The sequence below is a fragment of the Geodermatophilus sp. SYSU D00766 genome (genome assembly GCF_054049915.1).
On the sequence record NZ_JBJGYI010000004.1, the window covers coordinates 1 to 56,777 of the forward strand.

General features: G+C 75.3%; 59 protein-coding genes and 1 pseudogene (1 of these 60 running past the window's edge). 39 read left to right on the forward strand and 21 right to left on the reverse strand.

Features of this window, described 5'->3' with window-relative positions; translation table 11 throughout:
- Nucleotides 1–270 precede the first annotated feature (270 nt).
- Entirely contained in the window at nt 271–2,157 is a 1,887-nt protein-coding gene (locus ACI8AD_RS05010) for an NlpC/P60 family protein (RefSeq protein WP_456869430.1), read from the forward strand.
- Nucleotides 2,158–2,213: 56 nt separating this feature from the next.
- Here ACI8AD_RS05010 and ACI8AD_RS05015 read toward each other — a convergent pair whose 3' ends face one another.
- From ACI8AD_RS05015 to ACI8AD_RS05055, 9 genes are all read right to left on the reverse strand, one after another.
- On the reverse strand, nt 2,214–2,978 hold the full coding sequence (locus ACI8AD_RS05015) for a hypothetical protein (RefSeq protein WP_456869431.1): 765 nt from the start codon (nt 2,976–2,978) through the stop codon (nt 2,214–2,216).
- Nucleotides 2,975–3,316, reverse strand: coding sequence for a hypothetical protein (locus ACI8AD_RS05020; protein WP_456869432.1), 342 nt, complete (start codon nt 3,314–3,316; stop codon nt 2,975–2,977). The genes ACI8AD_RS05015 and ACI8AD_RS05020 overlap by 4 nt, the downstream gene beginning before the upstream one ends.
- A gap of 141 nt (nt 3,317–3,457) precedes the next feature.
- Complete coding sequence (locus ACI8AD_RS05025) at nt 3,458–4,546, reverse strand: flagellar biosynthesis protein FliA (RefSeq protein WP_456869433.1); 1,089 nt, start codon at nt 4,544–4,546, stop codon at nt 3,458–3,460.
- Between the two features lie 111 nt (nt 4,547–4,657).
- Nucleotides 4,658–5,050, reverse strand: a complete 393-nt coding sequence (locus ACI8AD_RS05030; protein WP_456869434.1) for a hypothetical protein — start codon at nt 5,048–5,050, stop codon at nt 4,658–4,660.
- 233 nt (nt 5,051–5,283) lie between these two features.
- Nucleotides 5,284–5,550, reverse strand: coding sequence for a carbon storage regulator CsrA (gene csrA, locus ACI8AD_RS05035; RefSeq protein WP_089404506.1), 267 nt, complete (start codon nt 5,548–5,550; stop codon nt 5,284–5,286).
- A 73-nt stretch (nt 5,551–5,623) separates the two neighbouring features.
- Complete coding sequence (gene fliW, locus ACI8AD_RS05040) at nt 5,624–6,028, reverse strand: flagellar assembly protein FliW (RefSeq protein ID WP_456869435.1); 405 nt, start codon at nt 6,026–6,028, stop codon at nt 5,624–5,626.
- A complete protein-coding gene (gene flgL / locus ACI8AD_RS05045) occupies nt 6,025–6,903 on the reverse strand; it encodes a flagellar hook-associated protein FlgL (protein WP_456869436.1) in 879 nt (292 codons plus the stop codon). The genes fliW and flgL overlap by 4 nt, the downstream gene beginning before the upstream one ends.
- Before the next feature lie 5 nt (nt 6,904–6,908).
- Nucleotides 6,909–8,339, reverse strand: a complete 1,431-nt coding sequence (gene flgK, locus ACI8AD_RS05050) for a flagellar hook-associated protein FlgK (RefSeq protein ID WP_456869437.1) — start codon at nt 8,337–8,339, stop codon at nt 6,909–6,911.
- Entirely contained in the window at nt 8,336–8,830 is a 495-nt protein-coding gene (locus tag ACI8AD_RS05055) for a flagellar protein FlgN (protein WP_245817188.1), read from the reverse strand. The genes flgK and ACI8AD_RS05055 overlap by 4 nt, the downstream gene beginning before the upstream one ends.
- Before the next feature lie 148 nt (nt 8,831–8,978).
- Between ACI8AD_RS05055 and ACI8AD_RS05060 the strand changes: the two genes are divergently transcribed.
- The 32 genes and pseudogenes from ACI8AD_RS05060 to ACI8AD_RS05215 form a co-directional block, all read left to right on the forward strand.
- A complete protein-coding gene (locus ACI8AD_RS05060; RefSeq protein WP_456869438.1) occupies nt 8,979–9,941 on the forward strand; it encodes a sigma-70 family RNA polymerase sigma factor in 963 nt (320 codons plus the stop codon).
- 129 nt (nt 9,942–10,070) lie between these two features.
- Nucleotides 10,071–11,267: a flagellin N-terminal helical domain-containing protein gene (locus ACI8AD_RS05065; protein ID WP_456869439.1), complete on the forward strand. Its 1,197-nt coding sequence runs from the start codon at nt 10,071–10,073 to the stop codon at nt 11,265–11,267.
- Nucleotides 11,268–11,395: 128 nt separating this feature from the next.
- Nucleotides 11,396–12,742, forward strand: a complete 1,347-nt coding sequence (fliD, locus tag ACI8AD_RS05070) for a flagellar filament capping protein FliD (RefSeq protein ID WP_456869440.1) — start codon at nt 11,396–11,398, stop codon at nt 12,740–12,742.
- A 53-nt stretch (nt 12,743–12,795) separates the two neighbouring features.
- Nucleotides 12,796–13,182: a flagellar export chaperone FliS gene (fliS, locus tag ACI8AD_RS05075; protein ID WP_456869441.1), complete on the forward strand. Its 387-nt coding sequence runs from the start codon at nt 12,796–12,798 to the stop codon at nt 13,180–13,182.
- Nucleotides 13,179–13,523, forward strand: coding sequence for a hypothetical protein (locus ACI8AD_RS05080; RefSeq protein WP_456869442.1), 345 nt, complete (start codon nt 13,179–13,181; stop codon nt 13,521–13,523). Before fliS ends, ACI8AD_RS05080 begins: the two co-directional genes overlap by 4 nt.
- 351 nt (nt 13,524–13,874) lie before the next feature.
- A complete protein-coding gene (gene flgB / locus ACI8AD_RS05085; RefSeq protein ID WP_456869443.1) occupies nt 13,875–14,222 on the forward strand; it encodes a flagellar basal body rod protein FlgB in 348 nt (115 codons plus the stop codon).
- A gap of 1 nt (nt 14,223) precedes the next feature.
- Entirely contained in the window at nt 14,224–14,622 is a 399-nt protein-coding gene (flgC, locus tag ACI8AD_RS05090) for a flagellar basal body rod protein FlgC (protein WP_089404496.1), read from the forward strand.
- Between the two features lie 80 nt (nt 14,623–14,702).
- A complete protein-coding gene (gene fliE / locus ACI8AD_RS05095; protein WP_456869444.1) occupies nt 14,703–15,029 on the forward strand; it encodes a flagellar hook-basal body complex protein FliE in 327 nt (108 codons plus the stop codon).
- Nucleotides 15,029–16,627 (forward strand): flagellar basal-body MS-ring/collar protein FliF, encoded by a 1,599-nt coding sequence (gene fliF, locus ACI8AD_RS05100; protein ID WP_456869445.1) that lies wholly within the window; start codon nt 15,029–15,031, stop codon nt 16,625–16,627. The genes fliE and fliF overlap by 1 nt, the downstream gene beginning before the upstream one ends.
- Nucleotides 16,624–17,703 (forward strand): flagellar motor switch protein FliG, encoded by a 1,080-nt coding sequence (gene fliG, locus ACI8AD_RS05105; RefSeq protein WP_456869446.1) that lies wholly within the window; start codon nt 16,624–16,626, stop codon nt 17,701–17,703. The genes fliF and fliG overlap by 4 nt, the downstream gene beginning before the upstream one ends.
- Complete coding sequence (locus ACI8AD_RS05110) at nt 17,687–18,502, forward strand: FliH/SctL family protein (RefSeq protein WP_456869447.1); 816 nt, start codon at nt 17,687–17,689, stop codon at nt 18,500–18,502. Before fliG ends, ACI8AD_RS05110 begins: the two co-directional genes overlap by 17 nt.
- Nucleotides 18,499–19,797, forward strand: a complete 1,299-nt coding sequence (locus tag ACI8AD_RS05115) for a FliI/YscN family ATPase (RefSeq protein WP_456869448.1) — start codon at nt 18,499–18,501, stop codon at nt 19,795–19,797. Before ACI8AD_RS05110 ends, ACI8AD_RS05115 begins: the two co-directional genes overlap by 4 nt.
- A 1-nt stretch (nt 19,798) precedes the next feature.
- On the forward strand, nt 19,799–20,260 hold the full coding sequence (locus tag ACI8AD_RS05120; RefSeq protein ID WP_456869449.1) for a flagellar export protein FliJ: 462 nt from the start codon (nt 19,799–19,801) through the stop codon (nt 20,258–20,260).
- A complete protein-coding gene (locus tag ACI8AD_RS05125; RefSeq protein ID WP_456869450.1) occupies nt 20,248–21,234 on the forward strand; it encodes an NlpC/P60 family protein in 987 nt (328 codons plus the stop codon). The genes ACI8AD_RS05120 and ACI8AD_RS05125 overlap by 13 nt, the downstream gene beginning before the upstream one ends.
- Nucleotides 21,231–22,592 (forward strand): flagellar hook-length control protein FliK, encoded by a 1,362-nt coding sequence (locus ACI8AD_RS05130; protein WP_456869451.1) that lies wholly within the window; start codon nt 21,231–21,233, stop codon nt 22,590–22,592. Before ACI8AD_RS05125 ends, ACI8AD_RS05130 begins: the two co-directional genes overlap by 4 nt.
- Before the next feature lie 12 nt (nt 22,593–22,604).
- Nucleotides 22,605–23,042 (forward strand): flagellar hook capping FlgD N-terminal domain-containing protein, encoded by a 438-nt coding sequence (locus tag ACI8AD_RS05135; RefSeq protein WP_456869452.1) that lies wholly within the window; start codon nt 22,605–22,607, stop codon nt 23,040–23,042.
- Between the two features lie 31 nt (nt 23,043–23,073).
- Nucleotides 23,074–24,309: a flagellar hook protein FlgE gene (locus tag ACI8AD_RS05140; protein ID WP_456869453.1), complete on the forward strand. Its 1,236-nt coding sequence runs from the start codon at nt 23,074–23,076 to the stop codon at nt 24,307–24,309.
- Nucleotides 24,310–24,625: 316 nt separating this feature from the next.
- Nucleotides 24,626–24,916 (forward strand): flagellar FlbD family protein, encoded by a 291-nt coding sequence (locus ACI8AD_RS05145; RefSeq protein WP_456869454.1) that lies wholly within the window; start codon nt 24,626–24,628, stop codon nt 24,914–24,916.
- 3 nt (nt 24,917–24,919) lie between these two features.
- On the forward strand, nt 24,920–25,690 hold the full coding sequence (locus ACI8AD_RS05150) for a motility protein A (protein WP_456869455.1): 771 nt from the start codon (nt 24,920–24,922) through the stop codon (nt 25,688–25,690).
- The gene (locus ACI8AD_RS05155) at nt 25,687–26,613 is read left to right on the forward strand and encodes a flagellar motor protein MotB (protein WP_456869456.1); all 927 of its coding nucleotides are present in this window, start codon (nt 25,687–25,689) and stop codon (nt 26,611–26,613) included. Before ACI8AD_RS05150 ends, ACI8AD_RS05155 begins: the two co-directional genes overlap by 4 nt.
- The gene (locus ACI8AD_RS05160; RefSeq protein WP_456869457.1) at nt 26,610–27,089 is read left to right on the forward strand and encodes a flagellar basal body-associated FliL family protein; all 480 of its coding nucleotides are present in this window, start codon (nt 26,610–26,612) and stop codon (nt 27,087–27,089) included. The genes ACI8AD_RS05155 and ACI8AD_RS05160 overlap by 4 nt, the downstream gene beginning before the upstream one ends.
- A 185-nt stretch (nt 27,090–27,274) precedes the next feature.
- A complete protein-coding gene (locus tag ACI8AD_RS05165; protein WP_456869458.1) occupies nt 27,275–28,243 on the forward strand; it encodes a flagellar motor switch protein FliM in 969 nt (322 codons plus the stop codon).
- Complete coding sequence (gene fliN / locus ACI8AD_RS05170; RefSeq protein WP_456869459.1) at nt 28,240–28,986, forward strand: flagellar motor switch protein FliN; 747 nt, start codon at nt 28,240–28,242, stop codon at nt 28,984–28,986. The genes ACI8AD_RS05165 and fliN overlap by 4 nt, the downstream gene beginning before the upstream one ends.
- A gap of 5 nt (nt 28,987–28,991) precedes the next feature.
- Nucleotides 28,992–29,387: a FliO/MopB family protein gene (locus tag ACI8AD_RS05175; protein WP_456869629.1), complete on the forward strand. Its 396-nt coding sequence runs from the start codon at nt 28,992–28,994 to the stop codon at nt 29,385–29,387.
- Nucleotides 29,387–30,184 carry a flagellar type III secretion system pore protein FliP gene (gene fliP, locus ACI8AD_RS05180; protein WP_456869460.1) on the forward strand — a complete coding sequence of 266 codons (798 nt, stop codon included), beginning with the start codon at nt 29,387–29,389 and terminating at the stop codon, nt 30,182–30,184. The genes ACI8AD_RS05175 and fliP overlap by 1 nt, the downstream gene beginning before the upstream one ends.
- Nucleotides 30,185–30,257: 73 nt before the next feature.
- Nucleotides 30,258–30,533: a flagellar biosynthesis protein FliQ gene (gene fliQ, locus ACI8AD_RS05185; RefSeq protein ID WP_456869461.1), complete on the forward strand. Its 276-nt coding sequence runs from the start codon at nt 30,258–30,260 to the stop codon at nt 30,531–30,533.
- Nucleotides 30,534–30,537: 4 nt separating this feature from the next.
- On the forward strand, nt 30,538–31,302 hold the full coding sequence (gene fliR, locus ACI8AD_RS05190) for a flagellar biosynthetic protein FliR (protein ID WP_456869462.1): 765 nt from the start codon (nt 30,538–30,540) through the stop codon (nt 31,300–31,302).
- A gap of 6 nt (nt 31,303–31,308) precedes the next feature.
- A complete protein-coding gene (locus ACI8AD_RS05195; RefSeq protein WP_456869463.1) occupies nt 31,309–32,457 on the forward strand; it encodes an EscU/YscU/HrcU family type III secretion system export apparatus switch protein in 1,149 nt (382 codons plus the stop codon).
- Between the two features lie 107 nt (nt 32,458–32,564).
- Nucleotides 32,565–34,595, forward strand: coding sequence for a flagellar biosynthesis protein FlhA (gene flhA / locus ACI8AD_RS05200; RefSeq protein ID WP_456869464.1), 2,031 nt, complete (start codon nt 32,565–32,567; stop codon nt 34,593–34,595).
- Nucleotides 34,576–37,275 carry a hypothetical protein gene (locus tag ACI8AD_RS05205; RefSeq protein WP_456869465.1) on the forward strand — a complete coding sequence of 900 codons (2,700 nt, stop codon included), beginning with the start codon at nt 34,576–34,578 and terminating at the stop codon, nt 37,273–37,275. Before flhA ends, ACI8AD_RS05205 begins: the two co-directional genes overlap by 20 nt.
- The gene (locus tag ACI8AD_RS05210; protein WP_456869466.1) at nt 37,272–37,508 is read left to right on the forward strand and encodes a hypothetical protein; all 237 of its coding nucleotides are present in this window, start codon (nt 37,272–37,274) and stop codon (nt 37,506–37,508) included. Before ACI8AD_RS05205 ends, ACI8AD_RS05210 begins: the two co-directional genes overlap by 4 nt.
- 171 nt (nt 37,509–37,679) lie before the next feature.
- A pseudogene (locus ACI8AD_RS05215) lies at nt 37,680–37,769 on the forward strand (hypothetical protein); the annotation flags it as partial.
- 884 nt (nt 37,770–38,653) lie between these two features.
- Here ACI8AD_RS05215 and ACI8AD_RS05220 read toward each other — a convergent pair.
- The 4 genes from ACI8AD_RS05220 to ACI8AD_RS05235 form a co-directional block, all read right to left on the reverse strand.
- Complete coding sequence (locus ACI8AD_RS05220) at nt 38,654–39,949, reverse strand: PhoH family protein (RefSeq protein ID WP_456869467.1); 1,296 nt, start codon at nt 39,947–39,949, stop codon at nt 38,654–38,656.
- A 311-nt stretch (nt 39,950–40,260) separates the two neighbouring features.
- Complete coding sequence (locus tag ACI8AD_RS05225) at nt 40,261–40,578, reverse strand: hypothetical protein (RefSeq protein WP_456869468.1); 318 nt, start codon at nt 40,576–40,578, stop codon at nt 40,261–40,263.
- A gap of 3 nt (nt 40,579–40,581) precedes the next feature.
- Complete coding sequence (locus ACI8AD_RS05230; RefSeq protein WP_456869469.1) at nt 40,582–41,799, reverse strand: DUF885 domain-containing protein; 1,218 nt, start codon at nt 41,797–41,799, stop codon at nt 40,582–40,584.
- Between the two features lie 13 nt (nt 41,800–41,812).
- Nucleotides 41,813–42,592, reverse strand: coding sequence for an isoprenyl transferase (locus tag ACI8AD_RS05235; RefSeq protein WP_456869470.1), 780 nt, complete (start codon nt 42,590–42,592; stop codon nt 41,813–41,815).
- A gap of 133 nt (nt 42,593–42,725) precedes the next feature.
- Here ACI8AD_RS05235 and trhA point away from each other — a divergent pair, with 133 nt between their 5' ends.
- Complete coding sequence (gene trhA, locus ACI8AD_RS05240; protein ID WP_456869471.1) at nt 42,726–43,538, forward strand: PAQR family membrane homeostasis protein TrhA; 813 nt, start codon at nt 42,726–42,728, stop codon at nt 43,536–43,538.
- Between the two features lie 34 nt (nt 43,539–43,572).
- Here the strand turns inward: trhA and ACI8AD_RS05245 are convergent, their stop codons facing one another.
- Nucleotides 43,573–44,823, reverse strand: coding sequence for a geranylgeranyl reductase family protein (locus tag ACI8AD_RS05245; RefSeq protein ID WP_456869472.1), 1,251 nt, complete (start codon nt 44,821–44,823; stop codon nt 43,573–43,575).
- An 85-nt stretch (nt 44,824–44,908) separates the two neighbouring features.
- Nucleotides 44,909–45,517: a hypothetical protein gene (locus ACI8AD_RS05250; protein WP_456869473.1), complete on the reverse strand. Its 609-nt coding sequence runs from the start codon at nt 45,515–45,517 to the stop codon at nt 44,909–44,911.
- A gap of 286 nt (nt 45,518–45,803) precedes the next feature.
- Here ACI8AD_RS05250 and ACI8AD_RS05255 point away from each other — a divergent pair, with 286 nt between their 5' ends.
- A complete protein-coding gene (locus ACI8AD_RS05255) occupies nt 45,804–46,361 on the forward strand; it encodes an AMIN-like domain-containing (lipo)protein (RefSeq protein WP_456869474.1) in 558 nt (185 codons plus the stop codon).
- 24 nt (nt 46,362–46,385) lie between these two features.
- On the opposite strand, the gene ACI8AD_RS05260 is transcribed toward ACI8AD_RS05255, so the two are convergent.
- Both ACI8AD_RS05260 and mca read right to left on the reverse strand, forming a co-directional pair.
- The gene (locus tag ACI8AD_RS05260; RefSeq protein WP_456869475.1) at nt 46,386–46,712 is read right to left on the reverse strand and encodes a hypothetical protein; all 327 of its coding nucleotides are present in this window, start codon (nt 46,710–46,712) and stop codon (nt 46,386–46,388) included.
- Entirely contained in the window at nt 46,709–47,596 is an 888-nt protein-coding gene (mca, locus tag ACI8AD_RS05265) for a mycothiol conjugate amidase Mca (RefSeq protein ID WP_456869476.1), read from the reverse strand. The genes ACI8AD_RS05260 and mca overlap by 4 nt, the downstream gene beginning before the upstream one ends.
- A 217-nt stretch (nt 47,597–47,813) precedes the next feature.
- On the opposite strand from mca, the gene greA reads away from it, so the two are divergent.
- A complete protein-coding gene (gene greA, locus ACI8AD_RS05270) occupies nt 47,814–48,314 on the forward strand; it encodes a transcription elongation factor GreA (protein ID WP_456869477.1) in 501 nt (166 codons plus the stop codon).
- Between the two features lie 14 nt (nt 48,315–48,328).
- Entirely contained in the window at nt 48,329–48,655 is a 327-nt protein-coding gene (locus ACI8AD_RS05275) for an RNHCP domain-containing protein (protein WP_456869478.1), read from the forward strand.
- A gap of 197 nt (nt 48,656–48,852) precedes the next feature.
- On the opposite strand, the gene ACI8AD_RS05280 is transcribed toward ACI8AD_RS05275, so the two are convergent.
- The 4 genes from ACI8AD_RS05280 to ilvA form a co-directional block, all read right to left on the reverse strand.
- Entirely contained in the window at nt 48,853–50,910 is a 2,058-nt protein-coding gene (locus ACI8AD_RS05280) for a M3 family metallopeptidase (RefSeq protein WP_456869479.1), read from the reverse strand.
- Between the two features lie 106 nt (nt 50,911–51,016).
- Entirely contained in the window at nt 51,017–51,820 is an 804-nt protein-coding gene (locus ACI8AD_RS05285; RefSeq protein ID WP_456869480.1) for an ABC transporter permease, read from the reverse strand.
- Nucleotides 51,817–52,821, reverse strand: a complete 1,005-nt coding sequence (locus ACI8AD_RS05290; protein ID WP_456869481.1) for an ATP-binding cassette domain-containing protein — start codon at nt 52,819–52,821, stop codon at nt 51,817–51,819. Before ACI8AD_RS05290 ends, ACI8AD_RS05285 begins: the two co-directional genes overlap by 4 nt.
- A 158-nt stretch (nt 52,822–52,979) precedes the next feature.
- A complete protein-coding gene (gene ilvA / locus ACI8AD_RS05295) occupies nt 52,980–54,209 on the reverse strand; it encodes a threonine ammonia-lyase (RefSeq protein WP_456869482.1) in 1,230 nt (409 codons plus the stop codon).
- 83 nt (nt 54,210–54,292) lie between these two features.
- Here ilvA and ACI8AD_RS05300 point away from each other — a divergent pair, with 83 nt between their 5' ends.
- Nucleotides 54,293–55,756 (forward strand): sigma 54-interacting transcriptional regulator, encoded by a 1,464-nt coding sequence (locus ACI8AD_RS05300; RefSeq protein WP_456869483.1) that lies wholly within the window; start codon nt 54,293–54,295, stop codon nt 55,754–55,756.
- Nucleotides 55,757–55,758: 2 nt separating this feature from the next.
- Nucleotides 55,759–56,777, forward strand: partial view of a VWA domain-containing protein gene (locus tag ACI8AD_RS05305; RefSeq protein WP_456869484.1) — the 5' portion only. Its footprint extends 964 nt past the window's final position; the window shows 1,019 of its 1,983 coding nt (coding positions 1–1,019); its start codon is at nt 55,759–55,761; the stop codon falls past the right edge of the window.

Below are 56,777 nucleotides of genomic sequence, written 5' to 3' on the forward strand. Positions count from 1 at the left end.
CCCCCCCCCCCCCCCCCCCCCCCCCCCCCCCCCCCCCCCCCCCCCGCCCCCCCCCCCGCGACCCCCCGCCCCCGCGCCCGGCCGCCCCCACGGGTGCACTTCCGCGGACGTGCCCGTCCCTGCGTCCCCCGGGCGGGCGGACCTCCTCCCCCGCGGGGGTGAGGTCGCCCGCCCGCTCCCTCCTCCGGGTCCCCCGACCGGCCGATCCGACGGCGAGCGCTCCACCACGGAGCGCGGCCACGCCAGTCGAGACCGCCGGGGGACCACGCCGTGCCCGCACCGCGCACGCCCGCTCCCCCGCGCACCCGGGCGGCCAGCCCCCGCCGCGAGCTCACCGCCCGCGAGGCCGAGGCCCTGCGCGCTGCGCTGGCCGCCCGCGACGCCGGACGTCCGGGCACCCGGCGCCCCGCGACGCGCCGGACGCCGCCGAAGCGCCGGAGGGCCGCCCGCCGGCACCGCCTGCGCGCGCGGCTGCGCGGTCCCTGGCGTCCCCGGCTGCTCGTCGTCGGGCTGGCCACCCTGCTGGTGCCGGCGCTGTCGGTGCTGCTCGCCCCCACCACCTCCGCGCCCGGTTCGGCCTCGGTGGCCGGTGACCCGGCCGGGCTGGCGCTGGCCGCCCGCAGCACGCTGCTGCAGGACGCCGACGCCTACCGCCGGCTGCAGGCCGAGATCGGCGCCCGCCGCGCCGAGCTCACCGACGCCACCGCCGCCGCGCAGGCCGCCCGCGCCGCCGTGGCCGCGGAGCGGGGCACCGTCGGCGCCGCCGCGGCCGACCTCTACCGCGCCCCGGCCACCGGGCGGATGCCGGTGCTCGCGCTGGACGCCGACGCCCCCGGCACCACCCCCGACGTGCTGTACCTGCAGGCACTGGCCGACCGCGCCGACGGCGACCGGGAGGCCGCCGTCGTCCGGGCCCAGCGCGCCGCAGCCGCCGCCGAGGCCGCCGAGGACCGCGTGGGCTCGGCGCAGGCCGCCCTCGACGGTGCCACCGCGCAGGCCCGCACGCTGCTGGCCGGGGTCCGGGAGACCGCCGGCGACCTCGGCCTCGACGTCGCCGCGCAGCTGGCCGCGCTCGACACCGTGCCCGCCGCCGGCGAGCAGCAGGCACGCAACGCCGCGGCGCTGCAGCGCTGGCAGGCCTCCCTCGCCGAGCTGGCGTCGGCCGGCATCGAGCCGCCGTCGGCCGCCGAGCTGGCCGACCCGGGCCGGCTGCCCGACGGCTTCTCCCCCGCCCTCGACGCCGCCGGCCAGGCCGTGCCCGGCGTGGCCTGGGCCGTCGCCGGCAACCACCCGGTCACGGTGCTCCCCGCCGAGACGGTGACCGCGGTCAGCAGCGCGCTGTCGATGGCCGGGCGGCCCTACGCCCCCGGCGCCACCGGCCCGGACGGCTTCGACTGCGGCGGTCTCACCGCGGCGGCGTGGCTGCTGGCCGGGTACGACCTGCCGGCCACCGCGGCCGGGCAGTGGGCGGCAGCCACGGTCGTGCCCGCCACGCAGCTGCAGGTCGGCGACCTGGTCGTCTCCGACGGCGGCTCCGACGTCGGGCTCTACCTGGGCGAGGGCGAGGTGCTGGGCGCCTCGGCCGCCACCTACCGGGTGGGCGTGCGGCCGCTGCCCGACGACGCCCGCGCGGTGCGGGTGACCCTGCCCGCCCCGGCGCAGCCCAACGCGCCGCTGCCGGCGACGGCGTCGGGCCGGGGTGCCTGTGGCGCTCCCCCGCCGCCGGCCGGGCCGGTCAGCCCCGCCTGGGGTGGCTGGGGCAACGGCCGGATCCCGGTCGAGGCGCTGTGCCCGATCGCCCGCGGCCACGCGCTGCGCTGCGACGCCGCGGCCGGGTACGCCGCGCTCGCCGCGGCCTTCGAGGCGCAGTTCGGCCGCCCGCTGTGCATCACCGACTCCTACCGGTCCATGACCGCGCAGGTCGACGCCTTCCGCCGCAAGCCGGCGCTGGCCGCGGTGCCGGGCACGTCCAACCACGGCTGGGCGCTGGCGGTCGACCTGTGCGGCGGGATCAACGTCGCCGGCACGCCGCAGTGGCGGTGGATGACGGAGAACGCGGGGCGGTTCGGGTTCGTCAACCCCGACTGGGCCCGCCCCGGCGGGGAGAAGCCCGAGCCCTGGCACTGGGAGTTCGGCGACCTGGCCGACGCGGCATAGGAAGCAACACCCGCGTCCTGCAGTGCAGGACGTGGGTAGAGCTTCCTATGCCTCGTTCAGAGCCAGCGGAGGGCGGACAGGCCGGACCAGGGCAGCCGCACGCAGGCCTCCCCGGTCAGGCCGGCCAGCCGGTCGGCCACCCCGGCCACCGCACAGGCCAGCGGCCGCGCCGGCGTGACGACGACGTGCGGGTCGCGCAGCGGCAGTCCCGCGTCGGCGATCCGGGCGAGCAGCCGGTCGGGCGCGGCCAGCGCGGCGGTGGCCAGCACCGGCGCGCCGGGGTGCGACCACAGCGCCACCGGGCCCTCGACCCGCAGCACGCCCCCCGCGTCGGCGGCGCGCGCGGTGGCACCGGCCCGGGTGCGGGCGACGGCGTCGGCGTCGGCGCGGTCCGACGGCGTCCACGCGACGGTGCGCTCACCGCGGCGGACGACGACCTGCCAGCCCACGGCCGACCGCGCCCCGTCGGTCCAGTCGAGCACCGCGACCCCGCTGCGCGCGGCGACGGCGTCGCTGACCGGGCGCCCGGCCACGACGGCGGTCAGCGCGGCGGCGACGCCGTCGGCGGTGGGCGCCACGCCGGCGTCGGTCATGTCCTCGGCGAGGTCGCGCAGCGGCATCCGGGTGCGGCGCTCGTCCTCGGCGAGGACCAGCACGGGGCCGCCGGAGGGGTCGGTCAGGACGGCGGCGCGCAGGCCCCCGGTGGCCAGCACCGGCAGCACCGCGGCGGCGGCGGCGCGGACGTCGTCGACGGCGACCGCGGCCGGGCGCAGCCGCGACAGCAGGCCCGACCCCGGGCGCAGCGCGCGCGAGGACGTCACGGGCGGCGTCCCGCCAGGGCGGCGCGCAGCGCGGCCGGCAGCGCGGCCAGGCCGAGCACGCTGTCGAGCTCCTCGGCCGACAGCCGCACCGGCAGGACGTCGTCGGGCCAGCCGGTCACCCGGCGGACACGGGCCGCGGGGCCGGGCCAGACGGCCTCGCGGGCGGCGGCGACGTGCAGCTCGGTGAGCACGTCGGCGAGGTGGACGGCGTCGACCGGGTGCAGCTCCGGGGCGTCCAGCGAGGCCCGCACGACGGTGGCCAGCAGCTCGCGGTCGGCCGCCGAGAGCCAGTGCGGCAGCAGGACGACGGCGGGGTCGCCCGCGGGCAGCACGCTCACCGCACCCTCCCCCCGTCGGCGCATCGGGTCCCGGCCGCGCGGCGCGGCGGCGGGCACTCCCGGTTCCGCTCTGGATATCGGCAGGCGAGAGCCCGGGTGTACCCGTCAGGTGCGGACTCCTGCGGTCCGTTCACCCACGCGTCACTCGGACAGCTCGGTCAACCGGTCCTTGAGCGCGCGCTCGACGCGGTCGGCGTGCACGTTCATGTTGCGGACCGAGGTGCCGAGGTCGGCCGACACCTGCGTCTTGGTCTGCCCGCCCCAGGTGGTCAGGTACCAGGTGGCCCAGCCGAGCACGTTGGGCTGCGCGGCGCGCTGGCCGCGTGCGGCGGTCGGGTCGGGGGCGCAGGCGGCGGTCAGCGCGTGCGACAGCAGCGTCTGCTCGGCCTCGTCCATGATCTGGTCGGGCGCCTCGGTGGAGTCGGGCACCAGCACCTCGGCCGCGTCGGGCCCGCCGTCGAGGGACTGCAGGTTGCGCAGGCCCGAGAGGGTGGCGACGGTCTGCGCGTTGCGGCGCAGCGTCTCGACGCTCTGGCCCAGGTAGGCGGCCAGCTCACGCTCGGTGGGCCGCCGCTGGTGCTCGGCCTGGAATGCGGCGATCGCCTTCTGCTGGCGGTTCTCGGTGTCGGCCGCCGTCCGGCCGTGGGCGCTGCGGCCCAGGTCGTGCACCCACTTCGACAGCTGGGTGGCGAGGAAGGCCCCGAACGGCACGCCCTTGGTCTCGTCGTACTGGCCGACGGCCTTGAGGATCCACTCGGCGACCTGCTGGTGCAGGTCGTCGGGGTCGGGCACGTGCATCCGCAGGGTGCTGGAGTTGCGCTGCAGCCGCTTGAGGCTGACGGGGTGGTAGTGCCGGCACAGGTCCTCGAGGAAGGCCGGCGGCAGGTCGCGCGGGGCGCGGCGGCGGACGCCGGCCTCGGCACGCAGGCCCACGGTGGCGCAGCCGCGGCCGGCGCACCACGCGCGGACCCAGTCGGCGAGGACCTGGCCCTGACCGCAGGGGCCGTCGACCCGGTAGAGGCCCTCCCCCTCGTCGTGGCTGACCGTGACGCCGTCGGGCAGGTCGGCGCGGAACTCGGCCAGCGGCAGGTCGCGGTCGACCCGGAAGTGCACCCGGTCGCGGGCGGTGATCGGGACGGCCGCGAAGCCCTCGGCCTCGGGGATGCCGCCGAAGACGAGCGGCGCGCGGGTGCCGGCGTCGGCCGGCCGGTCGGCAGCGGAGGTGGTCACCGGGGTCTCCAGACGATCGCGGGGCGACGGTGCGGCGGGGTGCTGGAACGGCCCTCCTGCAGGGGCCCGCCACGAGCGGAGCGAGTGGTGGGGGGGCAGGAGGGTCCTCGCTCAGGCGGACGCGTAGGCGACCGGGGCCGGCTCGAGCAGCTCGTCGGCGACCTGCAGCAGGGCCTCGGCGGCGGCGCGCTCGGCGGCGGCCGGCTCGGTGGCGTAGACCGGCATGTGGTCGTACAGCACGGTGAAGACGTCGCTGACGAAGGCGTAGGCGGCCTGCGCCTGCGGCGAGAAGCGGGCGATGCCGGCGCGGGGGCCGAGCTCGACGCCCACGGTCACCCGGACGACGCGCTCGTCCTTGGCCAGGCCGGTGACCGAGAAGGCGACCGCGGGGTGCGCGGCGGCCAGGGCCGACAGCTCGGCCAGGCAGCGGCGGGTCGACCCGCGACGCGGCCGCAGCTGCACGTGCACGACGACGGTCTCGTCGGCCTGCGGGATCTCTGCCATCACGCTCTGCTGCATCTCCATCGCCCCCTGTGTCGTGCTCGGGGGCAACTCTGTCGCAGAAGCGGACGGTGACGGGCACACAACTCGCCGTGCCCTCTGCAATCCGCGGGCAGACCTTCGTCAGGTCTTGCCCGTGCGGACGGGGCCTCCGCCGGGACGGGCCCGCGCTCCGGCAGGAGTTGCCGAGGCGCGGGCCGGCCGTCCGTGCGAGTCGTGCCAGTCGTGCCAGTCCTTCAGTGGCCGCGGGCCTCCGGCGGGGCGGGGGGACCGCCGGCCGCGGGGGCGAAGGCGGCGAGGGCGCCGAGGGTGTCCGCGGTGACCTGGGCGGCGAGCAGGTTGGCCTCGGCGATCTGCCGGTAGACCTCCTCGCGGTGGATGGTCACCTCGCGGGGGGCCTTGAAGCCGAGGCGGACGGTGCCACCGCGGACCTCGACGACGTGGACCTCGATGTCGTCGCCGATGCGGATCGTCTCGCCGACGCTGCGGGTGAGTGTGAGCACGGGTACCCCTCCATGGGTGTGTGGTGGCCGTCCTGGCGCGGGCCCCGTCCGAGGAGGACGGGGTCTCCTCCTCCTATCGGCGCAGGGGACGCCGGATCGGAAGACGGCCGTCGGGCAGGACCACCTGGGTGGCCCGCCAGTTCGCCGGGTTGAGCACGACCGGGGCGCGCAGGTTCGCCGTCGCCGCTGCCACCCCCTCGGCCGGGACGGTGACCAGGCAGAACAGCAGGGCGTCGGCGGCGTCGTCGAGGTCGAGGTCGGCGAGCACCTGCCGCGGCAGCGACGGCGCGTAGTCCGGGAACCACCGGGCCGGGGGGATGACCAGGAAGCGCGGTCCGTCGGCGTCCATCGACTGCAGCCAGAACAGCAGCCCGTCGCCGTCGGCCGTGACGAGCACGTAGTCACGGCAGTCGGGGAAGCCGGGCAGCGGCGCGACCATGCCCAGCAGCGGCAGGGTGACCACGGGGGCGAGCGTCACCGGAGGAAGTCCAGGAGCGTGGGCTGGATCGCCTTGGCCGTCGCCGCGAGCGCAGTCTCGTACCCGATCTGCTGCATCTGCAACTTCATGATCGTGTGGGGGAGGTCGATGTTCTCGACCTCCGACAGCTGGGAGGACAGCGACAGCGCGCGGTCCGCGCCGATCTCCTCCAGCCGCTCGATGCGCGCCCCGCGCACACCGACGCTGGCGAGCGCGTCGAGCATGCCGGCCATGACGTCGTCGAGCGCCTGGAGGTGGCCGGAGAGCGCGGAGGGGTCCGCGGTCGCGTCCGTGGCGATCGCCTGGACGACGCCGAAGAGGTCACCGGGGCCGGCACCGAAGGCGGCCGGTCCGGTCACGTTGACGGCCATGACCTCGTCGTCGGACACCCGCCGGTTGACGTCACCGGCGGTGCCGACGTAGGCGCCGGCGGTGTCGTAAGCGGCCGGGCCGGACGTCGTCCCACCGAACAGCGGGCGCCCCTGCGAGCGGGTGTTGGCCAGCGCGATGAGCCCCTCGCGCAGCGAGGTCACCTCGGTCGCGATGGCCTGGCGGCCGGTGGCGGAGAGTGCGCCGTCGTTGGACGCCTGCAGCGCCAGGTCCCGCACCCGCTGGGTGTGCTGGACCATCGTCTGCAGCGTCGAGTCGGTCTGCTCCAGCCACGCCTTGGCGTCGGCGACCGCACGGGACTGCTGGTCGACGGCGGCCTGGTTCGACCGGATCTGCATCGCCCGGTTGGTACCCGTGGGCGAGTCCGACGGCGCGCTGATCTGCCGGCCGGAGGTGAGCTGCTGCTGCAGCTTCCCGATCTGGTCGAGGTTGCGGTTGAGGCCCTGCAGGCTGGTGGTCGCGACGGCGCGCTGGGTGATCCTCACGCCGCTCACCGACCCACGACGCCGGTGCGGTTGATGAGCTGGTCGAGCATCTCGTCGATCGTGGTGACCAGCCGTCCCGCGGCGGAGTAGGCGTGCTGGTACGAGAGCATGTTCGTCATCTCCTCGTCGAGGTTCACCCCGGCCACGGAGTCGCGCGCCGCGTCGACCTGCGTGGTGACGACGCCCTGGATCTCGAGGCTGCGCGCCGCGACGGAGGTCTGGACGCCGAGCTCGACCACCGTCCGCCGGTAGGTCGCGTCCAGGCCGGTGGGCGACAGCCGCAGCTGGGCGATCCGGTCGGCAACCGAGTTGTCGAGCGAGGGGGTCCCCGCGGTCGGCGGCTCCCCCGAGGCGGCGAGCTTCCTCGGGTCGGTGACGAGCACCCTCAGGGAGGCCGCGGTGACCGGCCCCCCGCTCGACCCGAGCAGCGGCGTCCCCGGGGCCCCGTCCAGGTCGTAGGCCCCGGTCGTGTGGACCGCGTTGAGCGACGTCGCCAGGTCCACGGCGAGGTCGTCGAGCGCGTCGCGGTACCGCGGCAGGAGCCGGGTGAGGGCGTCCAGCTGCCCGCCGGCGGTGCCGCCGGGGACGACGGCCAGGTTGCCCCGGGCGGTCTGGATGCGCGGCGGGTCGGCCGGCGGGTTGACGGCGGGGTCGATGCCGGCCGGGTCGTCGGTGCCGACGACGGTGAGCTCGGTGGCGGCCGCCCCGGAGACCAAGACGATCCCGCCGACCGAGACGTCGACGACGCCGCCGGGCCGGTGCTGGACGGTGGCGCCCACCTTGTCGGCCAGGTCCATCACCAGCAGGTCGCGCTTGTCGGTGAGCTCGTTGACCGGCATCCCACTCTGCGCCGAGCGCTGGATGGCCTGGTTGAGCTCAGCGATGGTGGCGGCTGCGGAGTTGACGTCGGCGACGAGGACCCGCAGGTTCTCCCGCGTGCGGGACCACTCCGCGTCGATGGTGGTCTGGCTGGTCCGGATCCCGTCGACGAGGGCGCCGAGGCGCTCGAGCACCTGACCGCGCACCGCGGTGTTGTCCGGACTGTTGGCGACGTCGTCCCAGCCGGCCCACATGTCCGAGAGCAGACTCTGGATGCCCGACTTGCCGGGCTCGCGCAGCGCCTGCTCGACCTGGCGCAGCGCCTCGGTCTCGGCGGTCAGCCGGGCCTGGTTCGCGTGCTCGGTGTGGCCCCGGGCCTCCAGGAAGGCGTCGCGGATGCGCAGCACCTCGTCGGCGGAGACACCCCCGGTCAGTCCGTGGTCGACGGAGTGCACGGCCGGGACGGCGGTGCCGCCCATCGCCTGGAGGTCCACCCGCTGACGGGAGTAGCCGTCGGTGTTGACGTTGGCGATGTTCTGGCCGGTGACGTCGAGGGCGCGCCGCTGCGCCCAGAGCGCCGTCGAGGCGGTGTTCAGACCGCCGAACGTGCTGCTCACAGGGCACCGTCGAGAGTCACGGCGCGGGAGGAGCCGGCCTCGGAGCGGCCGGTGGCGCCGTAGGTGCCGGCGGAGGGGTGGCGCACCGACAGCAGCGCGTCGCCGATCGCGGCCAGGCCGCCCTCGATGAGCTCGCGGTTGGCGTCGGAGAGGCTGCGCAGGTCGGTGACCAGCACCAGCAGCGCCTCGTGGTGGCGGGCCAGCAGGTCGTTCCACGGCGCCGGCGCGGCCTCGGCCAGCTGGCGCAGCGAGGGGTTGACCCCGGTGCCCAGCCGGACGGCGATCGCCTCGGTGGCCGCGGCGCGCTCGACCTCGAGCGTCCGCAGCTGGTCGAGGACGACCTCGATCTCGTGGGCGATGCGCGCCAGCCAGCGCGTCTTGCCCGACAGGATCAGGTACTGCTTCTCCTCCGCCTTGAACAGCAGCAGGTCCAGCAGCTCCTGCTCCCGCCACAGCAGCGTCGACAGGTGCTGGTAGTCCACGTCCGCCACCGCCTCCCTCGTCCCCGGCGGGGGCCTCCCGCCGTCCGCGCCATGCCCTCGGACCGTCGGCAGCGGGCAACGGCCCCTCAAGCCGAGATCGCAGGATTGGCAGGAGTTGTGCGTCCGGGGCGGGAGGGTCCCTGCCGAGTAGGGCACCGTGCCAGCTGCCCGCTCCCCGGTGACCGAGCGCCCCGTCGCCGCGCGCCCCGCTCCCCCGCTGTCCGCCGCTGCCGCGCGGCCCGAGGTGCCGCGCCCGGACGCCCTGCGGTCGGAGGCCGAGGTCGCGGCGCTCGTGACCGAGCACCTGCCGCTGTGCTCCTTCGCGGTCAACGCGGTGGCCTCGCGCATCTCGCTGCCCGGCCACGTCAGTCGCGAGGACCTGCTCTCCTGCGCCAAGGTCGCACTGGTCGAGGTGGCCCGCCGGTTCGACCCGTCGGCCGGCGCCACGTTCGCCACCTACGCCCTCCCCCGGCTGCAGGGCGCCGTCCTCGACGAGCTGCGCTCCGGGGACTGGGCCAGCCGCTCGGTGCGGGCCGCCGCCCGCCGCACCGACGCCGCGGCCGACGCGCTGACCGTCCGCCTGGGCCGGCCGCCCACGCGCGAGGAGCTCGCCGAGGACCTGGGGGTGCGCCGCGAGGAGCTCGAGGCGCTGCAGGTCGACGTGCACCGCGCCGTGATGGTCAGCATCGACGCCGAGACCGGCGGCGAGGGCGGCACGCTGGACCTGCCCGACCCCGGCGAGTCGCCCGAGCGGGCGGTGCTGCGCGGCGAGCGGGCCCGGTACCTGCAGGACGCCATCCGGGCGCTGCCCGACCGGCTCGACGAGGTCGTGGAGCGCAACTTCTTCGGCGGGGAGTCGCTCACCGACATCGCCGCCGACCTCGGGGTCACCCTCTCCCGCGTCTCGCAGATGCGCGCCCGCGCGCTGACCCTGCTGCACGCCGCCATGAGCGAGGTGTGGGAGGGCCGGCCGGTGGCGGCCGACGGCGGTGTCCGCGCGCGCAACCAGCAGCGGCTCTACGTCGACCGGGTGGCCGGGCGGGCCGTGCCACCCGTCGTGCCGGTCCCCCGCCACCGCGCCGGCTGGCAGGTCGCCTACGGAGCCGCCCGCCCCGCCTGAGTGAGGCCGGCGCGAAAAAGATCGAGGTTCGCCTCAAGCCCCGGCTCGTCCCAGCCGTAACAGCCAGTGCAAGCCCGCAGCACGGATGCAGCGGGAGAACCGGAAGACCCGATTCCAAGGAGGAACACCGTGGGTCTGCGCATCAACCAGAACATCGCGGCGATGAACTCGTACCGCAACCTCTCGGCCACGGACACCCAGATGTCCAAGAGCCTGGAGAAGCTGTCGAGCGGCTTCCGCATCAACCGTGCTGCCGACGACGCCGCCGGTCTGGCGATCTCCGAGGGCCTGCGCTCGCAGGTCGGCGGGCTCAAGGTCGCCGTCCGCAACTCCCAGGACGGCATCTCCGTCGTCCAGACGGCGGAAGGCGCCCTGACCGAGGTCCACTCGATCCTGCAGCGCGTCCGTGACCTCGCCGTCCAGGCGGGTAACGACAGCAACAACGGCCAGTCGCGTGACGCGATCCAGACCGAGGCCACGCAGCTGATCTCCGAGCTGGACCGGATCGGCCAGGCGACCAACTTCAACGGGATCAAGCTGCTCAACGGCACCGCCGGCACCCTGAACTTCCAGGTCGGTGCCGACGGTGACGAGAACAGCAAGATCGCGGTCGACCTCAGCGGGGTCAACGTCTCGGGCATCGCGACCACGCTCGGCTCGACCGCCTCGGTCGGTGGCTCCACCAAGTTCGCACTGGCTACGGCACCGGTCTACAGCGGCGCCCTGACCTTCGCCTTCAGCACCGACGGCACGTCGACGGACACCAACTACTCCGTCTCCCTGGCGGCGGACGCCACCCGGGACAGTGCCGCCGAGCTGGCCGACGCCCTCAACGCCAACGCCGACTTCAACCAGAACATGACGGCTGCGGTCATCAAGGACGCCGACGGCAAGGCCACTCACATCGAGGTCCGGTCCAAGGACGGCAGCACGGTGAACGGTGGGACGATCGCCACCGCCGGTACGCCGAACGCCACCGTCTTCGCCGCCGGCAACGGCACGGCCGTCGCCGGCAGCAGCGGGGGCGTGGACTTCAGCGACAACGTGAAGGCCCAGGCGTCGATCACGCTGATCGACAAGCAGATCGTGGCGGTCTCCACGGCCCGCGCCAACCTCGGTGCCCTGCAGAACCGCTTCGAGCACACGATCAACAACCTGAACGTGTCGGTCGAGAACCTGTCCGCGTCGGAGTCGCGCATCCGCGACGCCGACATGGCCCAGGAGATGATGCAGTTCACCCGCAACCAGATCCTGTCCCAGGCCGGCACCGCGATGCTCGCCCAGGCCAACCAGGGTTCGCAGGGCGTCCTGCAGCTGCTCCGCTGATCCCCGTCCAGGGACGGCTGACGCAGTAGCGCCACCGCACCACCCGGTGAGGGGGGAGGTCTTCCGACCTCCCCCCTCACTGGCGTACACCCATCCCCACCGACCGGGAGGCATCCCCCGTGGCAGGCATGAGCGTCGACGGACTGGTCTCCGGACTCGACACCACCAGCCTCATCAGTCAGCTCGTCCAGGCCGAGGCCGCGCCGCAGGCCCAGCTGAAGACCAAGCTGTCCGTCACCAATGCGTCGGCCACGGCCTACCGGACGATCAACACCCGCTTCGACGCCGTGCGCACCGCCGCGGAGGCGCTGACGAAGCCCGAGGCCTGGTCCGCGGCCCGGGCGACCAGCTCCTCGTCCACGGTGACGGCCACCACGGGCACGGCGCCCCAGACCGGCACGGTGACGTTCGCGGTCACCCAGCTCGCAACCGCCCACTCCGTGCGGAGCACGGCGACCTGGTCGACGACGACGGCTGACTTCGGGGCCACCTCGATCAGCGTGGCCGCCGGCGGCACCACGACCGCCGTCGCGCTGGACACCGACGGCAACGGCACGGCGACGCTGGCCGAGGCGGCCGCCGCGATCAACAAGAAGCCCGAGCTCGGGCTGACCGCCACGGTCCTGCAGACCGGCCCGGGCGAGTACCGCCTCCAGGTCACCACGAAGAGCTCCGGGGCCGCCGGCAGCTTCTCCCTCAGCGGGGGGCCGGCCTTCGTCGACCTCACCAAGGGCCAGAACGCCGTCCTGCACATCGGAGGGGCGACCGACGGGTTCGATGTCACGTCGACCACCAACACCTTCACCGACCTGATCCCGGGCACCTCGATCACGGTGAGCAAGGCGGACAAGGACGCGGCCGTGACCGTCGACGTCGCCGCCGACCCGCAGGCCGTGGCCGGCAAGGTCAAGGCCCTGGTCGACGCCGTGAACAACGCGCTGAGCGGCATCAAGACCTACACGGCCGCCGACGGCGGTGCCACGGCCGTGCTCAAGGGCGACTCGGGTCTGTCGGCGCTGGCCAGCAGCCTGCGCTCGGCCGTCTCCTACGCCGTCGGCGGCGACGGCTCCCCCAACCGCGCAGGCATCCAGCTGAACAGGGACGGCACGGTCACCTTCGACCAGGAGCGGTTCGTGGCGGCGCTGAAGGCCGACCCCGGCCTCGCCCGCAGGATCGTCGACGGCTCGCCCGCCGCCGGCACCGCGGCCGCCGTCCCCGGCGTCGCGGACCGGGTGCTGGAGCTCGCGCAGAAGGCGACCGACACGACCACCGGCACGCTCACCATGCTCGCGAAGGGCCGCGATGCGCTGGCCAAGGACATCCAGACCCGCATCGACGCCTGGGACCTCCGCCTCGCCCAGCGCAAGCAGACGCTGACCCGCCAGTTCACCGCGATGGAGACCGCGCTGAGCGCCATGAAGAACCAGTCGAACTGGCTGGCCGGCCAGATCGCCTCGCTCCCCAGCTCAAGCTGACCAGCTGCCCGGCCGACACTCCCCCTGACCCCTCTTCCCCAGGAGACAGCCCGATGAGTGCCGCTTCCCTCCGCGCCCGTTACGTCGGCGACGCCGTCACGACGGCCTCCCCCCAGCGCCTGCTGGTCATGCTCTACGACCGGCTCGCCCTGGACCTGGAGCGTGCGCTGACCGCGCTGGGGGACGGCGACCGGCAGGCCGCCGGCGCCCAGCTGCAGCACGCCCAGGACATCGTCCTGGAGCTGCAGTCGAGCCTGCGGGTCGACGCCTGGGAGGGCGGCCCCCGCCTTGCGGCGCTCTACAGCTGGCTGCTCACCGAGATGGTCCAGGCCAACGTGCGGGCTGACCGGAGCCGCGTGCGGTCCTGCCTCCAGGTCGTCGAACCGCTGCGCGACGCGTGGCGCCAGGCCGCAGCGAGCATGGCGGCGAGCACCGCATGAGCGCGCCGCGCTCCTCCGAGGAGCAGCGGCGGGCCGAGTGGGCCGCCGCCCTCGAGGAGATGGAGGTCGAGGTCCTCGACGCCGAGCGCTCGATCCGCGGTGACCGCGCCGACGAGATCGCCGCCTGGGGCCGGCGCATGGAGGACTGGACGCCGCCCACGATGCTCGGGCCGCTCCCGCCGGACCTGCGCGAACGGGCCGCGCGGCTGCTGCAGCACCAGCTCGCCGTCGCCGAGGAGCTCGTCGAGCGGATCACCCAGTCCCAGCGGCAGCGCGACGTCGCCGCCCGCATGGCCTACCGCCCCCGCCCCGTCGCGGCGTTCGTCGACAGGGCGCTCTGACCGCTCCTGGCACATCTGCACAGCTCCCGACCCGGCCGGGTCCGCCTCACGGCGGGCCCGGCCGTCGTCGTCCCGCCCCCAGGAGTGCCATCTGCACGACGGAGGCACCTCGTGGGGCACGGGGGGACTCCCCCCGGCTCGTCCCCCTCGATCGCGCCGCCCGTCACACCGGTCACCTCCGTCACGGATCGTGGTCAAGGTCTGACGAGGCGATGCCGATGACGGCCCTGCACGGACAGCACCACTCTCGCCACGGATCGGCGGCCCCTCCCTCGCGCTCGCGCGCGGGGGTCCCCGACGTACCCGGAGGCACCCCGTGTCCTGCCGTCCTGCCCACCGGCGCTCCGCCCGATGATCGGCGACGTCACGACGGCGACGCTGCACGCGGCGCTGAGTGGCCTGGCCCAGCGCCAGCGCGTGACGGCGGACAACATCGCCAACGTCCAGACGCCGGGCTTCCTCGCCGGCCGGACCGACTTCGAGTCCTCGCTGCGCGCCGAGCTGCGCCAGGGCCGGACGCCGACGGTCTCCGGTGGCGCGATCGCCCGCTCGCTGGAGCCCACGCGGACGGACGGCAACAACGTGAACCTCGACAGCGAGACGGTCATCGCCACCGAGACCGGCCTGCGCTACCAGCTCGCGCTGACCGCGCTCGACGGCAAGTACAGCGGTCTGCGCACGGCCCTCAGGACGGCGTGACGTGTTCGACAGCATCGACATCTCCGGGTCCGGCCTGTCGGTCCACCGCCGCTGGATGGACGCCGTCTCGGACAACATCGCCAACGTCAACACCGTCAGCTCCACCGACGGCGAGGCGTTCCGCGAGCGCATGGTCGTCGCGCAGGCCGTCGACTACGGCTCCGGCGAGGGCGGCGTGCGCATCGCCGGCGCGGAGTTCGGCAGCGGCGAGGGCCGGCTGGTGTATGAGCCCGACCACCCGCTGGCCGACGCCGAGGGCTACGTGCGCTACCCCGACATCGACCTCGGCGACCAGATGACCCAGCTGATCATGGCCCAGCGCGGCTACCAGGCGAACCTGGCGTCCCTGGAGCGGGCGACCTCCGCCTACCAGGCCGCCCTGCAGCTCGGGAAGGGCTGATCGGTGTTCGAGCTCGCGAGAACACGAGAAGACAGAGCACCTCAGGGCGTGCGCTCGACGAGCGCCAGCGAGGAGGAAGCGTGACCTCCCCCATCGGCGGCATCTCGCTGCCCACCGTCCCGACCGTCGGCCCCCTCCAGGCCACCGAGGCCGCCCAGGCCGCCCAGCCGGCGGCCCCGGCCTCCGGCGAGGGCTTCGCCGCGGCGCTCACCGGGGCGCTCGAGCAGCTCGGGGCGCTGCAGTCGACCCGGGACGACCTGGCCGTGCAGGCCGCCACCGGCGACCTGCGTGACGTGCACGACTACATGATCGCGGCCCAGGAGTCCTCCGTGGCCACCGAGATGGTCGTGACCCTGAAGAACAAGGCCGTCGAGGCCTTCACCGAGATCATGAGGATGCCGGTCTGATGCCTCCCGCACTGGCGGGCCCGCTGGCGAAGGTGCGCGGCACCCTGGCCACGATCAGCCTGGGCCAGAAGGTCGTCATCGGCCTGCTGGTCGCCGGGCTGGCCCTCGGCGGCTTCGTCTTCTACCGCTGGGTCACGACGCCGACCATGGCGCCGCTGTTCTCCAACCTCGCCTCGACCGACGCCTCGGCGATCGTCGAGGAGCTCAACGCCGGCGGCGTCGCCTACGAGCTCGCCGACGGCGGCCAGACGATCCTGGTCGCCAACGACGCCGTCTACGACCTGCGGCTGCAGATGAGCGGCAAGGGCCTGCCCGCGGGCTCGGAGACCGGGTACGCGCTGCTCGACGAGCAGGGCATCACCACCAGCGAGTTCCAGCAGCAGGTGCAGTACCAGCGCGCCATCGAGGGCGAGCTCGCCAACACCCTCGAGGCGCTCGACGGCGTCTCGCAGGCGGTCGTGCACGTGGCGCTGCCCGAGGAGGAGGTGTTCGCCTCCGACGAGGCCGAGCCGACCGCCTCGGTGCTCCTCGACGTCGAGCGCGGCACCCAGCTGACCGGTGAGCAGGTCGCCTCGATCACCAACCTGGTCTCCTCGAGCATCGAGGGGATGGAGCCCGAGCAGGTCACCGTCAGCGACTCCTCCGGGCAGCTGCTCTCGGCCGCCGGGACGGGGCTCACCTCGGCCGCCGGCGACGCCCGCTCGCAGATGGAGTCGGACTACGAGACCCGGCTGGCCGCCAACGCGCAGGCCATCCTCGACCGGGTGCTCGGCCCCGGGCACGCGGAGGTCTCGGTGCGCGCCGACCTCGACATGTCCCAGCGCGACAGCACCGCGACCACCTACGGCTACACCGACGGCACCCCGCCGGTGTCCCAGCAGAGCTCGACGGAGACCTACACCGGGGACGGCACCGCCGTGGGCGGCGTGCTGGGCCCGGAGAACACCGCCGACGCCGCGAACGGCACCGGCGGCGGGCAGGCCGAGTACTCGACGGAGTCCTCGACGTCGAACAACGCCGTCGACCAGACGGTCACCAACACCGTGACCGCGCCCGGCGAGGTCAAGCGGCTCACCGTCGCCGTCGTCATGGACGACACCGTGGCCGGCGGGCTCAACCAGGCGCAGGTGCAGGACCTGGTGAGCAACGCGGTGGGCCTCGACGAGGCCCGCGGCGACGACATCAGCGTCGCCTCGCTGGCCTTCGACACGAAGGCCGCCGACGAGGCCGCCGCCGCCATGGCCGAGGCCCGCGAGGCCGAGCAGCAGGCCCAGATGTGGTCGCTCATCCGGACCGGCGGCATCGCCCTCGGCATCGCGCTCCTCGTCCTGGTCGTGTGGCTGCGCTCGCGCCGCCGCGGCGACGACGAGGAGGACGAGGACGACGAGCCCTACGAGATCGACGACGGCCTGATGGCCGAGCTGGAGCGGCTGCGGGTGGCCAGCTCCCGCGACGACACCGCCGTGCTGGACACCCGTGCACTGGAGCTGGAGGCCGCCGAGCGCCAGCGCGTCCGAGGGGAGATCGCCTCGATGGTCAGCGAACGTCCCGACGAGGTGGCGCAGATGCTGCGCGGCTGGCTGAGTGACGTCCGATGACGCTGGCATCGGTCGAGCAGCTGGTCGGCGCGGGCGGGACCAACCTGCCCGCCCTGCCGCCGGCGCCGCCGCGCCCGGAGATGCCGGGCCTGCGCAAGGCCGCCGTCTTCCTCGCCCAGATGAGCAAGGAGGAGGCCGGGCTGCTGCTGTCCAAGCTCAACGCCCGCGAGGTCGAGGCCCTCACCCGCGAGATCATGAAGCTCGGCACGGTGGAGCCCGAGGACGTCGACGGCGTCCTGTCGGAGTTCCACACGATGATGGCCGCCCAGCGCTTCGTGGGCCGCGGCGGCGTCGACTTCGCCCGCGAGATCCTCGCCGCGGGCCTCGGCGAGGACAAGGCCGAGGGCATCCTCGCCCGGCTCAACGTCGTCTACACCGAGGTGCCCTTCGCCTCGCTGCGCAACGCCGACGTCCGCCAGCTGGTCACCTTCCTCAAGGACGAGCACCCGCAGGTCATCGCGCTGGTGCTGGCCCACCTGTCGGCCGGGCAGTCCGCCGAGGTGCTCTCCGGCTTCAGCCCCGAGCAGCAGGCCGAGGTCGCCCACCGGATCGCGACGATGGACCGCACCTCCCCGGAGATGGTGCGGCTGGTCGAGGAGGAGCTCAGCCGGCGCATGGGGTCGCTGCTGGCCCACCAGGACATGTCCACCGTCGGCGGCGTCGAGACCCTCGTCGAGATCATCAACCGCTCGCCGCGACCCACCGAGCGCTCCATCCTCGAGTGGCTGGACTCCTCCGACCCGGAGCTGGCCGAGCAGGTGCGCGCGCAGATGTTCGTCTTCGAGGACATCGTCACGATCGACGACCGCTCCATGCAGCTGGTGCTGCGCGAGGTCGCCTCCAGCGACCTGGCCACCGCGCTCAAGGGCGTGCGCCCCGACGTCCGCGACAAGGTGGTGCGGAACCTCTCCGAGCGCGCCGCGGAGAACCTCGCCGAGGAGATCGAGCTGCTCGGCCCGGTCCGCGCCCGCACCGTCGAGGAGTCGCAGGGCAAGATCGTCGCGGTCATCCGCACGCTCGAGGAGCAGGGCGTGCTGACCATCTCCCGCGGTGGGGACGATGAGTTCGTCTCCTGACGGCCGCCGATCGGTCCTGCTGCGCGGGGCCTCGGCCAGCGCCGCGGCCCCCTACCGGCAGGTCGCCGGGACGACCGTGCCCCCGGCACCGCGGCCGGCCCCCGCGCCGGCACCGGCCGGCCCCTCGCCGGTGGTCGCCTCCGCCCCCGAGGTCACCGTCGAGCGGCGGACGGCGAGCCGCCGCGCCGCCGACGTCCCGGTGCCCAACGGCCGCGGCGTGCTGCGCCTGGGCGACGTCTACGCCGAGGAGCTGACCCGGCTGCGCGAGTTCGCCCGCCGGGAGGGCTTCGCCGCCGGGCACGCCGAGGGCGTGGCCGCCGCCGGGCAGGTCGTCGCCGAGGCCGAGGCCGCCGCGGCCGCGCGGCTCGCCGAGGTGCAGGCCCGCTGGGAGCGCCGCACGGCCTCGGCGGCCGCGGCCCTCGGCGCCGCGGCCGCCGCCCTGGAGGCCGCGGCCGTGCCCACCGCCGACGACGTCCGCGACACCGTGCTCGACGGCGCCCTGGGCCTGGTCGAGGAGCTGCTCGGCCGCGAGCTGTCGGCGTCGACCACCGCCGGCCTCGACGCCGTGCGCCGCGCGCTGACCCTCGTCCCCACCGACGCCCCCGCGGTCGTCCGGCTGCACCCCGACGACCTCGCCGAGGTCCCGCCGCACGCCCTGGCCGCGCTGCCCCCCACGGTCACGGTGGTCGGTGACGACGCCGTCGAGCGGGCCGGGGCGATCGCCGAGTGCGGCCCGCGCCGGGTCGACGCGCAGCTGTCGATGGCGCTGGCGCGGGTGCGGGCGGTGCTGTCGGCGTGAGCGCCGCCGCCGTCCTGTCCCGGGCCCGGCTGGCCGCCCGCCCGCAGCTGACCGGCTCCGTCGTCGGCGCCATGGGGCTCACCCTCACCGTCGAGGGCGTCGCCGCCGCCGTCGGTGACCTCGTCGAGGTGGGCACGGGTCTGCTCGCCGAGGTCGTCGCCGTCTCCCGCGACCGGCTGACCTGCATGCCGCTGGGCGAGATCTCGGGCGTGCACGCCGGCGCGCCGGTGCGCGCCACCGGCATGCCGCTGCAGGTGCCGGTCGGCGGGGCGCTGCTGGGCCGGGTGCTCGACGGGCTCGGCCGGCCGGTCGACGGGCACGGCCCGCTCGGCGCCGGGGTCGACTGGGTGGACCTGGCCAGCGAGACCCCGCACGCGCTCTCCCGCCGCCGGGTGGAGGAGCCGCTGCCGGTCGGCGTCCGCGCGCTGGACACCCTGGTGCCGGTCGGCAAGGGCCAGCGGCTGGGCATCTTCGCCGGCTCCGGCGTCGGCAAGTCCACGCTGCTCGCGCAGATCACCCGCGGCACCGAGGCCGACGTCCGGGTCATCGGGCTGATCGGCGAGCGCGGCCGGGAGGTCAAGGAGTTCCTGGAGGAGAACCTCGGCGCGGAGGGGATGGCGCGCACCGTCGTCGTCGTCGCCACCTCCGACGAGCCGCCACTGGTGCGGCTCAAGGCCGCGTTCGTGGCCACCCGCATCGCCGAGGGCTTCCGCGACCAGGGCCGCGACGTGCTGCTGCTCATGGACTCCATCACCCGCACCGCGATGGCCCAGCGCGAGGTGGGCCTGTCCGCCGGGGAGCCGCCGGCCACCCGCGGCTACCCGCCGAGCGTGTTCGCGATGATGCCGCGGCTGCTGGAGAAGGCCGGCCCCGGCTCCACCGGGTCGATCACCGGGCTCTACACCGTGCTCGTCGAGGGCGACGACCACAACGAGCCGATCGCCGACACCGCCCGCTCCATCCTCGACGGGCACGTGGTGCTCACCCGCCGGCTGGCGACCGCCGGCCACTTCCCCGCCGTCGACGTGCTGGAGTCGATCTCCCGCGTCGCCGGCGCGGTCACCGCCCCGGCGCGGATGGCCGACGCCCGCGAGATGCGTCGGCTCATGGGCGCGCTGCGCGACGTCAAGGAGCTCGTCGAGATCGGCGCCTACCAGGCCGGCAGCGACCCCCTGGTCGACCGGGCCCGCCTGCTCTCCCCCGCCATCGACGCCTTCCTGCGCCAGTCGCTGGAGGACAGCACCGCCCCCGACGACGCCTGGGCGATGCTGCACCGGCTCGTGACCGCGGGCTGACGTGGGCAAGCGCGCGACCTTCCGCCTCGAGCCCGTGCTGCGGGTGCGCGCCGCCGCCGAGGAGGCCGCCCAGCGGGCGGCGGCCGAGGCCGAGGCCGCCGCCCGCGACGCCGCCGGCCGCGCCGAGGAGATGGCCGCCGCGCTCGCCGGCCGGGTGCCGCCCGCGTCGTCCCCCGCGCCCGTCTTCCTCGCCGCGATGGTCGCATCGGCGGCCGCGGCTGCCGATGTAGCAGCCGCACGGTCGACGGCGCAGGCCTCGGCCGAGCAGGCGGACCTGCTGCGCCAGCGGTGGACCGCCGCCGCCCAGGAGACCCGGGCGCTGGAGAAGCTGCGCGAGCGGCACCTCCTCGCGCTGCGGGCCGCCGAGCTGACCGCCGAGGAGCGCGCGGTCGACGACCTGGTCACGCGCCGGCACGCGGTGCGGGCCACCGACGACGGGGAGGAGGAGCCGTGGAGGGCCTGACCGCGGTGCACGGCCGCATCGCCGAGATCCAGAACCGGATCCTCACCCTGGCCTCGGCGTCGTCGACGTCGACGTCGACGTCGACGTCGACGTCGGCGTCCGCGGCGTGGGCGAGCGCCGCGGCCACCGCCGGGCTCACCGGCACGGCCCCGGCCGCGGCGACCGGGACGCCCCCGGCCGCCGGCAGCGGCCGCGAGGGGCAGGTGGTGGCCGCCGCGCAGCGCTACCTCGGCGTCCCCTACGCGTGGGGCGGCACCGACCCGTCGGTGGGCCTGGACTGCTCGGGCCTGGTGCAGCGCGTCTTCGCCGACGTCGGCATCGACCTGCCGCGCACCAGCTCCCAGCAGGCCACCGCCGGCACCCCGGTCGCGAGCCTGGCCGAGGCCCGCCCCGGCGACCTGGTGTTCTTCGACAACTCGCCGTCGCGCCCCGGCATCGACCACGTCGGCATCTACGTCGGCGACGGGAAGATGGTCGCCGCGCCGCAGGAGGGCGACGTCGTCCGGGTGCAGGACGTCGGCACCCCGTCGGTCATCCGCCGCGTGCTGCCCGCCGCGGCCCCCGCGCCCGCGGCCACCGGCGGTGCCGGCCTGGCCGGGGTCCCCTACGCCGACCTGTTCACCGCCGCCGGCGCCCGCCACGGCGTCGCCCCGGCGCTGCTGGCCGCCGTGGCGCAGGTGGAGTCCGGCTTCGACTCCGCCGCCGTCTCCCCCGCCGGCGCCACCGGGCTCATGCAGTTCATGCCGGCCACCGCGGCCGGTCTCGGCGTGGACGCGTCGGACCCGGCCTCGGCGGTCGACGGCGCGGCCCGCTACCTGCGCCAGCTCACCGACCGCTTCGGCTCCACCGACCTCGCCCTGGCCGCCTACAACGCCGGGCCGGGTGCGGTGGCCCGCGCCGGCGGCGTCCCGCCGTACGCCGAGACCCAGTCCTACGTCCGCAAGGTCACCAGCGCCGCGGAGGCCTACTCGTGACAGCACCCGCCCTGCCCGCCGTCCTCCCCGCGGCGCCGTCCGCGGCGCCGTCGACCGAGCCGTCCGGCCCGTCGGCGGAGTTCGCGTCCGCCCTCGACGGCGCCGTGGCCGACCGCGGCCGTGCCGGCGACCGTCCCGGCCGGGCCGTGGGCCGCGACGCCGACCGTCCCGGCCGGGCGCTCGGCCGCGACGGCGACCCGCCCGGCCGCGCGCTCGGCCGCGACGGCGAGGCCGCGCCCCCCGAGGACGACGCCGCCGCCGTCCCCGCCGGTGAGGACGCCGCCGCGACGGCGCCCGCCGCCCCCGCCGCGGCCGGGGCCCTGCCCGCCGGGTGGGCGCTGGCCCTCGCCCTGGGGACCGGGGTGCCGCCCGCGACCGCCGCCGGCACCCCGGCCGAGGACACGCCCGCCGTCCCCGCCGCTCCCGGTGCCGCCGCCGCGTCCGGCGGGGTCACCGACGGCACGGTCGCCGTCCCCGGCGTCGCCGCCGGCCTGCCCACCGGCGCGGTCCCCGCCTCCCCCGCGGGCACCCCGCTGCCGGCCGCCGTCGCGCCGGACGGCACCGTCCCCGCGACCGCTCCCCCGGCCGCCGCCCAGGCCGCCGCCCCCGCTCCGGATCCCGCCGCCGCCGGGCTGCCCGCCGGGCTCGTGGTCGTGCCGGCCGCCGACCCGGCCCCGGTCGAGCCGTCGCCTCCCGCCGTGGTGCCCGTCCTCGCCGAGCCGGCGCCGCGGCCGGGACCGGCCGACGCCCCCGCGCGACACGAGCCCGCGGCCCCCGAGGCGGCACCGGCCGGCACCGCGCCGGCCGCCGCCCCGCTCCCCGCACCGGCCCCCGCCGCGGCGGTGCCGGTCGCGGCCGCCGCGCCGCGGGCCGACGTCCCGCAGCCGCCGGTCGCCGCGCAGGTCGCGCCCGCCGTCGCCACGCTGGCCTCCGGGCCCGACGGCACGCACACGATGACCCTGGTGCTCACCCCGGAGACCCTCGGCCAGGTCGAGGTCCGGGTCACCGTGCACGCCGGCACGCTCGACCTGAGCCTGCGCGGGGTGTCCGACGCCGGCCGCGCCGCGCTGCTCGACGCCCTGCCCGACCTGCGCCGCGACCTGGAGTCCGCCGGGCTGACCTGCTCGCGGCTGCAGGTCGACCGCGAGCAGGCCGGCTCGGGTTCGTCACAGGCGCAGTCCGGCTGGCAGCAGTCCCGCCAGCAGTCGGAGGAGCACGGCCGGGGCCAGGGCCACGGTCCGGGCCGCGGCCCCGCCGACGACCGCGGCCGCCCGTGGCTGCGCACCGACCCCGACGGGAGCCGACCGGCTGCCGCCGCGACCCACCCCGCGTCGAGCGCCCTCGACGTACGGGCCTGAGAGGAGCCGACGATGACCGGACCCGTGGGCGGCGTGGGCAGCACCTCCCCCGCCGTTCCCCAGACCGCCACCAGCTCGGTGGACCGCGCCGACCAGATGGGCAAGGACACCTTCCTGCAGCTCCTGGTCGCGCAGATGAAGTACCAGGACCCGGGCAACCCCACGAGCACGACCGAGTTCATGTCGCAGACGGCGACCTTCACCCAGGTGGAGAAGCTCGACGAGATCGTCTCGCAGAACGCCGCGCTGCTGTCCCTGCAGCGGTCGCTGTCGGCCGGTGCCCTGGTCGGCCACGCGGTCAGCTGGACCGCGGAGGACGGCACGACGCAGACCGGGACGGTGTCCTCGGTCCGCTTCGGCGACGACGAGCCGCTGGCCGTCGTCGGGGGCCAGGAGGTCCCCCTCGGCCGCCTGACCGAGATCTCCCTGCCGGCCCAGACCGGCGCCTGACCCCCGCTCCCCTCCCGAGAGGACCCTCCCCGTGCTGCGCTCGATGTTCTCGGCCATCTCCGGCCTGCGTGCCCACCAGACCAAGCTCGACGTGACCGGCAACAACATCGCCAACGTCAACACCGTCGGCTACAAGAGCTCCCAGACCGTCTTCGAGGACACCCTGTCCCAGGTCGTCCGCAACGGCTCGGCGCCCACCGACCAGGCCGGCGGCACCAACCCGGCGCAGGTCGGCCTCGGCGTCAAGGTCGCCGGCATCACCACCAACTTCGGCCAGGGCTCGACGCAGAACACCGGCCGCTCCACCGACTTCATGATCAGCGGCGACGGCTTCTTCGTGACCCGGGCCGGCAACGAGAACCTCTACACCCGCGCCGGGTCCTTCGACTACGACGGCGCCGGCAACCTCGTCACCCCCGACGGCGCCCAGCTGCAGGGCTGGATGGCCCAGGGCGGGCGGGTCGACACCAACGGCGCCCTCGGCCCGCTGACCATCCCCTTCGGCCAGGTCATGCCGCCCACCCCGACCCGCACGGGCACGGTCAGCGGCAACCTGTCGACGTCGGCGGTCGTCGCCTCGGCCGGGCCGCCGGTCGTCGAGGCCACGGCCGTGCAGACGCAGGTCACCGCCTACGACTCGCTGGGCACCGCCCACCAGATCGCGCTGACCTTCACCAAGACCGCCGCCAACCGCTGGTCGGTGGCCGCCTCGGAGAACGGCACCGCCATCGGCACCGCCCAGACGCTGGGCTTCAGCGCCTCCACCGGCCTGGCCACCGGCGACACCAGCTTCGAGCTCGGGGTCACCGGCGCCAACTGGCCCGGCGGCATCGCGATCGACCTGTCGGGGATGACCGAGTTCGGCGGCAAGACCGCGCTCACCCCGAGCGGTGTCGACGGCAACGCCATGGGCACGCTGCAGTCGATCTCGCTCAGCGGCGACGGCACGATCATGGGCGTCTACTCCAACAGCCTGCGCGAGCCGATCGGCAAGCTCGCCCTGGCCACCTTCGCCAACCCCGGCGGCCTGTCGAAGGCCGGCAACACCAGCTACCGGGTGGGCGACAACTCCGGCCAGCCCGTCATCGGCGAGGCCGGCACCGGCGGCCGCGGCTCGCTGACGGCCGGCGCGCTGGAGATGAGCAACGTCGACCTGGCCGAGGAGTTCACCGGCCTGATCGTCGCCCAGCGCGGGTTCCAGGCCAACAGCCGCGTCATCACCAGCTCCGACGAGGTGCTGCAGGACCTGGTCAACCTCAAGCGCTGATCAAGGACCCGCTCGCCCCCCACGCCTCGCTCCGCTCGGCGCGGGCCCCTGCGAGCGGGCCGTTCCAGCACGTCACCACGCTCGGCGCGGGCCCCTGCGAGCGGGCCGTTCCAGCACGTCACCGACTCGCGGCCCGGCACCCGTTCCCCGGGGTGCCGGGCCGCGCCCCGTGGCACTCCCGGGGCGAGTGGGACGGCGGTGCCGCGTCACCCGCCGGGGTGGTGCGGCGGGCCGTGTTCGGCTCAAGCAGTCCCGGCGCGGGACCGATGGTCCCTGCAGCCGCTTCCCCTCTCCGCACGAGCAGAAGGACCGACCCGTGATCCGTGTGACGCGCCTGAACGGGGAGCACTTCGCGCTCAACCCCGACCTCATCGAGCGCGTGGAGGGCCACCCCGACACCGTGATCTCCCTGGTCGACGGCACCCGCTACGTCGTCAGCGAGGGCGTCGACGAGGTGCTCGACGAGATCCGCGAGTACCGGGCGAGCATCCTCGCCACCGCCTACGCGATGGACCGCGGCACCTACCGCGCCACCAGCGGCCCCACCGCCGCCGACGACACCACGACGGCCTCCGTCGTCCCCTTCCCGGCCCGCGAGGAGCGCTGATCCGTGGACCCCGCCACCCTCGTCGGGTTCGTCGTCTCGATGGTCGCCCTCCTGGCCTTCATGGTCCTGGAGGGCTCGGACCCGACGACGCTGCTGTTCCTCCCCGCGATCGTCCTGGTGATCGTCGCGACCTTCGGCGCGGCGATGTCCAGCCAGACGCTCGACGACCTCAAGAAGCTGCCCGCCTGGTTCAAGCTCGCGGTGGTGCCGGCCAAGGTGCCGCCCGCCGCCGACCAGATCAAGGTCCTGGTGGCCCTCGCGGAGAAGGCGCGCAAGGAGGGCCTGCTCGCGCTCGAGGCGCAGGTGAAGGCGATCGAGGACCCGTTCCTCAAGCGCGGCCTGCAGATGGGCATCGACGGCACCGACCCCGAGGAGCTGCGCGCGGTCCTCGAGAGCGAGATCGCCGCCAAGAAGGCGGAGGACAAGGTCGCCGCCAAGTTCATGAACGCGATGGGCGGCTACGCGCCGACCATCGGCATCGTCGGCTGCATCGTCGGCCTGATGAACGTCATGGGGAACCTCAGCAACCCCGAGGCGCTCGGGCCGATGATCGCCTCGGCGTTCGTCGCCACGCTGTGGGGCGTCATGGCCGCCAACTTCTGGTTCCTCCCCATGGGCGCCAAGATCCTGCGGGTCAGCGAGCTGCAGGCCGCGCAGATGGAGCTGCTGGTCGAGGGCATCGCCGAGATCCAGGCCGGCACCAGCCCGCGCGCCGTCCGGCTCAAGCTCACCTCCCTCATCCCGCCCAGTGAGGTCGCCAAGGAGGCCGCGTGAGTGGCGGCCACGGCGGCCGGAGGCGGGGGAGGAAGCACGAGGAGGAGGAGCACGAGAACCACGAGCGGTGGCTGGTGTCCTACGCCGACATGATGACGCTGCTGCTCGTCCTCTTCGTGGTCCTCTTCGCGATGAGCCAGGTGGACAAGGAGAAGTTCGCCGCGCTGGCCAGCGGGCTCTCGCAGGCATTCGGCGCCCCGGTCACCGCCCTGCAGGGGTCGGCGGGCAACCCCGAGGCCTCCGTCCTCGACTCCCTCGACGCCGCCGTCGACGTCCAGATCCCGCCGGCCCCGGCGGCGCAGGACTCCGTCGACGCCGCGGCCGCCGAGGCCGCCCGGCAGGAGGCCCAGCGGGTCGCCGCCGAGGCGCGGGCGGAGTACGACGAGCTCGCCGCCGTGCGCGCCGCGATCGACGCTGCGCTCGCCGCCGCCGGCCAGGCCGGCACGGCGCGCTACGAGATCGACGAGCGCGGCCTGGTCGTGCACATCGTGTCCGACCCGGTGCTGTTCGGCCCCGAGGAGGCCGACCTGCAGCCCACCGGCCGCGCCGTCCTCGGCGCCGTCGCCCCCGCGCTGGCCGGCGTGCCCAACCAGCTCGCCGTCGAGGGGCACGCCAACTCCCTGCCGGTCACCCGCGGCGGGCCGTGGCCGTCGAACTGGGAGCTGTCGGCCTACCGCGCCACCACGGTGGTCCGCTTCCTCGCCGCCTCCGGGGTCCCCCAGGAGCGGCTGCAGGGCACCGGCTACTCCGACACGCGGCCGATGGTGCCCGCCTCCGACCCCGACGCACTGTCCCTCAACCGCCGCGTCGACGTCGTCGTGCTGTCCGACGCCTCCGCCGAGGCGCGCGAGCTGCTGCCCGGCCTCGACGCACCCGCACAGGCACCCGCACAGGCACCCGCACAGGAAGGCATCCCCCAGTGAGCTCGACGACCAAGGCCAAGAAGAACGAGGAGGCTCCCGCCGAGGGCGAGGAGCCCAAGGGCGGCGGCCGCAGGAAGCTGCTGCTGGTGCTCGTCGTGCTGCTGGTCGCCCTCGGGGCCGCCGCCTACTTCTTCCTCTTCACCGGGGAGGCCGAGGCCGAGGAGCCGGTGGCCGGCGAGGTGGTCGCGCTCGAGCCGGTGACGGTCAACCTGGCCGGCGGCGGCTACCTCAAGATCGGCATCAGCCTGCAGACGACGGAGGACGCCGCCTCCGGTGGCCACGGCGGTGGCGGCGTCGACGGCTCCAAGGCCCTCGACCTGGTCATCTCCACCTACTCGCAGGCCCAGCCGGCCGACGTCACCGGGGCCCGCGAGGCGCTCAAGGAGGCGCTGGAGCAGAAGATCGTCGAGGCCTACACCGAGCACGAGGTGCCGATGGTCATGGGCATCTACTTCACCGAGTACGTCACCCAGTAGCCCGGCCGAGGGTGTGCGCCCGCGCCGCGTCCCGAGCTCGGGAACCCGGCTCCGGCGCACACCCTCGCTCCCCGTCGGACACCCAGTGACCTCCTGACGCACCACCCGTCACACCCTCCCCGGCTGACCGGCGGCGCGGGGCGCCGCCGGTCAGTTCGCGTTCGGGGCCCGCCGATGAGGAGGCCGTGACCCGCCCCGAGAACGCGACCGTGCCCGCCGGGCACGGGCCGCAGTCGCCGGCCGTGGGCGGCCGCAGCCGGCGCGGTGCGCCCCGCACCTACGACTTCCGCCGCCCGACGAAGCTCTCCCGCGAGCACGTGCGGGTGCTGCAGATCGCCCAGGAGGCCTTCGCCCGCCAGGCGACGACGGTCCTCACCACGATGCTGCGCACCGGCGCCCGCATGGAGCTGCTGGGCATTGAGCAGCACTCCTACGACGACTTCGTCGCGACGCTGCCCGACCCCTCGTTCCTGACGACGTTCAGCATGGACCCGCTGGCCGGCAAGGGCCTGCTGGCCTACCCGCTCGACATCGCCATGGCCGCCGTCGACCACATGCTCGGCGGCTCCGGTGCCGCCCACCAGCCCGAGCGGCCGATGACGGCGATGGAGACCACCATCACCCACTCCCTGCTGACCCGGCTGCTGCAGGAGTTCGCCGCCGCCTTCCAGCACGTCAGCGACGTGCAGCCGGAGATCGACGGGATCGAGTACAACCCCGCCCTGGCGCAGGCCGCGGCGGGCTCGGACACCGTCATGGTGGCCCGCTACACGCTCTCGATCGGCAGCCGCGAGGGCGCGGCCGCGCTGGTGCTGCCGTTCTCCTCGTTCCACCAGGCGCTGGACAACGCCGCCTCGCCGCAGCTGTCGGAGTCCGCGCAGCGCAAGCGGCAGCGGGCCGCCGAACTGCTCGCCGAGCGGCTGGAGCTGGTCCCGGTCGACGTCAGCGTGCGGTTCTCCCCGCTCGAGGTGTCCTCGGAGGACCTGCTGTCGCTCACCGTCGGCGACGTGCTGCTGCTGCGCCACCCGCGCGACGCGCCGCTGGAGGTCACCACCAACGACGCCGTGTTCGCCCACGCCATCGCCAGCAACCACCGGCGCCGGCTGGCCGCCGCCATCGTCCCCGCCCCGTCGGCCCCGAAGGACCTCGCATGACCGCCACGCTCGACCACTCCCAGGCCTCCGAGGCCATCACCAGCGTCGTGGTGGCCGCCGCGCGCGCGGCGGGCGCCCTCGTCCCGGCCGGCGCCGAGCTCGTCGCCGGCGCCGCGGTCACCGACCCCGACGCCGTCCCCGTCCCGCCGGCCGCGGCCGCCGCGGTCAGCGCCCGGCTGTCCGGGGAGGTCACCGGCGACGTCGTCCTGGTGCTCTCCGCCGAGGTCGTCGAGGCCCTGGACAACTCCCCCGTCGGCCCGATGGACGTCGCCACCGCGCTGCGCCCCGCGCTGGAGGCGGCCGCGGCCACCCTCGGCCGGGTCCGCGTCGACAGCGAGCGCACGGAGGACCCGGTCACCGCCCTCGACGGGCTGCGCGACAAGGGCATGCTGGTGGCGGTGCCGCTGGCCGCCGGCGCCGAGCACGTCGCGACGCTCGCGCTGCAGGTTACCCTGCCGACGGCGCCGCGCGCCCGCCGCGGCAGCCTGGACCTGCTGCGGCACGTGGCCATGGAGGTCACCGTCGAGATCGGCCGCACCCGGATGACCGTCGGCGAGCTGCTGTCGTTGCACCCGGGCGAGGTCGTCGAGCTCGACCGTGCCGCCAGCGCCCCGGCCGACCTGCTGGTCAACGGCACGCTCATCGCCCGCGGCGAGGTCGTCGTCGTCGACGAGGACTTCGGCCTGCGGATCAGCGAGATCGTCACCGACGCCGCCGCCGAGCTCGGGCAGGACCAGCCGTGACGTGGATGGTCGTGCGGCTGCTGCTGTCGCTGGCCTTCGTCGGCGGCGTGCTGTGGTTCGCCGCGCGGCTGGCGAAGAAGCGCGGCCTGGGCTCCTCCGGCGGCCTGGTCGAGGTCGTCGCCCACCAGCGGATGGGGCGCGCCAGCACCGTCAACGTGCTGCGCATCGCCGACCGGGTGCTCGTCGTCGGCGCCACCGAGCAGCAGGTCACCCTGCTCGCCGAGCTCGACGGCGAGGCGGTCGAGGCCACCCTCGCCGAGCGCGCCGAGGCGGCCGGGCGCCCCCCGGCCCTGCCCACCGCGCCCGGCCGCGTCGGCGGTGCGGTGGCCGGGTCGGTGCTCGACCGCGGCGCCTGGTCGACCCTGGTGGGCCAGTTGCGCGAGCGGACGGTCCGCCGCTGATGGACCGCACGCGCCGCGCCGCCGTCGTCGCCGCGGCCCTGCTCGGCTGCGCCGTCACCGGCGTGCTGCTGGCCGGGCCGGCCGCCGCCGCCCCGACCGCACCCACGCCCCCGACCGCGCCGACCGTCCCCGCCGTCGACGGCGGCGTGGACATCTCCGTGGGCAACGGCAGCCCCAGCACGTCGATCACGCTGATCCTCGCGGTCACCGTCCTGTCGGTGGCGCCGTCGGTGCTGCTGCTGGCGACGTCGTTCACCAAGATCGCGATCGTCCTGTCGCTGACCCGCAACGCGCTGGGCCTGCAGCAGTCGCCGCCCAACTCGGTGCTCACCGGCATCGCCCTGTTCCTGACCCTGTTCGTCATGGGCCCGGTGTTCTCCGACGTCAACGAGGTCGCCGTCCAGCCCTACATGGACGGCACGATCACCGTCTCGCAGGCCTACGACGCCGGCGTCGTGCCGTTGCGGGAGTTCCTGCTCTCCAACACCCGCGACGACGAGCTCGAGCTCATGGTGGGCCTCTCCGGCGAGGAGCAGCCCGAGGACGCGGCGTCGGTCAGCATGACCACGCTGGTGCCGGCGTTCGTCCTCTCCGAGCTCAAGAGCGCCTTCATCATCGGGATCGTCGTGTTCATCCCGTTCCTGGTGCTCGACATGCTCGTCAGCGCCGCGCTCATGGCGATGGGCATGATGATGGTGCCGCCGTCGGTGGTGTCGCTGCCGTTCAAGCTGCTGCTGTTCGTGGTGGTCGACGGGTGGGCGCTGATCACCACCGCTCTCGTGGGCAGTTACTCGTGAGCGAGCTCGCGAGCTCACGCGTGGGCACAGCACCCCCGGGCACGATGGCGACGAGCGCCAGCGAGGAGCCGTCGTGACCGACGCCGACGTCACCGAGATCGCCGTCGAGACCATGACGGTGGGCGCCAAGGTCGCCGCCCCCGTGCTGCTCACCGCGCTGCTGGTCGGGTTCCTCATCTCGCTGTTCCAGGCCGCGACCCAGATCCAGGAACCGACCCTGTCGTTCGTGCCGAAGATGATCGCGGTCTCCGTCGCGCTGCTGGTCACCGGCAACTGGGTGCTCGCCGAGATGGTCAGCTTCACCGAGCACCTGTTCGACCAGCTGCCGCGCCTGCTCGGGCGGACCTGACCGGATGGACCTCGAGGTCCCGGCGGTCACCCTCGCGGCCCTGCTGCTCGCCACCGCCCGCGCGGCCGGGTTCGTCCTGCTGGCCCCGCCGTTCAACACCCGGACCATCCCGGCGCCGGTCAAGGGCGCGCTGGCCCTGGCGCTGTCGGTCGCGCTGGTCGACCGCGTCGCCCCCGGCCTGCCCGAGCCGACCGCCGGCTTCCTCGTGGTCACCGCCGTCACCGAGGTCGCCATCGGCGCGGCGCTGGGCTTCGTCGTCCAGCTGTTCTTCACCGCGGTGCAGTTCGCCGGGGAACTCATCGACGTCACCGGCGGCTTCACGCTGCAGCCGGCCTACGACCCGCTGGCCATGACGATGAACTCCGTCATGGGCAAGCTGCACTCGCTGCTGGCCACGACGCTGCTGTTCACCAGCGGCGGGCACCTGCTGCTGGTGCGCGGCTTCGCCACCTCCTACGAGGGCCTGCCGGTGACCGGCGGCTACCCCGCCGAGTCGATCGGCGAGGTGGTGATGACGGCGTTCTCGATGATGTTCCTGGCCGCGCTGCAGATCGCCGGGCCCATGGTGGCGGTGCTGCTGCTGGCCGACGTCGCCCTCGCCCTGCTGTCGCGGGCGGCGCCGGCGCTGAACATCTTCGCGATCGGCTTCCCCGTGAAGATCATGCTGACCCTGGCGCTGCTGGGGCTGACCTTCCCCCTGCTGCCCTCGGCCCTCGACGCCCTGCTCGAGGAGGCCACCCGCGCCGTCGTCGGACTCCGGAGCGGGTGAGGCCCGGTGGCCAAGGACGGACCGGGCGGTGAGAAGACCGAGAAGCCCACTCCCAAGCGCCTGAAGGAGGCGCGCAAGGAGGGGCAGATCCCCCGCACCCAGGAGCTGGGCACCTGGGCGGGGGTGGCGGTGGCCAGCGCCCTGCTGCCGATGATGGTCGGCAACACCTTCGACGAGGTCGGCCGGTTGTTCCTGCAGGTCGGCGCGGTGGTCGAGGACCCCCGGGTGGAGCGGGTCGACCCGCTGCTCGGCCAGGCGCTGTCGGCCTTCCTCGCGACCGTGCTGCCGGTGGCGCTGACACTGCTGCTCACCGGCGTGCTCGCCTCGGCCGCGCAGGGCGGGGTGGCGCTGGCGACCAAGGGCATGAAGCCCACGCTGAAGAAGCTCAACCCCTTCCCCGGGATGAAGCGGATGTTCGGCACCCACGGGCTGTGGGAGGCGGCCAAGGCGGTGATCAAGACGATCGCCCTCGGCGTCGTCGTGGTCACCACCAGCGACCGGGCGCAGGAGCTGGTCTCGGCGTCGGGCGCGCTGCCGCTGTCGGCGGTCACCTCCGCCGTCGCCGACTCCGCCGTCCTGATGTTCCGGGTCGTGGCGGTCACCGGCCTGGTCATCGCGGTCGCCGACTACGTCGTGGTCCGGGTGCAGACGAGGAAGAAGCTGCTCATGACCCGGTACGAGGTCGAGCAGGAGCACAAGAACTCCGAGGGCGACCCGCACGTGAAGGGCCAGCGCCGGTCGATGCAGCTGGCGATGTCGCGCAACCGGATGATGGCCGAGGTCGCCGAGGCCGACGTCCTGCTGGTCAACCCGACGCACGTCGCCGTCGCGCTGCGGTACCAGCCCGAGCGCGGCGCCCCGCGCGTGGTGGCCAAGGGCGCCGACGAGATCGCCGCCCGGCTGCGCGAGCGGGCCGCCGAGGCGCGGGTGCCGATGGTGCAGGACGTGCCGCTGGCCCGGGCGCTGCACGCCTCCTGCGAGATCGGCCAGGAGGTGCCGCCGCAGCTGTTCACCGCCGTCGCGCGGGTGCTCGCCTTCGTGATGCAGCTGGGCGCGCGCGGCGTGCGCGGCGGCTTCCACCGCCCGGGGTTCGAGGCGCCCGACGTCACCGGGCTGCCGCGGGCCGGCCGCCGGAGGGCGCCGATCGCCTCCTGACCCGGGCACTTCCGCGGAAGTGCCCGGGTGGTGGGGCTGCTGTGACGGGTGGGCCGAACGCGGTCGGTGCCCCCGCGCGGGCTGCCGATGGAGGCTCCGTGCGAGGGATGACCAGGGCCGCCGTGCCGATCGGCGTCGTGGCCATCGTCCTCATGCTGGTCGTGCCGCTGCCGGCGGCGTTCCTGGACCTGCTGCTGGGCCTGAACATCACCGCGTCGCTGCTGATCCTGCTGGTCGCGATGCAGATCCGGCGGCCGCTGGACTTCGCCGTCTTCCCGTCGCTGATCCTCATCGCGACGCTGTTCCGGCTGGCCCTCAACGTCTCCTCGACGCGGCTGGTGCTCAGCGACGGCTACGCCGGCAAGGTCATCGAGGCCTTCGGCCACTTCGTCATCGGCGGCTCGCTCGTCGTCGGCCTGGTGATCTTCGTGATCCTCACGATCATCCAGTTCGTCGTGATCACCAACGGTGCCGGCCGCGTCGCCGAGGTCGGTGCCCGCTTCACCCTCGACGCGATGCCCGGCAAGCAGATGGCCATCGACGCCGACCTCAACGCCGGGCTGATCAACGAGGAGCAGGCCCGCAAGCGGCGCTCGGAGGTCACCAGCGAGGCCGACTTCTACGGCTCGATGGACGGCGCCTCGAAGTTCGTCAAGGGCGACGCGATCGCGGCCATCGTCATCACGCTGATCAACCTCGTCGGCGGCTTCGCCGTCGGCGTCGTGCAGAAGGGCATGGCGCCGGGCGAGGCGGTCTCGACCTACTCGCTGCTCACCGTCGGCGACGGCCTGGTCTCCCAGATCCCCGCGCTGCTGCTGTCCACCGCGACCGGCATCATCGTCACCCGCTCGGCCTCCGACGGGGACATGGGCAGCGACCTGCTCGCCCAGCTCGGCCGGTTCCGGCAGCCGGTCCGCATCGCCGGCGGCGCCGCGCTGGCCCTCTGCCTGATCCCCGGCCTGCCGAAGCTGCCGTTCCTGGTCATCGGCGGCGCCTTCCTGCTCATGGCCGCCCGCATGCAGGAGGTCCCGGCCGACGACGAGACCGCGCCGGCCGCCGAGGCCGACGACGAGCCGCGGCCGGACTCCCCCGAGGCGATCGCCGAGCGGATGCGGGTCGACCCGCTCGAGCTCGAGGTGGCCTTCGACCTGGTCGACCTCGTCGACACGGCCCGCGGCGGCGACCTGCTCGACCGGGTCAAGGCGCTGCGCCGGAAGGTCGCGATGGAGACCGGCCTGGTCATCCCGCTGGTGCGGACCCGAGACAACCTCGACCTGCCGGCGTCGCAGTACGTCATCTGGCTCAACGGCGTCCCCGCGGCCAAGGGCTCCTCCCCCGCCGGCACCGTGCTGGCCATCGGCGACGCCCTCGACGGCCTGCCCGGCCGCCCCACCCGCGAGCCGGTCTTCGGCCTGCCCGCGAAGTGGGTGCCGGCCGAGCTGCAGCGGCAGGCGGAGATGGCCGGCGCCACCGTCGTCGACCGCTCCTCGGTCATCACCACGCACCTGGCCGAGGTCGTCCGCCAGCACTCCGCCGACCTGCTCGGCCGCGAGGACGTCCGGCTGCTGGTGGAGATGGTCCGCCGCAGCCACCCCGTCGTCGTCGAGGAGCTCACCCCGGCGCTGCTCACCCTCGGCGAGATCCAGCGGGTGCTGCACGCGCTGCTCACCGAGAACGTGTCCATCCGCGACCTGGTGCGCATCTTCGAGGCGCTGTCGCTGCGGGCGAAGACGTCGACCGACCTCGACGGCCTGGTCGAGGCCGTGCGCGCGTCGCTGGGCGCCGCGATCAGCCACCCCTACGTCACGCCCGACGAGCGGCTGCACGTGCTGACCCTCGAGCCGGCCTTCGAGCAGCGGCTGCTCGAGGCGGTCCGGCACGGCGACGGCGGCCAGGTGCTGGCGCTGGACGCCGGCTCGGTCGACGCGCTGGTCACCGGCTGCACCGGGCTGCTCGAGGTCGCCGAGAACCACGGCCTCTCGCCGGTCCTGGTCTGCTCGCCGCAGGTCCGCGCCGCACTGTCCCGCCTGGTCCGCCAGGTGCTGCCCCGGCTGCCGGTGATCTCCTACGCGGAGGTCTCCCGGACGGCCCAGATCGAGTCCCTGGGAGTGGTGAGCGGTGCCGTTGCCATCCGTTGAGGCGCCCACGCCCGAGGCCGCGGTGGCCGCGGCGCGGGAGCGGTACGGCAACGCCGTCCGGATCGTCGGCGTGCGCCGCGTCCGCTCCGGCGGGGTCCTCGGCTTCTTCGCCACCGAGCGGTTCATCGCCGAGGTGGAGGAGGTCGAGCCGGCCCGCCGCGCCCCCGCGTCGCGGTCGGAGTCGGCGCGGCGCATCGAGGCCGCGCTCAGCCGCGACCCCGGGCCACTGGCCGACACCGGCGCGTTCCTGCGCGCCACGGAGATGCACCGGTCCCGGCCGGCGGCCGCGCGGACCGCCGCGCTCCCCGACCCGGTCGACGAGCTGGCCGGCCTGCTCGGGTCCGGCGGCGCCGGCCCGGACGTCGACCTCTACTCGCGGACGTCGGTGGCCGCGGGCCGCGGCACCGCTGCCGGTGGGGCCGCGTTCCGCCCGGCCGCGGTGAGCCGCGCGGCTGCCGCCCGTCCCGCGGCTGTCACCCCCGCCGCTGCCACGCCCCGCCGGGCGCCGAGGACGGCGGTGCGCCCGCCGGCGACGCCGGCCGGACCCGCCGGTCCCTCGCCGTTCACCGCTGCGCTCGCGCAGGTCGTGGCCGGCGACCGCGAGGTCCGCGAGGCCGTGGACGACGCCGTCCGTGTCGCGGCCGCCTCGTCCGCCGCGGAGGCGCTGCGGGCGCTGACCGAGGCCGCGGTGGCGACGTCGCCTGCGCCGTCGCCGGAGCCCGTGCCGTCGCCGGAGCCGGAGGTCCCCGCGTCCCGGTCGGTGCTGCGGACGCCGGCGCCCGCGCCCGCCGGCCCGGCGCTGCCGCTGGCCGCCGCCCTGGCCGCCGCGATGGCCGCGCCCGCTCCCGCCCCTGCCCCTGCGGCCGCCCCGGCTCCTGCGCCGGTCGCCGAGGAGCCGGTCGCGGAGGATCCGGTCGTCGAGGTCATCCCCGAGGAGCCGGTCGCCGAGGAGTTCCCGGTCGAGGAGTTCCCGGTCGAGGAGCTCGCCGTCGAGGAGCCCGCCGACGAGCGGCCCGTCCCCGACCTGGACATGTGGGCCGAGCCGGCCCCTGCGCCGCGCATCGCCGCCGTCCTCGTCGAGCCGGTGGTCGAGCCCGAGCCGGTCGTCGAGGAGCCCGTCGTCGTCGAGGCCGTGGCCGAGGAGCCCGCCGTCGTCGAGGAGTCCCTGCTCGACGAGCTGCCGGGCGGCACCGGGCCCGCCGCCGAGGAGGTCGCTGATGAGATCCCCGCGCGGCTCGCCGAGGTCCCGGCCGACGACTTCGCCACCGACGTGCTGCCGGCCGTCGTCGTGGAGCCGGTCGAGGTGCCGGTTCCCTGGGCCGACCCGGACCCCACCGAGCCGACCACCGGCCGCGAGGAGGCTATCGCCGAGGTGCTGCGCGCCGCGCTGGCGCACGACACGCCCGACGACGCGCTGACCGACATCCTCCGCGGCGTCCTCGCCAGCGCCTCGACGCAGGGCGGCGTGCACCGCGGCCGCCCGCCGGTGCCGGTCACCGCCCAGCGCCTGGACCGCGAGCCGGCGTGGGTGGAGACCTCCGCCGAGAGCGACGAGTGGGAGGCCACGGAGGCCGAGGAGGCCGAGGAGGCCGAGGAGGCCGAGGAGGCCGAGGAGGCCGAGGAGGCCGAGGAGGCCGAGGAGGCCGAGGAGGCCGACGAGGCCGGCACCGAGCTCGTGGCGCTGGCGCCCACCGCCAGCGACCCGGCGCCGCTGCTCTCCGACGCCACCGCCGTCCTGCCCCCGCTCTCCCTGCTGCCGCCGACCCCCGGCACCGCGCTGGCCGTGCCGCCGCTGCTGGGGCGCCCGCCGGTGCCGCCGCGCCGTCTCCCGCCGGTGCCCGGGCACGCCGTCGCCCGGGTCGCCGCCCCGCAGCGGCCCACCGGCCTGGCCACGGTCACCCGGCTGCCGGTCGACACCCGCGCGGGCCGCGTCGTCGTCCCCTCGGTGCGCGAGCGCGCCGCGGGCGGGCGGTCCGGACGGGACCTGGTCGACCCGCGGGCGGTCGAGGCGGCCGGCGTCGTCGCCCGGCTGCGGGGCCTCGGTGTGCCCGAGGACCTGCTCGGCGGCGGCTTCCCCGCCGACGTCGCCGCGCACGGCACCTACGCCGCGCTGACCCGCGCCCTGCGGTCGCTCCCGGCCGCCCCGGCCGCGCCCGCCGGCCCCGGCGAGGTGCTGCTGGTGGTCGGTCCCGGCGTCGAGACGCTCGCGGCCGCGCGGTCGCTGTCGGTCTCGATGCGCCTGGACGCCGACCGGCTGCAGTGGGCCACCCGCGGCGACCTCGCCGCGCTCGCGCCCGAGGCCGGCCGGATCACCTCCGTCGACACCGCGATCGAGCGCAAGCAGGACGCCGCCCGGGCCGGGACGCCGACCGTCGTCGCCGTCGACGCCCCCATGCGCGCCGGTGGCCGCACCTGGCTCGAGCAGGTCATGGCGATCTTCTCGCCGTCGGCGGTGTGGGCCGTCGTGGAGGCGACCCGCAAGCCCGAGGACGTCGGGCCGTGGCTGGACGGGCTGCCCCGGGTCGACGCGCTCGTCGTCCAGGACAGCGACCTCACCGCCGACCCCGCGGCCGTGCTGGGCCGCACCACCGTGCCGGTGGCCCTCCTCGACGGCGTCCGCGCGACCGCACACCGCTGGGCGTCGCTGCTGTGCGAGCGGCTGGAGACCGCTGAGGCATGAGCCCGCTGCGCTGGGACGTCCTCGCGGTGGGGTTCCTCCTGGCCCTGCCGGTGCTCGCGCTCGGCGTGCGCGGCGACTTCTCCCCCGACGAGGTCGCCGCCCGGCTGCCCTGGTGCCTGCTGGCCGGGTGGGGCGCGGTGGCGCTGCTGCGCTACGCGGCGACGCCGCCGCGCACCCCGCCGGCGCGGGGCGCCACCGAACCGGCACCCGAGGCCGAGGACCCCACCTCCTGACCCCCGGCTCCTGCGGCGCTGTCGCCGCTCTCGCGGTACCGCTACACCGCGGGAGCGCGAGCCGCACCGCAGAGCTCTGCTGTCCACAGATGCCGGCGATCCGCCCCGACGACTCCGGCTGCGGGCCAGCGTCGGAGCGTGACCGACGCGATCCCCTTCCGCGATCCCGTGGTGTTCCGCGCCGACGCCCTGCGCGCCGGCCTCGACGACCGGGAGCTGGCGCGAGCCGTCCGCTGCGGTGAGCTGGTGCGGGTCCGCAGGGGTGCCTATCTCGATCCGGCCGCAGGTCTCCCGCGGGACCGAGCTCTCGTCCTGGCGACCGCGCCCACCCTCCGCAACGGCTCGGTGGTGAGCCACGCGTCCGCCGCGGTGTTGCACGGGTTGCCGTTGTGGCGCGTCCCCACCAGGCGGGTGCACGTGACCCGACGCCCACCGGCTGCCGGCAGCGGGAGTGCGCGGGTGCACCTGCACGTCGCTCGGCTACCGGACGACGAGACGACCCTGCTCGACGGCGTCCTGACGACGGGGCTGGCGCGCACCGTCGTCGACCTGGCCCGGTCGTCCGGGTTCGAGTCCGCCGTCGTCGCGGCGGATGCGGCGCTGGCCGGCGGACTCCGGCGCGAGGACCTCGTCGCCTGTCTCGAGCGCATGGGCCCGGTGCCGGGGTCACGCCGGGCCGCGCGTGTGGCCGTCTTCGCCGACGGGCGCAGCGAGAGCGTCGGCGAGAGCCGCAGCCGGGTCCTGCTCCACCGGCTGGGCCTCCCGGGGCCTGAGCTGCAGGTGAGGGTGGTCCGCTCCGACGGCAGTCTGGTCGGCCGGTGTGACTTCGGCTGGCGGGACCGGCGGACGCTCGGCGAGTTCGACGGGCGCGTCAAGTACCGGTCGGAGCCGGGCGGACCCGATCCCGCCGAGGTCGTCTACCAGGAGAAGCTCCGGGAGGACGACCTGCGCGACCACAGGTGGGAGGTGGTCCGGTGGACCTGGGCCGACCTCGCGACGCCGACCGTCGTCGACCGGCGGATCAGGCGGCGTTCACCCGGGCGGGACGTCCCCTCTGACCCGCTCCTGCGGTGCCGCCCTCGCTCCTGCGGTGCTGCACCCAAGCGGGAGTGCGGGCAGCACCGCAGGAGCGAGCGCGCACTACCTCAGAGCGGGAGGTCCTCCAGCATCTCGGTGACCAGCGCGGCGATCGGCGAGCGCTCGGAGCGGGTCAGCGTGACGTGGGCGAACAGCGGGTGCCCCTTGAGCTGCTCGACCACCGCGGCCACGCCGTCGTGCCGGCCGACCCGCAGGTTGTCCCGCTGCGCGACGTCGTGGGTGAGCACCACCCGCGAGCCGCTGCCCAGCCGGGACAGCACGGTCAGCAGCACGCCGCGCTCGAGGGACTGCGCCTCGTCGACGATCACGAACGAGTCGTGCAGCGACCGGCCGCGGATGTGGGTCAGCGGCAGCACCTCGATCAGCTCCCGCGACGCGATCTCGTCGAGCACGTCCCGGGACACCAGCGCACCGAGGGTGTCGTAGACCGCCTGCGCCCAGGGCGACATCTTCTCGCCCTCGCTGCCGGGCAGGTACCCGAGCTCCTGCCCGCCGACGGCGTACAGCGGCCGGAAGACGACGACCTTCTTGTGCGCCCGCCGCTCCATCACCGACTCCAGGCCCGCGCACAGCGCCAGCGCCGACTTGCCGGTGCCCGCGCGCCCGCCGAGGGAGACGATCCCGACGTCGGGGTCGAGCAGCAGGTCCAGCGCGACCCGCTGCTCGGCCGAGCGCCCGTGCAGCCCGAACGCCTCGCGGTCGCCGCGGACCAGCCGCACCTGCTTGTCCGGCGTCACCCGGCCCAGCGCCGAACCCCGCGAGGACAGCAGCACCAGCCCGGTGTGCGCCGGCAGCTCCGCGGCCGCGGGTACGTACACCTCACCGGCGTCGTACAGCGCCGACAGCTTGGCGTCCTCGAGACCCACCTCGGCCATGCCGGACCATCCCGCGTCGACGGCGTCGAGCGCCCGGTACTCGTCGGTGTCCAGGCCGACGGCGGCCGCCTTCACCCGCAGCGGCACGTCCTTGGTGATCAGGCAGACGTCGCGGCCCTCGGCCCGCAGGTTCAGCGCCACGACCATGATCCGGCTGTCGTTGCTGTCGTTGCGGAAGCCGGCCGGGAGCACCGCGGCGTCGCTGTGGTTGAGCTCGACGTGCAGCGTGCCGCCGTTCTCCCCCACCGGGACCGGCGCGTCGAGGCGGCCGTGCGCGACGCGCAGGTCGTCGAGCAGGCGCAGCGCCTGGCGCGCGAACCAGCCGAGCTCGGGGTGGTGCCGCTTGTCCTCGAGCTCACCGATCACCACGAGCGGCAGCACCACGTCGGCGTCGCCGAAGCGCAGCAGCGCGCGGGGGTCGGAGAGCAGGACGGAGGTGTCGAGGACGTACGTGCGGCGCAGAGTCACGAGTCGTCTCCCCTGAGGTGCGGGACCGCACCCCTTCTCGAAGGTGGCCGGGCCCCGGCACAGGGGCCGGGAACCGGCCCCCTGGTCGACGAGAACGTCAGCACCAACCGGGCCTCCCGTGGACTCCGGGGCGGGCCCGTCGTCCACCCCGGACGCTAGAACGGGGAGGTGACAGTCACATGACGAGGAGGCGGCGTGTCCTCCATCGGGGGGACCCAGCCGTCCCAGCCGTCCCACCTGCGGGTCAGCTGGACTCCCGGCGGAACCGCCGCACGCCGAACCACCAGCCGAGCTCCCCCGCGACAGCGCCGTCACTCCCGCCGGCGGTCCCGGGGCACCTCGGGCAGCCGCCGCAGCTCGCGGGTCCGGGGCGTGCGCGGCGGCCCGCCGTCGTCCGGTGGTGGCCAGCCGGCCAGGTCGTCGTCCGGAGGCCAGTCGTCCCCGCCCCGGGCGGCGCGGCCGCCCCGGGGCCGCAGCGCCACCAGCGCCCAGACCACCGGCACGAGCAGCACCGGCCACTGCACCCGCAGGTCGCCGACCCGGAGGAGGCCGGCCAGCAGCAGCGCGAACAGCCACCCCGCCGTCCACAGCCCGAGCAGGCGGGCCTCCCGGGGGTCGCGGCGCGGCACGGGTCAGGCGGCCGACAGCTCGGCCGTGACGACGGCGGGGGTCAGCGGCTCGTCGAGCAGGCGCACGAAGCGGCCGGCGACGTCCTGCTCGGCGGGGCGGGCGGCCAGCCAGCGGTGCAGCAGGTCGTAGCCCTCGACGTAGGTGGTGATGTAGGCCCGCCACAGCGGGTGGGTGAGGAAGCGCAGCTGCTGGCGGGCCCGCTCGGCGCTCACCAGCGACCAGCGCTGGATGTAGGCGGCGACCTCGTCGGCGTCGGTCCCGCGGTCGTGCAGCAGCACGGCGGCGTCCTGCCGGACCCGGTTCAGCGGCGCGGCGGCCGCGGCGATCCGCTCGGCGAGGTGCCCGTCGAAGCGCAGCCCCAGGTCGCCGAGCACCTCCGCCGACCACGGCCCCCAGCCCTCGCCGACGGCGGCGTCGACGCCGAGGTCGGCCAGCCCCTCGGCCATGAGGCACTCGGGGGTGTTGACCAGGAAGACGGTGTGCTCGAGGTGGCCCGCGCGCTCGACGAGGCCGCGCTCCTTGCGGCAGTGCTCGGTGTGGTGGCCGGGGTAGGACTCGTGCGCCACCAGGTGCACCAGCTGGCTGAGCCGGTGCGGCAGGTCGGCGTTGATCGCCACCCGGGACCGGAAGTCGCCCTCGTAGTAGTTGAACCCCGACCACGGCTTGTCGGTGACCACCTCGTAGCGCACCGTCTCGGCCTCCGGCAGCCCGTACCGGCCGCGGACCCGGTCGCGCAGCGCGCTCGACAGCGCGTGCACCGCGGTCTCCAGCCGCTGCGGCGGGCACTCCTCGCGGCGCCGGTGGGCCGCGTAGCGCTCGGCCAGCCCACCCTCCCCGGGCAGCAGGGTGTCGAGCTCGGCGTGCGCGGCGGCGTAGGCGGCCGGGTCGCCGAGGGTGAGGTCGACCTGGAAGTAGCTGCGCACCTCGTCCAGGAAGGCGACCGGCTCGCCGTTCATCTTCCGGGCGCTGCACTCCAGGCCGGTGAGCTGGCCGCGGAGGAACGCCGCGCGGTCGGCCGGCAGCCCGGCGGCGTCGAGCTCGCCGAGCAGCGCGCGGGCCTGGTCGCGCAGCCCGGACGGCGTGGGCGCGGGCTCGCTCTCCACCTCGGCGCGGATCCGCTTCTCGCCGGTGTAGGCGTCGACGAAGCCGGACTCCAGCCGGTCGAACCGCAACCCCAGCCGGACGTACTCGAGGGGGAGGTCGACCGCGCCGGCTGCCATGGGCGTCAGTCTCTCAGCCCCCGAAGCGGCGGTGCCGCGCAGCGTAGGCGCGCAGCGCCCGCAGGAAGTCGACCCGGCGGAAGTCGGGCCAGTAGACGTCGGTGAAGTGGAACTCCGAGTGCGCCGTCTGCCAGAGCAGGAAGCCCGACAGCCGCTGCTCGCCGCTGGTGCGGATGACCAGGTCCGGATCGGGCTGGCCGCGGGTGTAGAGGTGCTCGGCGATGTGCTCGACGTCGAGGACCTCGACCAGCTCGTCGAGCGAGGTGCCCTTCGTGGCGTGCTCGGCGAGCAGCGAGCGGACGGCGTCGGCGATCTCCCGCCGCCCGCCGTAGCCGACGGCGAGGTTGACGTGCGCGCCCGGCCGGCCGCGGGTGGTCTCCTCGGCCTGCTTGAGGACGGCGACGGTCTCGGCCGGCAGCAGCTCCAGGGCGCCGACCGGCCGCAGCTGCCAGCGCCGGTCGGGCGCGGAGAGGTCCTCGGCGACGCCCTCGATGATCCGCAGCAGCGGGGTGAGCTCCGGCTCGGGCCGGCTGAGGTTGTCGGTGGAGAGCAGGAAGAGCGTGACCACCTCGACGCCGGCCTCGTCGCACCAGCCCAGGAACGAGGCGATCCGGTCGGCGCCGCGGCGGTGCCCGGCGTTGGGGTCGAGCAGCCCGGTGGCCCGCGCCCAGCGCCGGTTGCCGTCGATGATCGCGCCGACGTGGCGGGGGACGGGGGCCCCGACCAGCTGGCGCGCCAGGCGCCGCTCGTAGAGCTGGGTCAGCGCGTCGCGGACCCACTGACGCGCCCCCACGGGGTAGAGCGTAGGACCCCCGCGACGCCGCCGTTCCGGCGGCGCGCCACCCCCTCCCCCGCCTGCGGCGTTGCCACCGACCTCACAGCGGCGTCGCGGTGCACGGCGACCTACGCCTCCGTAACCTCGGTGCATGAGCGCACCCTCCGACGACCTCCAGCCCGTCCGGGTGGAGGCCGACGACGCCGAGATCGAGGCGCCGCGGGGCGCGGCCGTCGGTACCGTCCTGGCGGAGGGCGAGGCGGTCCAGCACACCTGGACCGCCGCGGACTTCGCCGACGGCGACTGGGAGCACCCCGACACCCGGCCGCGGATGCGCGGCTGGCTGCACCTGTTCGCCTTCTTCGGCGCGATCGTCGCCGGCGCCGTCCTCATCCCGCTGGCCGCGGTGCTGGGGGCGCGGTCGGGGTTCTCCGTCGCCGTCTACTGCCTCACCATCTGCGGCCTGTTCGGCATCAGCGCGCTCTACCACCGCCGCCGCTGGTCACCGCGCGGCTGGAAGGTCATGAAGCGGCTCGACCACTCGATGATCTTCCTGTTCATCGCCGGCACGTACACGCCGTTCTCGCTGCTCGCCGTCGACCAGCCGACCGGGTACTGGGTGCTGGCCGGCGTCTGGGCCGGGGCGCTGGCCGGCGTCTGCCTCAAGCTCACCTGGCCCACGGCGCCGCGCTGGGTCGGCGTGCCGCTCTACGTCGGCCTGGGCTGGGTCGCGGTCTTCATCCTCACCGACATCCTGCACATCGCCGGCGTCACGTCCCTGGTGCTGCTCGCCGTCGGCGGGGTGCTCTACACCCTCGGCGGGGTGGCCTACGCGGTGAAGTGGCCCAACCCGGTGCCCGGCGTCTTCGGCTACCACGAGGTCTTCCACGCGATGACGATCGTGGCCGCGATCTGCCACTACATCGCCGTCTACTTCGCGATGTACAACTCGCCCTTCGTGTGACCCGGTCCGTGCGCGTCCGTGGACGTGCACGGACTCAGGCGAACAGCGGGCGCTCGTCGAAGCGGCGGGACACCCGGCCGGCCAGGCGCCAGGCGCGGGCGACGGCGTCGCGGTCCTCCTCGGTGACCAGGTTGCCCATCACCCGCAGGGCCACGGTCATCAGCGCGCGCGAGCGCATGCCGACCGGACCCGCCGCGGGCAGCAGCCGCGGGAGGGTGAGCAGGCCGGCCAGCCGGCGGGCGACGGAGAACGCCTCGCCGTAGTGCCGCCGCAGCGTGGCCGGCCACGCCCCCGACCAATCAGGCTCCCCGAGCATCCCGGCCAGCGTCCGGCCGGTCTCCAGGCCGTAGTCGATCCCCTCGCCGTTGAGCGGGTTGACGCAGCCGGCCGCGTCCCCGACCAGCGCCCAGTTGCGCCCGGCGACGCCGGACACCGCCCCGCCCATCGGCAGCAGCGCCGAGGCCGGCGCGTGCACCGGGCCGTCGAGCCGCCAGTCCTCGCGGCGGGCGGCGGCGTAGGTGCCGAGCAGCGCGCGCAGCTGCACCCCGGCCGGACGGCGGGCGGTGGCCAGCGTGCCGACGCCGATGTTGACCTGCCCAGCGGCCTCCCCCAGCGGGAAGACCCACCCGTAGCCCGACAGCAGCGCCCCGTCGGCGTCGCGCAGCTCCAGGTGCGAGGAGATCCACTCGTCGGCGCTGCGCCCGGAGGTCACGTAGCCGCGGGCGGCCACGCCGTAGGCGGTGTCGCGGTGCCACTGCCGGCCGAGCCGGCGGCCCAGCGGCGAGCGGGCGCCGTCGGCGACGACCAGCCGCTCGCAGCGCACGGTGGAGCGCTCCCCGCCGACGTCGAACACGACGCCGGTGACGCGGTCGCCGTCCCGCTCGACGTCGACGGCCCGGGCGCCCTCCAGCGGGGTGGCACCGGCCTGCACGGCGCAGGCACGGATCCGGGCGTCGAGCTCGGTGCGCGGCACGGCGCTGCCGTGGTCGGGGAAGGCCCCACCGGGCCAGGGCAGCTCCCACACCTGGCCGAAGCCGGCCGCCCGCAGGCCGCGGTTGCGGGCCCGCCCGCGCGCCCAGTCGCCGAGGCCCAGCAGGTCGAGCTCGGCGACCGCCCGCGGGGTGAGCCCGTCGCCGCAGGCCTTGTCGCGGGGGAAGACGGCGGCGTCGGCCAGCAGCACGTCGTGACCGGCGCGGGCCGCCCAGGCCGCCGCGCCGGAGCCGGCCGGGCCGGCCCCCACCACGAGGACGTCGGTCGAGGACGGGACGGCGGAGGGGGCGAGCACGTCCCCAGTGTCCCTGGTCAGCGACGCGTGCCGGCCGCACGCCGGGGCCGGGCTGCCGGCCGGGCGGCCGGCAGCCCGGCCGGGATCACAGCTCGGGCCCGCGGGCGCGGACCTCCTCCACCGAGGCCATGGCGTCGCGCAGCTCGGTCAGCCAGGCGTCGGCGTGCTGGCCGACCAGCCGCACCGCCCACACCAGCGCCTCGGATCGGGAGCGGGCGACGCCGGCGTCGACGAGGGTGTCGAGGACCAGCCGCTCGGGCTGGCGCAGCCGGGTCATCACCGGCACCGAGGCGTTGGTGAACAGCTCGCGCACGTCGCCGCAGGCGGCGCCCCAGGCCACCGAGCGGCCGTAGCGGGCCTGGGCGGCGTCGGCGATCGCCATGCGCTGCTCGCGGGTGTCCTCCCGGAAGCGGGAGATCCGCCCGGACCGGGCGGCGGTGGGGTCGCCCTCGCCGGCGTCGGGCTCGGCCAGCGAGCCGACGACGGTGATCTCGTCGCGGTCGACGGTGATCTCGACCGGCCCGGTGAACCAGCCGTCGGGCAGCCGGCCGGCGAACCAGCCGGCCACCTCGGCCCGGTCGACCGGCGGCGGCCCCTCGGCGCCGCGGCCGCGGCCGCCGGGACCGCGGCCCCGGAACCCGGGCGCGCCCATGCGGGCGAAGGCGGAGTCGGCGAAGCGGTGGTGTCCGTGCACGGGATCCTCCTCGGATACCAGGTGATTACACGCTTACACGGTAGCGCCGCCGCCCGCTCGGAGCACTACGCCGAGAGCGGACGACGACGCGGCGTCGCGCGCCGGTGACCCTGGCGTCATGTGCCGTGTCGTGTCGCGTGCAGACCCCGCTCACTCGTCACATCCTGCCGGTGAACGGCGCACCGGATCGGCATCTCCAGGCATGTCCAGCCGTAGCGCCGACGGACGTGTCGGCGGACTCTTCCCTCGTCCGCACCACCCCTCCCCCTGACCCCGGGAGCCCCACATGAGAACCACCAGCACCCGCGCCGCCGTCGTCCTGGCCGCCGCGGCGGCCGTCGTGACCGGCGGCGTCCTGCCCGCCTCCGCCGCCCCGGGCTGCAGCACGGCCTGGGGCTCGCTGCCCGAGACCGTGTCCGACGACGGCGGCGGCACCCTCGACGGCGTCCGCGCCGGCCGGCACACCTGCTACGACCGGCTGGTGCTCGACCTCGACGGGATCGACGCGTCCGCCGTGTCCTACGACGTGCGCTACGTCGGCCAGGTCGCGCGCGACGGCTCGGGCGCCCCGGTCCCCCTGCGCGGGGCCGCCGACCTGCAGGTGGTCGTGCACACCCCGGCCTACGACGACCGTGGCGCGGCCACCTACGACCCCGCCGACGACGCCGAGGCCGTGGACGTGGCCGGCTACAGCACCTTCCGCCAGGTGGCCTGGGCCGGGTCGTTCGAGGGGTCGAGCACCGTCGGCCTCGGCGTCCGCGCCCGGCTGCCCTTCCGGGTGGTCGTCCTGGACGGTCCGGGCGACGGGTCGCGCCTCGTCGTCGACGTGGCCCACACCTGGTGACCCGCCCGGGCGGGCCCGCCGGCGTCAGCGCGCCGGCGGGTCCGTCCGGCCGTCGGTGTCCTTGGGGCCCTCGATGGCCCGCGGCGCCCGGCGCAGCGTGTCGAGCAGGTCCTGGCCGGGCTGCCGCGGCTCGACGAGGTCGGCCGGGGTGTCGGGGACGACGACGCGCGGCCCGTCCTCCTCGTCGAAGCTGGGCGGGATCCGCTTGAGGTGCCGGCTCATCGACCGGACCAGCAGCGCCGTGGCCAGCAGCAGCACGAGGATCAGGAACAGCCCGAGCGGGCCGGACTTGCCGACGTCCTCGGGCAGCTGCTGCTCGGCGGCCAGCACGGCCGTGGCCAGCCCGGTCACGGGACGCGCACCTCGCTGCGGATGCCGGCGAACAGGTCGTCCTCGGGGAGCGGCGAGTCCACCAGCGAGCGGGCCAGCTCGTAGTCCTCGGTGGGCCACACGCGCTGCTGCACGTCCATGGGGCAGGCGAACCAGCGGCCGGTCGGGTCGATCTGGGTGGCGTGCGCGATGAGTGCGGCGTCGCGGACCGGGAAGTACTCCGCGCAGGACACCCGGGTGGTGACCCGGTGCGACATGTCCCGCTCGGGGTCCCAGGAGGCCAGCCACTCGGCGTAGGGCGACTCCGCGCCGGCCTCGAGCATCGCCTCGTGCAGCGCCCGCATCCGGGTCAGCGTGAAGCCCATGTGGTAGTAGAGCTTGCTCGGCTGCCAGGGCTCCCCCAGGCCGGGGTAGCGCTCGGGGTCGCCGGCGGCCTCGAAGGCCACCACCGAGATCTCGTGGGTCTTGATGTGGTCGGGGTGGGGGTAGCCGCCGTTCTCGTCGTAGGTGAGCACCACCTGCGGGCGGAACCGCCGGATGACCTCGACCAGCGGTGCCGCGGCCTCCTCGGTGGGCACCAGCGCGAAGCAGCCCTCCGGCAGCGGCGGCAGCGGGTCGCCCTCGGGGAGGCCGGAGTCGACGAAGCCGAGGAACTCCTGCTCGACGCCGAGGATCTCGCGGGCGCGGGCCATCTCCTCGGCGCGCAGCTGGGGCAGGCGCTCCCAGATCTCGGGACGGTCGAGTGCCGGGTTGAGCACCGAGCCGCGCTCACCACCGGTGCACGTCGCCACCAGCACCTCGACGCCCTCGGCGACGTACTTCGCCATCGTCGCCGCGCCCTTGCTCGACTCGTCGTCGGGGTGGGCGTGCACGGCGAGCAGGCGCAACGGGTCTGCTTCGGTCACCGGACCAGTGTCCCCCGCGGTGGGGACGGCCCGCCGCGCCGCGGTGGTCCGGACGGGTGGATGTGCTGCTCCTCACGCCGTCCGCCGGTAGCGTGCTCGCTCCCCTGCCGTGCCGCCGGGTCGGTGCAGGGGCCCTCCGGCCGGTGTTAGCTTGGCCGGATCGACGTCGACCGTCTCCCGGCCGGGAGACGGCCCCCGAGCCGCAGGAGAACCCCGCGTGACCACCCCCACTGAGAACGAGCAGGGCATCTGGCTGACCCAGGAGGCCCACGACCGGCTGAAGGCCGAGCTCGACCAGTTGGTGGCCGGCCGGCCCGCCATGGCGGCGGAGATCAACGCCCGCCGCGAGGAGGGCGACCTCAAGGAGAACGGCGGCTACCACGCCGCCAAGGAGGAGCAGGGCAAGCAGGAGGGCCGGATCCGCCAGCTGACCGACCTGCTGCGCAAGGCCCGCGTCGGCGAGCCCCCCACGACGGTGACCACCGCCGAGCTCGGCACCGTGATCACCATCCGGTTCCAGGGCGACGAGGAGACCGAGAAGTTCCTGCTCGGCTCCCGCGAGATCGCCGGCACCACCGACCTCGCCGTCTACTCGCCGGAGTCGGCGATGGGCTCGGCGATCCTCGGGGCTGAGCCGGGCACGACGGTCACCTACAAGGCGCCCAACGGCCGCGACATCACCGTCGACGTCGTCGCCGTCGAGCCGTTCGTCCCCTGACCGGGGGCGCACCCGTGCGCACGGCCCGCTCCCGGCGGGCGGAGAACACCGGCTTCACCTGCGGGTGGTGCCACTCCGACGTGCCGGCGAACACCGACGGGCACTACCGCAACCACTGCCCGTACTGCCTGTGGTCGCTGCACGTCGACGACCTGCCCGGCGACCGGGCGAGCGAGTGCCGGCAGCTCATGGAGCCCGTCGGGCTGGTGGAGAAGTCGGGCAAGGGCTGGCAGGTGGTGCACCGCTGCACGGCGTGCGGCCACCGCCAGCCCAACCGGCTCGTCCGCGACGGCGAGGCGCCCGACGACCTGGACCTGGTGCTGCGCCTGCCCTGGCTCTGACCCGGCCGGCGCCGCGACCACGTCGGCACAGCGACCACCTCGGCCCGCGACCACGTCGGCACCGCGACCATCTCGGCACCGCAGCACGTCCTCCCCCACCGCAGCGCGTCCTCCCCCACCGCAGCGCGTCCTCCCGCCCCGCGCACCGTGCGGGAGGACGCCCCACGATCAGGTCACCTGATCGTCGCGGAGCCCCGTCAGGCGAGGCCGCGGCGGCGCAGCAGCGGGCCCGGGTCGGCGTCGCGGCCGCGGACGGCGCGGAAGGCCTCCAGCGGGTCCACCGACCCACCGCGGGACAGCAGCCGCTCCCGGAAGACGTCGCCGTTCTCGCGCCGCAGCCCGCCGTTCTCCCGGAACCACTCCACGGTGTCGGCGTCGAGCACCTCCGACCAGATGTAGGAGTAGTAGCCGGCCGCGTAGCCACCGGCGAAGACGTGCTGGAAGTAGGTCGTCCGGTAGCGCGGCGGCACGAGCTCGAACGCCACGCCCGCCTCCTCCAGCGCCCGCCGCTCGAATTCCGCCGGGTCGCCGATCTCGGTCTCCGGCGTGATCCGGTGCCAGGCCTGGTCGAGCAGGGTGGCCGCCAGGTACTCCAGCGTCGCGAAGCCCTCGCCCCACAGTCGGGCGGCGTCGATCGCCTCGACGACGGCGGCCGGCAGCGGCTCCCCGGTGTCGACGTGCCGCGCGTAGTGCGCGAGCACCTCCGGCCACAGCGCCCACATCTCGTTGACCTGGCTGGGGAACTCGACGAAGTCGCGGGGCACCGCGGTGCCGGCGAACCGCGGGTAGGTGACCGCCGAGCTCAGCCCGTGCAGCGCGTGGCCGAACTCGTGGAACAGCGTGTCGACCTCGTCGAGGGTCAGCAGCGTGGGCCGGCCCGCGGGCGGCGGCGGCACGTTGAGGTTGTTCACGACGACCGGCCGGGTGCCCAGCAGCCGCGACTGCGTGACGAAGGAGCTCATCCACGCCCCGCCGCGCTTGCCCTCGCGGGCGAGGAAGTCGCCGAGGTAGAGCCCGACCTGCTCGCCGTCGGCGCCGGTGACCTCCCAGACCCGGACGTCGGGGTGGTAGCCGGCGAGGTCGGGGCGGGGCGTGAACCGGAAGCCGTAGAGGAGCTCCGCGGCGCGGAAGACGCCGTCGACGAGGACCCGGTCCAGCTCGAACCACGGTCGCAGCGCCGCGCGGTCGACCGAGTACCGCTCGGCGCGCACCCGCTCGCTGTAGAGGGCCCAGTCCCAGGGCGCGAGCTCGCTCACCCCGTCGCGGGCGGCGACCTCGGCGAGCGCCTCCGCCTCAGCCCGCGCGTTGGCCAGCGCCGGGCCGACCATCGGGGCGAGCACCGCGTCGACGGCGGCGGTGCTGCCGGCGGTCTGGTCGGCCAGCACCAGGTCGGCGTGGGTGGCGAAACCGAGCAGCCGCGCGCGCTCGGCGCGCACCCGGGCGATGCGGGCGGCCACCGGCCCGTTGTCGTGCTCCCCCGCCGACGCCCGGGTCACCGACGCCTCGAACACCCGACGGCGCAGCTCGCGGTCGCGGAGCTTCGCCAGCACCGGCTGGCCGGTGGGCAGCAGCAGCGGGAGCAGGTACCCGTCGAGGCCGCGGTCGGCGGCGGCCCGGGCCGCGGCGGCGACCTCCTCCTCGCTCAGCCCGTCGAGCTCGGCGGCGTCGGCGACCCGGACGGCGGCGGCCTCGGTGGCCAGCTGCAGGTTCTGCCCGAACCGCGTGGACAGCTCCGACAGCTCCCGGTTGAGCTCGGACAGCCGGGCGCGGCCGGCGTCGTCGAGGCGGGCCCCGGCCAGCACCCGGTCGAGGTGGTGCCGCTCGACCAGCCGCACCGCCTCGGGGTCCAGGCCGGCGTCGTGCCGGGCCCCGTGGACGGCGTCGACGCGGGCGAAGAGCACCGGGTCGAGGCGGAGGGCGTCGGCGTGCGCGGCCTCCAGCGGGGCGAGCTCGCGCTCGATCTCGCGCAGCCGCGGGCTCGACAGCGACGACGCCAGGTTGGCGAACACCGCGCCGGCCCGCCGCAGCAGGGCGCCGGAGCGCTCCAGGGCGACGATCGTGTTCTCGAAGCCGGCCGGCTCGTCCGACGCGGTGAGCGCGTCGATCTCCGCCCGCTGCTCGGCCATCCCGGCCAGCACCGCCTCCCGGCAGTGCTCCAGCGTGATGTCGGCGAAGGGCGGGAGCCGGTAGGGCAACGGCGACTGGGCCAGCAGCGGGTTGTCGGCGGACACGGCGGGGGCGGGCGCGGCGCTCATCGGCGCCCATCCTCCGCCATGAGCGGCGGGGGTGAGGTGCTGGAACGGCCCCGCTGCAGGGACCCGCCGCGAGCGTGCGCGTGGCGGGGTGCAGCGGGGCCCTTCCTCAGCGGCTGGCGGTCCGCCGGTAGATGCGCACCGACGTCGGGACGAACACCGCCAGCAGCAGCGCCGACCAGATGAGCGTGTACAGCACCGGGTGCTGCAGCGACCACGCGTCGGAGGTCTCCAGCCCCGGTGCGGTGTTGCCGAACAGCTCCCGAGCGGCCTGCACCACCGCCGACACCGGGTTCCAGTCGGCGATCGCCTTGAGCACCGTCGGGAAGTTGTTGGTCGGCACGAACGTGTTGGCGATGAACGTCAGCGGGAAGATCACGATGAAGCTCGCCTGCTGCACCACCTCGGGGGTGCGGACCAGCAGCCCCACGGTGGCCATCAGCCAGCTCATCGCGTAGGCGAAGAGCAGCAGCAGGGCGAACCCGGCCAGCGCCTCGACCAGGGAGGAGCGGATCCGCCAGCCCACGATGAACCCGGTCACCCCCATGACGACGATCGACAGCGCGTTGAGGCCGAGGTCGGCGACCGTGCGGCCCACGAGCACCGCCGAGCGCGCCATCGGCAGCGACCGGAAGCGGTCGATGAGCCCCTTCTGCAGGTCCTCCGCCAGGCTCGCCCCGGTGATGGTGCTGCCGAAGACGATGGTCTGGGCGAAGATCCCCGGCAGCAGGAACTCCGCGTAGCTGATGCCCTCGATGGGGATGGCGCTGCCGAAGACGTAGCGGAACAGCAGCACGAACATGATCGGCGACAGGGTCGCGAAGACGATCAGCTCGGGGACCCGCCGGACCTTGACCAGGTTGCGGCGGGTGATGGTCAGGCCGTCCTCGACGGCCACGGACAGCGCACTCACCGGGCACTCCCTGCGGTCTCGGCGGGGACCCGCCCGGCGGGCTCCCGGTCGTCGGTGCCGTCCTCGGCCGCATGGCCGGTCAGCGTGAGGAACACGTCGTCGAGGTCGGGCCGGCGCAGCCCGACGTCGAGGACCTCCACGGAGCCGCCGGCCAGCAGCCGCAGCGCCTCGGCGAGGTCGTCGGTGCCGCCCCGCACCGGCACGCTCAGCCGGCGGGTCTGCTCGTCGGCCTGCGGCTCGCCGGCCGCGAGCGGTCCCAGCAGCCGGGCGGCGTCGGTGAGCTCGGCCGCCGAGCTCACCGTCAGCTCCAGCCGCTGACCGCCGACCTGCGCCTTGAGCTCGTCGGCGGTGCCGCGAGCGATGACCCGGCCGCGGTCGATGACCACCATCCGGTCGGCCAGCCGGTCGGCCTCCTCGAGGTACTGGGTGGTCAGCAGGATCGTCGTCCCGCCGCCGGCGAGGTCGGCGATGAACTCCCACATCGCCAGCCGGCTGCGCGGGTCGAGCCCGGTGGTGGGCTCGTCGAGGAAGAGCACCCGCGGGCGGGCGATGAGCGAGGCGGCGATGTCCAGCCGCCGGCGCATGCCGCCGGAGTACGTCTTCGCCGGGCGGTCGGCCGCGTCGGTGAGGTCGAAGCGCTCGAGCAGCTCACCGGCCCGGGCCCGCGACTCGCGCTTGCCGAGCCGGTACAGCCGGCCGACCATCTCCAGGTTCTCGAACCCGGTGAGGTACTCGTCGACCGCGGCGTACTGGCCGGTCAGCCCGATGACCGAGCGCACCCGCGCGGGGTCGCGCAGCACGTCGACGCCGACGACCTCCGCCCGCCCGGCGTCGGGCGTCAGCAGCGTGGTCAGGATGCGGACGACGGTGGTCTTGCCCGCACCGTTGGGCCCCAGCAGGCCGAGGACGCTGCCCTCGGGGACCGTGAGGTCGACCCCGGCCAGGGCCGTGTTGGACCCGAATCTCTTCTGCAGTCCCTCGACGAGGATGGCGTCGCTCATGCCGGCGAAACTAGGTGTGAGCACCGACACTTCCCGAGCCCTGTTCGCCGGGCGCGAACACCCGTTCGTCTGCTGTTCGTCTCCACGTTCCCTCTCCCGTCCCGGCCGCGCGGCACGGCCCGCAGGAGGTGACGTGCCGGCGTCCCGGAACTGAGCGGTCAGCCCTCGGAGACGGCGAAGCCGGCCTCCTCGAGCGCGCCGACGACGGACCGCGCGTGGTCGGGGCCGCGGGTCTCGAGGACGACGAAGACCTCCACCTGACCGAGGTCCAGGCGGGTCGCGGTCCGCTCGTGCTCGACCTCGAGCACGTTGGCCCCCACCCCCGCCAGCACCGACAGCACCGCCGCGAGCGAGCCGGGCCGGTCGGGCACCCGCAGCCGCAGCCGCAGGTAGCGGCCGGCCGCGGCCATGCCGTGCTGCACGACCTTGAGCAGCAGCACCGGGTCGATGTTGCCGCCGGAGACCACCGCGACCACCGGCGGCCGGAACGCCGTCGGGTCGGCCAGCACCGCGGCCACCGCCGCCACCCCGGCCGGCTCGACGACGAGCTTGGCCCGCTCCAGGCAGAACAGCAGCGCCTGGGACATGTCCTCCTCGGTCACCGTGCGGACCTCGTCGACCAGGTCGCGCACGTGCGCGAACGTGAGGTCCCCGGGCGACCCGACGGCGATGCCGTCGGCCATCGTGGCCATCCCGGACAGCGCCACGGGCCGCCCCGCGGCCAGCGACCCGGGGAACGCCGCGGCCGCGGCGGCCTGCACGGCCACCACCCGCACGCCCGGCCGGCGCGCCTTCACCGCCGCCGCCACCCCGGACACCAGCCCGCCGCCCCCGGTGCAGACGACGACCGTGGCGACGTCGGGGCACTGCTCGAGGACCTCCAGGCCCACCGTGCCCTGCCCGGCGATGACGTCGGGGTGCTCGAACGGGTGGATGAAGACCGCGCCGGTCTCCTCCGCGTGGGCGACGGCCGCGGCCAGCGCCTCGGTGAGGTCCGCCCCGCTCAGCCGCGCGTCGGCGCCGTAGCTGCGCGTGGCCGCCACCTTGGGCAGCGGTGCGGTCTCGGGCATGAACACCGTCGCGCGGATGCCGAGCATCCGGGCGGCGAGCGCGACGCCCTGGGCGTGGTTGCCGGCGCTGGCCGCGACCACGCCGCGCGCCCGCTCCTCCGGCGTCAGGCGGGACAGCCGGGTGTAGGCGCCGCGGAACTTGAACGAGCCGGTGTGCTGCAGGTTCTCGCACTTGAGGTGCACCGGGCCGCCCACCCGCTCGGCCAGCGCCCGCGAGTGCTCCAGCGGCGTCCGCCGGGCCACCCCGTCGAGCAGGGCGGCCGCCGCGGCGACGGCGTCCTCCGAGACCAGCTGCACACCCACGCCCGGGACTCCCACGCCCGGGATCCTCGCAGGCCCGGCCCGCGGCCGACCGCTGCGGCCGTTCCCCGAACGTCCCCCCGCGTCGTACCGTGGCTGAGGTGACGGACGTCGCACCAGCGCAGACCCCACCCGCACCCACGACCCTCGGCGAGCTCCGCGACTCCGGAGCCGCCTTCCGGCCGGTCAAGGCCGAGATCCGCGCCAACCTGCTCACCCGCCTCGGCGCCGGTGAGCCCACCCTGCCCGGCATCGTCGGCTTCGAGGACACCGTCGTCCCCGAGGTCGAGCGGGCCCTCATCGCCGGCCACGACCTCGTCCTGCTCGGCGAGCGCGGCCAGGGCAAGACCCGCCTCATCCGCACCCTCGTCGGCCTGCTCGACGAGTGGACCCCCGTGCTGGCCGGCAGCGAGCTCAACGAGCACCCGCTGCACCCGATCAGCGTCTGGGGGCGCCGGCAGGTCGCCGAGCACGGCGACGCCACCCCGGTGACCTGGCTGCACCGCAGCGAGCGGTTCGGGGAGAAGCTGGCCACCCCCGACACCAGCGTCGGCGACCTCATCGGCGACGTCGACCCGATCAAGGTCGCCGAGGGCCGCACCCTGGGCGACCCCGAGACCGTCCACTACGGCCTGGTGCCCCGCACCAACCGGGGCATCTTCAGCGTCAACGAGCTGCCCGACCTCGCCGAGCGCATCCAGGTCGCGCTGCTCAACGTGCTCGAGGAGCGCGACATCCAGATCCGCGGCTACCGCGTCCGGCTGCCGCTGGACCTGCTGCTGGTCGCCAGCGCCAACCCCGAGGACTACACCAACCGCGGGCGGATCATCACCCCGCTCAAGGACCGCTTCGGTGCCGAGGTGCGCACCCACTACCCGCTCGAGCTCGGCGACGAGATCCGGCTGCTGCGCCAGGAGGCGCAGACCAGCGGGCTCGGCGCACCGAGCGGGCACGACGCGTTCGACGCCCCCGTCGTCCCGGAGCACCTGCTGGAGATCGTCGCCCGCTTCACCCGGCTGGTCCGCGAGTCCAGCCACGTCGACCAGCGCTCCGGCGTCAGCGCCCGGTTCGCCATCGCCGGGCTGGAGACCGTCGCCGCCTCCGCCGTCCGCCGGGCCGCCGTCGCCGGGGAGACCCGCCCGGTCGCCCGCGTGGTCGACCTGCCGAGCGTCGTCCCGGCCAGCCGCGGCAAGGTCGAGTTCGCCGACTCCGGCGCCGACCCCGACGACGACCGGGAGCTGGAGGTGCTGGAACACCTGCTGCGGCAGGCCACCGCGCAGACCTTCCGCGCCCGCTGCGGCGGGCTGGACCTGACCGGGCTGCAGGAGCACTTCACCGGCGGGGAGACCGTCGAGTCCGGCGAGCTGGTGCCCGGCGCGGCGCTGCTCGGCCAGCTCGGCACCATCCCGCGGCTGGCCGAGCTGCTCGGCCGCCTCGGCGTCCCCGAGGGCGAGCAGTCCGCCGAGCAGGCCGCGGCCGCGGTCGAGTTCGCCCTCGAGGGCCTCTACCTCACCCGCCGGCTGGCCAAGGACACCGACGGCACCCGCACGGTGTACGGGGCCTGACGGTGGTCCGCCCACGCCCCGGCAGGGGGTACCGGTACGGCCGCTGGCGGGGCGGGCCCGACCCGCTCGCCCCGCCCTACGACCTGGGCAGCGCCGTCGACGAGATCGGCGACTCGGTGCTCGGCGGCAGCGGCGTGCGGGAGGCGCTGCGGGAGCTGCTGCGCCGCGGCATGGACGGCCGCCGCGGCCTCGACGAGCTGCGCCGGTCGGTCCGCGAGCGGCTGCGGCAGGCCCGCACCGCCGGCCGGATGGACGGCACGCTGCAGGAGGTGCGCGAGCTGCTCGACCGGGCGCTGGACGCCGAGCGGCGCGAGCTGTTCCCCGACCCCGACGACGCCGCGCGGCTGGCCGAGGCCGAGCTCGACGCGCTGCCGGAGGACACCGCCGGCGCCGTGCGGGCGCTCAAGGACTACCCGTTCCGCTCCGCCGAGGCGCGCGAGGCCTACCAGCAGATCCAGGACCTGCTGCGGCGGGAGGTGCTCGACAGCTCCTTCGCGCACATGAAGCAGGCGCTGGAGAACGCCACCGAGCAGGACGTGCAGGCGGTGCGGGACATGGTCGCCGACCTGTCCTCGCTCATCGACGCGCACAACCGCGGCGAGGACACCGACGAGCGGTTCCGCGAGTTCATGGACAGGCACGGGCAGTTCTTCCCCGACGACCCGCAGTCGGTGGACGAGCTGATCGACTCCCTCGCCCGCCGGGCCGCCGCGCAGGAGCGGATGATGGCCGGCCTGTCCCCCGAGCAGCGGGCCGAGCTGGCCGACCTGATGGCGCAGACGATGTCCGACCTCGGGCTGGCCAGCGAGATGGCGCACCTGCAGGACGCGCTGCGCCAGGCCCGTCCCGACCTGCCGTGGGGCCAGCGCGGGCAGGTCCCCGACGGCGAGCAGGCCCTGGGCCTGGGCGACGCCACCAGCGCCGTCGCCGAGCTCGCCGACCTCGAGGCGCTGTCCAACCAGCTCTCCCAGGGCTACGCCGGCGCCTCGCTGGCCGACGTCGACGAGGAGCTGCTGGAGCA

What these genes read in the sequence shown, in the direction of transcription:
- ACI8AD_RS05030 (WP_456869434.1), bottom strand. Translation starts at nt 5,050, where the DNA reads ATGGCAGAGATCCCGCAGGCCGACGAGACCGTCGTCGTGCACGTGCAG.
- fliD (WP_456869440.1), top strand. Translation starts at nt 11,396, where the DNA reads ATGAGCGTCGACGGACTGGTCTCCGGACTCGACACCACCAGCCTCATC.
- fliS (WP_456869441.1), top strand. Translation starts at nt 12,796, where the DNA reads ATGAGTGCCGCTTCCCTCCGCGCCCGTTACGTCGGCGACGCCGTCACG.
- ACI8AD_RS05080 (WP_456869442.1), top strand. Translation starts at nt 13,179, where the DNA reads ATGAGCGCGCCGCGCTCCTCCGAGGAGCAGCGGCGGGCCGAGTGGGCC.
- flgB (WP_456869443.1), top strand. Translation starts at nt 13,875, where the DNA reads ATGATCGGCGACGTCACGACGGCGACGCTGCACGCGGCGCTGAGTGGC.
- fliF (WP_456869445.1), top strand. Translation starts at nt 15,029, where the DNA reads ATGCCTCCCGCACTGGCGGGCCCGCTGGCGAAGGTGCGCGGCACCCTG.
- fliG (WP_456869446.1), top strand. Translation starts at nt 16,624, where the DNA reads ATGACGCTGGCATCGGTCGAGCAGCTGGTCGGCGCGGGCGGGACCAAC.
- ACI8AD_RS05110 (WP_456869447.1), top strand. Translation starts at nt 17,687, where the DNA reads ATGAGTTCGTCTCCTGACGGCCGCCGATCGGTCCTGCTGCGCGGGGCC.
- ACI8AD_RS05135 (WP_456869452.1), top strand. Translation starts at nt 22,605, where the DNA reads ATGACCGGACCCGTGGGCGGCGTGGGCAGCACCTCCCCCGCCGTTCCC.
- fliN (WP_456869459.1), top strand. Translation starts at nt 28,240, where the DNA reads ATGACCGCCACGCTCGACCACTCCCAGGCCTCCGAGGCCATCACCAGC.
- ACI8AD_RS05175 (WP_456869629.1), top strand. Translation starts at nt 28,992, where the DNA reads ATGGTCGTGCGGCTGCTGCTGTCGCTGGCCTTCGTCGGCGGCGTGCTG.
- fliP (WP_456869460.1), top strand. Translation starts at nt 29,387, where the DNA reads ATGGACCGCACGCGCCGCGCCGCCGTCGTCGCCGCGGCCCTGCTCGGC.
- fliR (WP_456869462.1), top strand. Translation starts at nt 30,538, where the DNA reads ATGGACCTCGAGGTCCCGGCGGTCACCCTCGCGGCCCTGCTGCTCGCC.
- flhA (WP_456869464.1), top strand. Translation starts at nt 32,565, where the DNA reads ATGACCAGGGCCGCCGTGCCGATCGGCGTCGTGGCCATCGTCCTCATG.
- ACI8AD_RS05210 (WP_456869466.1), top strand. Translation starts at nt 37,272, where the DNA reads ATGAGCCCGCTGCGCTGGGACGTCCTCGCGGTGGGGTTCCTCCTGGCC.
- ACI8AD_RS05230 (WP_456869469.1), bottom strand. Translation starts at nt 41,799, where the DNA reads ATGGCAGCCGGCGCGGTCGACCTCCCCCTCGAGTACGTCCGGCTGGGG.
- trhA (WP_456869471.1), top strand. Translation starts at nt 42,726, where the DNA reads ATGAGCGCACCCTCCGACGACCTCCAGCCCGTCCGGGTGGAGGCCGAC.
- ACI8AD_RS05255 (WP_456869474.1), top strand. Translation starts at nt 45,804, where the DNA reads ATGAGAACCACCAGCACCCGCGCCGCCGTCGTCCTGGCCGCCGCGGCG.
- ACI8AD_RS05280 (WP_456869479.1), bottom strand. Translation starts at nt 50,910, where the DNA reads ATGAGCGCCGCGCCCGCCCCCGCCGTGTCCGCCGACAACCCGCTGCTG.
- ACI8AD_RS05290 (WP_456869481.1), bottom strand. Translation starts at nt 52,821, where the DNA reads ATGAGCGACGCCATCCTCGTCGAGGGACTGCAGAAGAGATTCGGGTCC.